Consider the following 57,671-nt stretch of genomic DNA (forward strand, 5'->3'; position numbering starts at 1 on the left):
TAGCTCGATGGGTTCGCAATTGGGGTAGCAGCTCCCGGCTCATAGTAGTTTACCGTATAGCCCAGTCCTACGCCAAAAGGACCTAATATTGTGTTGTCCATTACCGTAAGGTCAAACTCGGCCTGTCCGTCATTCGGTAGGGCCTCGTTACAGATCGTTAGCACCGGTGGTGTAGTAAGCGCCAGTGGCGTGTTTACATGCAGGGTGAAGGTCGCAATGCTGTAGCAGCCTGTAGCGATATCCTCTACCCTTACCCAAATCACCTGACCGTCTGCTCCGTTATAGGCTGTGGCGTTAGTGATTCTCGGTGCTCCTGCCTCAGCCGCAGCCTCGGTAGTAAAGTAATGGATCGTATAATCGGCATCCGTGCCATCCAGGGCATCAAGGATGATAGCATCATGAATGGTAAGATCGATAGCCGTTACTCCGTCCTGGTCGTTGTTGTCCTCATCACACAGGGTGATGTCTTCAAGATCCGGTAGTTGTGGGGCATCCACTACTACAAGGTCTAAGGCATAAGCCGTAGACGTATAACAGCCTGTTACCGTATTTTCAACCCTTACATAAATGGTTTGGGCATAGGCTACGTTGTTGGTATAGTTATCAGGGTTAGGGATTGGGTTTAGTCCGTTCTCTGCATCAAGAGCAGTTTCATGGAAGGTAACTGAAAGGTCTTCGCCGTTGTCTACCATATCTTCCACTAAAGCTTCAAGGTCAAACTGGGCAAAGCCGTCACCGTCAGGGTCACATACCAACAGGTCTTCTGCCGATGGGGGTACCAGTACCGGCAGCGGAGCTACCCTGATATCAAGCAGTACGATTCTGTAGCAGTCCGTGGCTTCAAAGGTTACCCTTACATAGATGGCCTCAACCGTACTCTGGTTGGTGTAAGCCTCAGGGGTAGCAATGGCATTGGTACCTGCCTCAGCATCAGCTAAAGTATGGTGGAAGGTAAGGTTAATACCGTCCTGAGTGCCGATGATCTCTTCTGTTCTGCTCGTTAGGTCAAACACTTCTGTTTCATCAGGCTGACCGTTTACTGTATTCTCATCACATAGCGTGTAGGGTGTAGGCTGGTTGGCCTGCGGTAGCGGGTGAACGATAAGTTCAAGCTCCACTACATCATAACAGCCTGTGGCGTTATTGGTGACTCTGATATACACCATACCCCCTGTGCTGGTGTAGTTACCAGGGGTGGCGATTGGAGCTGCATTGTTAGCAGCGTCATCTGCGCTCTCATGGTAGCTTACACTGTATTGGGCCGGGTCTAATAGTCCCAGTACTTCCGACTCTACCGTGGTTAGGTCAAAGATGCCTTCGCCGTCGGCATCGTCAAGACCGTTATCACACAGTCCGTAGGACTGTGGTGTGGTAGCCTCAGGGACAGGATGAACGATTAACTGTAGCTCTTCTACATCATAACATACTGTAAAGGCTGACTCTACCCTTACATATAGGGTTTGTACTCCGTTTGAGGTGAAAGCCTCAACGTTACTGTAAGCTGTTGTATTGGTGATAGCGTTACTGCCAAAGTCAGCATCATCCTGTGTTTCGTGGATTGTTACCACAACATCTCCGCCTAACTGGGCGGTGATATCGTCAATTACAGCCTGTATGTTGAATATCGCTACATCATCAAGGTTAAAGTCACATTCTTCCAATGCGTCAAGGGCCGGGGAAATCGGTGCCGGTTCCACAACAAGTGGTACCGCAACTACTCTCCAACAGCCTGTAGCCGTTACTGCTACTCTTGCGTAAATTGTAGAGTCAGGTGCTACATAAACCTGTGGCAGCTCATCTGCTGGGTCGCCTATCTCGGCTGCGCCCTGGGTAGCAAAATAGCGTACCGTCATGCCGCCCTGGAAGTTGGTTACAGCCTGGTCATGATCATGCAGTACAAAGTCGGCCTGACCCGGTACTTCCTCACAGGCATGGAATTCAGCGGCCGGGTTGGAAATTGTTGGTAGCGCATTGATGATTAAATCAAAATCATAAACGCTGTAACAACCCGTTACCGTGTTCTCTAATCGTACATAGATCGTCTCGGTAAACGGAGTGGTGTTCTGATAGGTTGCCGGATTGGCAATAACGTTGGTCGCGCTATCGGCATCGGCAAAACTCATATAGTAACTCACCGCGTAATCTACGTTACCGCCGGTGATCTCCGTGTCTTTTGTGGTTAAATCAAACTCCTCGATACCATCATTGGCATCAGGGTCGGTCTGGTCACACTGAACGTAGTTCGTGATTGGGGCTAAGATGGTGGGAAGGGGATTGATAATTACATCAAAACTATCCTCGTTATCACATGTATATGGCGCAGTACCCGAAACAGCATACACATATACTGTTTGAGAGACAGTAACAGCTTCTCCAGCATTAAGCTGTGTTCCTGTTCCGGAAGGACCGGTAAAATATGAACCGGTAGTTAAAGCCGGTAAAATATACCCGTCATTAACACATGCCTCGTATGGACCTGTAGGAAGAACTACTTCCGGTTGAGGATTAACAATAAGTTCTAAAGGAGCTACATTATAAGCCTCTGGAATTACTGTATTCTGCACTCTTATATATACAATCTCATTTGTACCTGAATAGTTTACAGTATCTGCAATTTCAGTTCCGGCTACAGCAGCCTCAGCATCGGCCTCACTATTATAATACGTTATTACATAGTTTTCAGGAGACGAAAGGTTTGCTGTAATCTGGTCTTCATATTCAGTAAGATCAAATATTTCAACATTGTCATAAGGTTGTGGCTCACAAACCGCAATAGGGTCAAGAGGATCAATTGGCACCTCACAGTCAATAACCTCTAACTGGAATTCTCTTAAAGTATAACAGTTATTAGCCGGCGACTGTACCGTTACATAAATAGTCTGACCATTAGTACCCTCATAAGTTGAAGGATTAAATATAGAGTTATTGTTATCTATATCTTCAAGTGATTCAAAATAATAGATATAATAGAATTGTAATAATGGATAACCATCACCCATTACATCATTATTTTGAGTAAGATCAAATGTTTGTGTAGGAGCATTAATATCTCCACATTGTACTAAATCAATAGGGTCGTTCATCTCAACCTCCGGTTGGAATTCAATTCTTACTGAATCTTCAAGCTGACAGTCAGGACTTGATACAAATGAAGCCAATACGGTATAAACACCCGGTTCTGTAACAAGATAAGTATCTGTATCTATAGGATCACCATCTTCATCAAGAATCAGTTCACCATCTTTTTGCCACTGATAAAGGAAGTCAGCATCTGAAGCAACAGAAAGTTCAACAGTTTCTGTTGGACATAAAGCGCCACCGTTTGCAATAGTTAAATCATCCGGAAGTACAGGTTGACCAATATTAAAACTCCCCGCCTCAAGGAATACTGCCGAATCCAGAGCGTGGTCATTTCTATCGGCAATAACTAACTTAATATGGTAAACGTTACCCGGTACCACATCTGATTCTGCTGTTAATACTACTGTCTGACCATTAAAGTCAATCGCAGCACTAGCGTTACCCGGAGCATTACCGTTATATTGCCCAAAAGAATCTACATTTTCTGAACTACATCCTGTGTTATACTGACTATCCCTAATAGATACTACAGATACAGGAGTTGTTGTACCCGGTATAAGCGCAAGGTTTGTTACAGGCCCGCTTGTAGTAACATCATTTAAGAAGAAAGCAAAAGCATCTGAGAAACTACACTGATAAGTACCATACTCTTCTGAAGCGAAAAGGAAGTTAAAACTCATATGGTCTGATATCGGTGTAAAATCAAATTCTATAATAGTAGCATCATTATAACTATTCACATTAAATCCAAGCCCCTGCATATAGGTTAAAAGCTGACCGTCACCAGTCCAACTTCCTCCGGAAAGTGTACCATCACCAGGAGGGGTATTAGTATTAGGCCCTCCAGCCTGCATTGCATTACCTGACTGAAGAATAAGACCTGACTGAATAGGGAAACTCGAGTTATTGGCTTCAAAATAGCCTATACCATTATCTGTTTGTCCAAAGTTTGGTCCAGAACTCCATGTGATATTTTCAATACCTACACAATCCACACCAATTAATATGTCTTTTACCAGCTCTGGTACCGTATATTTGCTTTGTGACACCGTAAGGAAGTTTGAAGAAGGCTGATCTATATCTATACATGTTGGACAAGCAGGAACAGGATCTGGAGTATCACTGGTTACAGAAACCTCATTTTCAAGTGGTCCTACCGTTAAGTGATAATTTTCTGGTATATCGACAATAACTTCATAGACAACAGACTCACCTGCTGCAAGAACAGGGATAGTATTATTAAGGTTACCTGTACCACTCGTACCATTCCCCGTCCAGGACATAATAGAAACCTGATATGGTTTTTGGTCATATACTACGACATTAATCGCATCACTAGGACCAGGATTGGTTACCGTTATGGTATAAATAGTTTGTGTTTCTGAAACATAAGTTGTCTGTCCGTTTGTTTTAACAGCCATAATGTTTGCTAATGGATTTGGCATAGCTGTATGGATACAGTCAGGACATGCAGGATTCGGATCCGGAGTGTCGCTGGTTACCACCACTTCATTAACAATATCTGCCGTTTGATCGAAATTGCTAGGAACAGGCATTATCAACTGATAAGTAACAACATCACCAACAGCTAATGTTGCTATAACATCCGAAAGGTCTCCTGTACCATTAGTACCGTTGTTACCTGTCCAAGTAACCGTAGTAGGATCTATACCTGCCGGAATAACATCAGAAACGTTTATATTTTGGGCTTCTGTAGGCCCCATATTTTCTACTGTAATAGTATAAACAGCATCTAAACCTGCAGTATAAGAGGTTCCTGAAGCAAGTGTTTTAGTAACTACTAAATCTGCTAAAGGAGCATCGCTATCTGTATCAACACACGCATCACATGACGGATCCGGATCAGGAGTATCGCTAGTCACAGTTGTTTCACTGGTAAGCAAACCTGTATAACCCGCAGGAACATCAAGCGTTATTGTATAAGTTACTGTTTCTCCTGCTGCAAGAGAAGCAATAGTATCGGCTAAATCAGTATTAGTACCTGATGTACCGTTATCTCCCGTCCATGAGAAGTTTGTTATTCCTGCCGGAATAGCATTATTAACCTGAACGTTTGCAGCAGCCGTAGGACCATTATTGGCTACAGTTACTGTATAAACAGAAGAAGAGCCCGGAGTATACATCTCCTGCCCGTTTGTATTTACTACTACTATATCGGCTGAAGCCGTTTCATAATCTGTATCCGAACATAACGGACAAGTACCATCTGTATCAGGACTAGTTGTTGTTGCAATTGTATTAACAGTGAATTCACCTGTAAACGCCGCCGGAACATCTACCGTTACCGTATAAGTAACTGTATCACCAGCCGCAAGCGTTCCAATAGCATCAGTCAAATCAGCTATAGTACCCGATGAACCGTTATCTCCAACCCAAGCCACAGTAGTTACCGTAGTAGGTACAACAAAAGCCACCTCTACGTTATCTGCATCTACAGTACCGTTATTAGAAACTGTAATTGTATAAACTGAAGGTGTACCAGCAGTATACACATCCTGTCCGTCGGTATTAACTACTACGATATCAGCACCTGTGTCAGGATAATCTATATCTGTACACTGCTCACATGTAGGCGTAGGATCGTCTACACCACTGTAAGTAAATGTACTTGCAATAGGATCAGTAAAACCTGCAGGAACATCAAGCGTTATTGTATATGTCACTGTTGAACCTACCGGAAGTGAAGCTATAGTATCATTCAGGTTAACGTTTGTACCTGAAGAACCGTTGTCTCCAACCCATGAAAAACCGGTAATACCGGCAGGGATAAGGTTTTCAACTTCCACATTAGCAGCGTCTTCAGGACCGTTGTTAGTAACTGTTACCGTATACACCGACTGTGCACCAGCAGTATAATTAGTTTGCCCGTCGGTATTTACAATCTCGATATCCGAATGGGAATCATAAGTAACCTGAATATCTTCAAGCTCATCTGTAAATTCACTTGGGAACTTAATATTAATAGTGTAACTAACAGTTTGGTTAACCCCTAATGTAAGGATTGTACTGTCCAGATCAACATTTGTACCCGATGTACCGTTGCTTCCTGTCCACCAGAATCTGATATACCCGTTAGGTATAGGCATAAGCCCGGGAGGAATAGCATAGTACACATGTACATTTGAAGCCGGATCAGGCCCATTATTGGTTATCGTTACCGTAAACGTAAGCGTTTCACCCTCTGTATATTCATTAGTAGGGTTCGTACTGTAAACGACTATATCCGACTGTGCATAGGTCGTTAGTGTTGCTAAGAACAAAAACGCGGTTAGTAGTAGTCTAATCATATAGCAAATTTTATGAATGATTCAAATAGTATTAATACAAATAAAACACTTTAAAAAAGTGTTATGAAAACAAAAAATCAAATATACTTATTCAATAAAAACTTAACGGTTAAATTTTGAAAAATCACAAAATTCATCAAAATTTCAACAAATATTAACTTAAAACTTCTACAAAACAAGTATAACGTTGCTTTTAATGTAACAAGCTTACTACTATTTACCCTACCCTCTTCATTTTCTTTTTTGTAATTGTTTGTACCTTTGCATTCTAAACTTCTGATAAACATGGAAAAAATAACTATAAAACCCACTCAAAACGCTGCAATTCTAAAATTTGAGTTCAGTGATTTTATCGCAAAAAGCGGCAACTTTGAATACAAGAATATCGACGAGACGGCATCGTCTCCACTGGCAAAGCAATTATTTTTCCTTCCGTTTGTAAAAACAATTTACATATCGGGAAATTTTATTGCTATCGAAAAATATTCAATAGTTGAATGGGAAGATGTACAGGACGATGTAGCATCACAAATTGAAGAATTTGTAAACAATGGCGGGGAAATCGTTAAAGAGAGTAGCGAAACACAAAAGAAAGTGCCTTCTACAGTATATGTAGAGAGTACACCAAATCCTGCAGTTTTAAAATTTGTATCTAACAAAAGACTTACCAAAACTCCGGCAGAATTCAAAAACATAGACGAAACACTTGCATCACCATTAGCAAAAGAATTATTTAAGTTTCCTTTTGTTAAGGAGGTGTTTATTGACGAGAACTATATATCTGTCACTAAGTATGCTGTTACCGAATGGGATGAAATTACAGCAGAGATCCGTTCTTTCATAAAGGTATTTATTGAAGAAGGCAAAACGGTTATCGATGAGTCATTAATTCAAAAAACTCCGCAAAGCGAAAAACAGCAGGAAGCTTATTTTGATTCGCTGGATGTAACTTCGCAACAAATCATTAACATACTGGAAGAATATGTAAAACCGGCTGTAGCAGGAGACGGTGGTAATATTGCTTTTGATTCTTATGATGAAAAAGAAAAACGTGTTAAAGTAATATTACAGGGTGCCTGTAGCGGATGCCCTTCATCAACCTTTACCCTTAAAAGCGGAATTGAGAATATGCTGAAAGATATGCTTAACGACCATGATATTAAAGTTGAAGCACTAAACGCTTAATAAAAAAATCCCGGAGTGTCCGGGATTTTTTATTTATACTCCTTATTATATTAATCTCATCATTAAACAGAAGCCTTTTTAAATTGATTTAAAAAAAACTTAATGAGTTTATAAAAGTGTATCATCTTTATAAAGGAGTCGAATCTTTTAGTATAAAATTATACAGTGATACCGTTAAAGCTGGAAAATGGATAAAAAATTAACTTGTCATTAATAATTGTTGTTTGGTAAGCCAAATTAAAATAACTTTACTTTCTGTCTAGAAAAGCATTCATTCATGAATAGGAAATCACTTTTATTTTTAAGCATAACCACCAGTATACTTATGTCATGCCAAAGAGAGAACAAAGCGGAAACCATTGGAGAGAATAATCCGCTTCTTGCCGTATATGAGACACCTTATGAAGTTCCACCGTTTGACCTTATAGAAAACAGACATTTTAAGCCTGCCGTTATGGAGGCCATTGCATTACAGCAAAACGAAATTGAGGCCATTGCAAATAACAGTTCAAAAGCCAATTTCAGTAATACAATTGAGGCACTTGAAAACTCAGGAAACCTTTTAAGAAGGGTTACCACTGTTTTTTACAACCTAAGTTCGGCAAACACTAACGATACTATACAGGCACTGGCTCAGGAAATTGCTCCCGAACTAGCTAAAAACAATGATAACGTTTACCTTAACGAAAAGCTGTTTCAAAGGATACAAACTCTATGGGACACTCAGTTAGAACTAAAACTTAACGGGGAACAAACCAAACTGCTTGAAACCAAGTACAAGGCATTTTTAAGGAATGGTGCAGCCTTAAATAAAAGCGATAAAGAAAGGCTTAGAAAAATAAATGAAGAACTATCAATACTATCACTAAAATTTGGTGATAATGTACTGGCAGAAAACAACTCATACGAACTGGTTGTTGAACATAAAAAAGACCTTGCCGGATTACCGGAAGAGCTAATTATTGCTGCAGCCGAAGAAGCCGAAGCAAAAGATAAAAAAGGAAAATGGGTATTTACACTACACAACTCAAGTGTAATGCCGTTCCTTCAGTATGCGGAAAACAGGGAAATGAGAAAAAAAATATGGAATGCCTACCAGCGTCGCGGTGATAATGGTGACAAATATGACAACAGGAGTAATGTGGTACAACTGGTAAACCTGAGAATGGAAAAAGCTAAACTGTTAGGCTACAAAAGCCATGCAGATTACATTCTTGAGGAAAGGATGGCCAAAACACCTGAAAACGTATACAAACTACTGGACCAGATATGGGAACCTGCTCTTAAAAAAGCAAAAGAAGAGGAAGCTGACATTAAAAAAATGATGGTTTCCGACGGCATTAATGACAATGTGCAGCCTTATGACTGGAGATACTATACTGAGAAGATAAGAAAACAACGCTACGACCTTGACGAGCAGGAACTGAAACCTTACTTCAGTCTTAATAACGTTAGGGAAGGCATCTTTATGGTAGCCAAAAATTTATACGGACTCGAGTTTGAGCAACTTACAGACATACCTGTATACCACAAAGATGTTACTGCATGGAAAGTAAGCGACAACATGGGCAATCATGTTGGGGTACTCTACATGGATTTCTTCCCAAGGAGTTCTAAAAGAGGTGGTGCATGGATGACATCATACAGAAAGGAAAAAATGGAGGGCGGCAACCGTGTTACCCCAATAATCTCAATAGTTTGTAACTTCTCTAAGCCGGTGGGTAATAACCCTGCCCTGCTTACTTTTGACGAGACTACTACGTTTTTCCATGAGTTTGGACATGCATTACACGGATTACTTTCTAACGTAACTTATGAAAGCCTTTCGGGAACCAGTGTATATACTGATTTTGTAGAACTGCCTTCACAGATTATGGAAAACTGGGCTGCCGAACCGGAAGTATTAAAAATGTATGCTAAGCATTACAAAACCGGCGAAGTGATTCCTGATGAGCTTATAGAAAAACTACAGCAGGCAGCAGCATTTGACCAGGGGTTTGCTACAGTAGAATATCTGGCAGCCTCTTACCTTGATATGGACTACCACTCTTTAACCGAACCATTAAACCAAAATGTGGTACCGTTTGAAGAGGAATCAATGAAAAAGATAGGATTACCTAATGCTATAATACCACGCTACAGAAGTACCTACTTCAATCATATTTTTAGTGGTGGATATTCTGCAGGGTATTACAGCTATATATGGTCGGGTGTATTAGATACCGATGCATTTGAAGCCTTTAAGAGCACTTCTCTTTTTGATGAGAAAACTGCAAGGTCATTCAAAATGAACATACTTGAAAGAGGTGGTACTGCCGACCCGATGATACTATACAAACAGTTTAGGGGTGCAGAACCTTCTATAGAACCGCTACTTAGAAAACGCGGACTGGAGGGTAACAAACAACCTGCTGAAAAAGTAGAATTTAATGTAAAGCCGGACAACGAAAATTTAGATGAGTTTTAACCATAAAAAAAGCCCTGCAAATACAGGGCTTTTTTTTATTTTATATTCTTAAGGTTTATAATTTCCTGTTCTGTAAGGAATCTCCAAATACCTCTTGGTAAATTCTTTTTAGTTAACCCGGCATAAGAAACACGGTCTACTTTAAGCACATCATAATTAAAGCTCTCAAAAATAGCTCTAACTACCTTCACATTTTGTGTTCTTAGTTTTATACCTATTTCTGTTTTTGGCTGATTCTCGATATAGCTTATTTCATCTATCATAAGCCTGTGGTTATCTAAAGTAACACCGCCTGCTATCTTTTCAAAGTCTTCAAACTTAAGGTTACGGTCTAACGACACCTGATAGATTTTAAATGACTTTTGGTTAGGCAGGCTAAACTTACGGATCATATCGGTATCATTCGTAAATATAAGCAGTCCTGTAGTGTTTTTATCCATTCTGCCCACTGGTTGTATATTGGCCTTTGTAGCCATACGAACCAACTCCATAACATTACGCATATCTTTACCCTCATCACCTGTTGTGGCAAAGTTTTTAGGCTTATTAAGCAGTAAGTATTCTTTTTTCTCCGGTGTAATGGTCGTACCGTCAAACTCTACTTTATCGTTAAGTTTTACTTTGTAACCCATTTCGGTAACTACCTGACCGTTTACTTTTACATTACCCGAGCTGATGTATAAATCGGCATCCCTGCGCGAGCACATCCCTGAGTTTGCAATATATTTATTTAAACGAAGCTCATCTGAAGGCTTAGCAGCCTTAGGTGTAGCCGGTGTTTTTTTCTCAAATTTATCGTAAGGCTTACTACCGTATGGCTTTTTATTACCAAAACCCGGCTTATCAAATGATGGTTTTCCGCTATTGCTTCCCGGACGCGAATTATTACCGCCCGTTTTCTTCCTGTCATTGCCCCCCTTACCGGATGCATTGCCTCTCCTGTTATTGTTATTCATCTGATTATTTTTTGCAAAGATAGAATTAAATCACTGATAAAAGCTTCCTACCGTGAACTAAAACAGAAGGATCTATAAGTACGATACAGAAAACCCCCGAAACAATTAGGAATTTAAGTACATTGTGCAGCAGCAGATAGTCTTTATGCGTTTGGGATTTCCATAGTTTTAAAAGGAAATAAACAATAAAAATCATCCCTCCGTAAAAGTAAAGATCCATATACCCTACATCATACACTTCTATTAAAAGAAACACAGGTATAACGGTTAAAAGCGTAAGTCCCATTATAAGATACTTAGCCGCTTTCTCACCATACAAAACAGGGATTGTTTTATAGTCGGCAACTAAGTCGCCTTTTATATTCTCCAGATCTTTAATTATTTCACGAATAAGTATAAGCAGGTATAAAAAGGAAGCATGGGCAAAAATTACCTGATAAAAATTTTTGAAGTACATTAGTATACCAAAAAAGGGAAGTACAGCTAACAAAGCAGCTGTTAGGTTACCTATCACAGCATATTTTTTAAGCTTGTGCGAATAAAACCATATCAGGAAAATATAACCCGAGAAAAAGAAAGCCGCACGCCATGATACCACAAATGCAATAAGGGTTGCCAATATGTTAAGGGTAAAGTAAACCTTTAGTTTGGTTTGTTGGCTCACCAGCCTGTCCAGCATTGACTTTTTAGGACGGTTAATAAGGTCCTTTTGAGCATCATAAAAGTTATTGATAATATAGCCCGATGCTATAGTTAGCGTGGAAGCCAATACTATTAGGAAAAGGTTTAAATCCAGAATAACATCAAGTGCACGCTCATTGGGTGCTAATATAAATATAGCCGAAAGGTATTGAGCTAAAGCAATAACAGGAATGTTATAGCCACGCACCACAGAAAACAAGCTGAGAACTTTCATCAGAGTTAATCTTGCTTTCCTTGACGCCATAGTTATTATTGGTTTTTATATTAAACTTACTTAAAGATGCAAATATCGCTTCGATATGTAAATATAAAAACGTAAAGATTTACTTATAAAGATTTTAGCATTTTTTTGGTTTAAAACTGATAAACCACTTCCAACTTGTGTCCTTTTAAGGATTCTTTAGCCTTATCTATGTTTTCGGTAAAACCAAGTATGTAGCCTCCGCCACCTGATCCGCAAAGTTTCAGGTAGTAGTCGTTTGATTCAATACCTTTTTGCCATAACTCATGGAATCCTTCCGGAATCATAGGCTTAAAGTTATTGAACACCACTTTGGAAAGTTCTTTAGTATTATTGATAAGCGATTTTACATCGCCGTGTAAGAAGTTTTCAATACAGGCATCAGTATATTTAAGGAACTGTGTTTTGATCATATTACGGAAACCTTTATCCTTTAGGCTCTCCATAAAAATCTGCACCATTGGTGCGGTTTCCTTAACTATACCCGAATCCAGTAAAAATACCGCTCCCTTACCTTCAAGGTTTTGCATTGGGATACCGGTAGCCTCAACGTTATCATGAGAATTGATAAGTATAGGCAGGCTCAGGTAACTGTTTAAAGGATCTAACCCTGAACTTGTACCATGGAAATACGATTCCATTTTACTAAATATCTTTTTAAGCTGCATTAGCTTTTCACGGGTTAGGTTTTCCAGTACCGTGATTTTATCGTTGGCATACTGGTCGTAAATCGCTGCTACTAATGCACCGCTACTCCCTATACCATATCCCTGCGGGATGCTTGAGTCAAAATACAGTCCGGCCTCTACGTTACGGTTTAGGCTTTCAATATCAAAAGTAACCAGCCCCGGCTCTTCCTGCTGCATCTCTTCAAGATACGCAACAAAGCCCTTAAGCTTCTCATTCGATTTTTTCGCAAGTTCAGTATTGGTATCAGTCAGCCTTAACCCTCCGTTATAAAAGTTATAAGGAATAGCAAGCCCCTTAGAGCCCTTGTTGATACCATGTTCTCCAAAAAGAAGTATTTTCGAATAAAATAAAGGTCCTTTCATAAGGATGTATTTTTATTAAAGATAATTAAAAAACCTCAGATTTCCTAAAATATTGTCTTAAGCTATCTGTTGCGCTCCATTACCAATTTCGTCGCAAATGTACTGACTGTTTTGACAATAGACAACTAATTCATTCTTAATAAATTCCAAAACTTTAACTTTATCGTTTTCAGGATACAGCACATGCACATTAGCACCTGCATCGAGCGTAAAGCATACAGGAATGTTTGTTTTATTTCTAAACTTCCATATCCTGTTTATTATCTCCAGCGTGTTAGGCTTCATCAGTATAAAATATGGCATAGATGTCATCATCATACTGTGTAGCGTTAACGCCTCACTTTCGGTTATTTTTATAAAAGTATCAAGATCTCCCCCTACTAAAGCATCTTTAAGGTTTGAAAGGTTTTCATGCGCCTGGGCAAAACGCTGCTGTGCAAACGGATGACCGTGCATAAGCTCATGCCCTACGGTGCTCGACACCTGTTTTTCTCCTTTATCTACCAGCAGGATAGTATCCTGATAGTTTTTAAAGTTGTCATGTAATACATACGGAAATTCAACCCCATACAGATTTGTACTTTCGGCAAAATCACGATGCTCGCCCCACTCTACTACATTACCTTTTACACTCCTACAAGCACTCCCCGACCCTAAACGGGCAAGAAAAGAAGCCTTAGCATAAAAATAGGCATCGTCCATTTGAGGATTTAACTGTTTTTCCAAACTCATAAAGTTCATGGCAAGAGCTGCCATACCTGAAGCAGACGAAGCGATACCCGAACTGTGCGGAAAGGTGTTTTGGGTATCGATTACAAAATGATACTCTTTTAAAAACGGAAGATACTGCTCTGTTCTTTGAAGGAACTTTTCAATTTTAGGTCGGAAATCGGGCTTTGACTGACCTTCAAAAAGTAAATCGAAAGAAAAAGCACCGTTGTTTTCCTTTTTATCAAATTTCAGCTTAGTAATTGTTTTGCAGTTATTAAGCGTAAAACTTACCGACGGGTTAGCCGGTATTTGGTTCTCCTTTTTGCCCCAGTACTTAACAAGAGCTATGTTACTGGGAGCACTCCACTCAAAATTGCCGTTTTGTACAAAAGAAGTATAGTTTGCAGGAATAAAATCCTTTTCCGATAGCATATCATAAAATTTATGCAAAGATAGCTTTTTATGGAAATATATTTTTTCTGTTTTATTAACTTTGGGTGCGAACCAACCAAAAATACGATGAATCGAATCGGAAAAATTATTCTGCTGGTCTTTCTATGCCTCGCTGTAGGTTATCTGGCATCTATTGTAACCCGCGAAAGTGTTGACACCTGGTACCCTACACTGGAGAAACCTTCGTTTAATCCGCCCAACTGGCTTTTTATGCCGGTATGGACATTTTTATATGTTATAATGGGTGTGGCAGGAGCCTTAGTTTGGGATAAACTGGACGAAAAAGAAGAAACCGTTAAAAAAGGACTTACCTACTTTTTTATCCAGCTGGCACTTAACATGCTGTGGTCCTATTTGTTTTTCGGACTTAAAAATCCGTTACTGGCACTTATAGAGATTATACTGCTGTGGCTATTTATATATGAGACCGTAGCTCAGTTTAACAAAGTAAGCAAAGTAGCAACTTACCTGTTTATACCTTACATGCTTTGGGTAAGCTTTGCAGCTATACTTAATGCCTCTATTTGGTGGCTTAATAAATAAAATAAAGGCTGTATTAAAATCATTATTTTGACGACAGGAAAAACCTCAGGCTTATTGACCTGAGATTCTTCATTTCACTGCTTTACATTCAGAATGACATTTTAATACAGCCTTTTTTATTATATGGTATCAACAGCAGTTTTTGCTTTTACGCGTTCCCTTAGCTCTGCCAGTGTTGTTTCTTTTAGCAATTTCCCATCTCTGAAAACTTCCTTAAGCTCTCCGTTTTTTTCTTCTTCTCTACTCACCTGGTCTTTTAAACTATATTTCCCATCTGCAAGTTCTATTTTCATAAGGCCTTTAGCCGATTTTTTGGTTCCGTCATCGGTCACAGGATCTTTAAATATCTCCCTGCCTTCTCCGTTTACTTCACCATAAGTTGCTTTCATAGCAAAACCAAAGGTATCCCTTGTATTGTACTGATAAGTAAATGACCCTATACCCAACACCACATTGGTAGAGGCAAATCCTTTTTGCTTAAGCCTTTCACAAATTTCGGCAGCCCTTTCCAGCGTAATACTATCGCCATAAATAGCACCTATTTGCGGTATAAGTTCTTTATAACCTTTACTATTTACAGTACCTCCAAAAATATCCCAAAGCAGCTCAACCACTCCTTTTCTTTCAGCTTCGGTTGTACCGTTAGGGTTACCACATAAAATGTCGGCAGGATCACCACTATCAGGTCTTACAACCACTTTACCTTCCCTATTATCTATTTCATTTTTAAGTCTTGGCAGGTAGTCCTGAAGCACTTTCCATAAATCCCAGGTATCAGACACTATAGACACTATCCCTTTAGGATACACATCACATATCAGCCTTTTAAAGGTTTCATATTCTCCTTCATTTGTACCCATACACATTACAGAATGTTCGGTAGCAGCAACAGACCCACCAATAAGTTCTTTATCTGAATCGGCATTATAGTATTCCTCAAGGAAATCAATTGCCGGAATGGTATCGGTACCCGTAAAGCTAAGCAGGTGCCCTGCAGCCGAAGTTACCGCAGCTTCCACTCCGCCCATACCTCTCATAGAGAAGTCGTGTGCCTGCCAGTTTACCAGCTCTTCAAGAGTTGATGTTTCGGCAGCATACCTGTCCAGTATCTTCCTGTATTCCCTTGCTATTGTAGCCGAATTACATGGCAACCATACCACGGCAGAAAGCAGTGTTTCAAAATAATTGGTTAACCAGAAAAACTCGGGCATGGTATTGTACATGGTAAACATAGGTACACGAAGTGGAACAGAAGCCCCTTCGGGTAATGCCTTAAACACCATAGGGATATAACCCAAATCATGTAATGCTTCTATATGGGCAGTACCTACCTGGTTTTCCCCAAGATAATTATTTATTCTCCTTGCATATTTTTTTACCACCTCTTCTTTTGGTTTTCCAAAAAAGTACTGGTTAAAATCTTCTATAACATATTTTTTTATGAAATACTGCAACCCGAAAAACACTACCTCATCTACTGCCTGTATCCTTGATTTTCTTGGTGTCCAGTTAGAGTATACCATTGTTGTTCCCTGTGGGTACTGTCTTCTGTGGTCTACTTTATAGCCGTCTGTTAATAATAATGGGTTCATAGCGCTAGTTTTATTTGTTCAACATTAGGGTTATCAATATCGGTGAAAGAATCAGTAGTAAATATTTTGGCAAAGGCATCGCCAAACACCTCAAATCCTTTACTGAAAATACCATGGCTCACTGCCAGATACAGCCTTCCGCCATTTTTCTCTTTTAATGCCTGTGCCAGCCCTGTAAAAGTACCTCCGCCGTCACAAATATCATCTACAATAAGGCAATCGGCTCCGGCAAGATCATCTTCATACACTTTGAATCCTGACAATTTACCGGTTTTTACATCCCTGCTCTTACTGCACTCCACTACCTCAACACCGCCAAGGTATTCCGACAGTTTATACACTTTTTTAAGTGCACCACCATCGGGAGAAATCAGTTTTACATCATTACCTATCCTGTTTATTACCTCTTTTATATAAGCATGGTTTGATATTACCTCACAGTTATTCAAAAGTGACGGAGTAACATCAGAATGCGGATCGAATACCATTACTTTATCAAACTGCATGTTATTAATAATATCGGCATATACTTTTACCGTTAGTGGCTCTCCTGCTACCATTAACCTGTCCTGGCGTGCTGCCGGAAAATAAGGTACAAAGAGATTAAGCTTATCTACTCCCATTCTTTTAAGGGCATCTGTAGCAACGGCAAGCAGGCCTAAGTCGTTAAACGATTTTATGCGTTGCGTGATAGTCACGGTTTCATTAACGTCAAAATCGGGCTCAATTTTAATGTGTGGTTCTCCGCCATAAAAGGTAAAAGCCTTAAAGCTTATTTCCTTCCCTGTAAGCGGACTAAAGGTATTGTCTAAATTAAGTATCATGTTTGCGTTATTTTTACACAAAGTTATAAAAGTAAAGTTTTCCAGCAAAATATTTTGTGTAATTTTTACGCAAATTTTATTTCAAACAGGAAACCTTCTTTTTCAAGAGCTTTGTACTTATGGCTGTTAAAACGGAAAAGACGTGCCGGACGGCCTGTTTTCTTTTCGGCAAACCTATCAGTCTCTTCAACAATATCAAAGCTTAATATTTTTTTCCTGAAGTTGCGCCTGTCTATCTCTTTTTCTAAAATAGTACAGTACAGGTTCTCTAGGTCTGAGAAAAGAAACTCTTTAGGCAATAAATCAAAACCAACCGGTTGATAGGTAAGTTTGGATTTAAGCCTTTCAATAGCAGTTTGCAGAATAAGATTATGGTCAAAGACTAATTGTGGCACTTCCTTAATAGGGAACCACTGCACCTTATCGGCATCAGTATCGGCTTTTATATTGGTTTTAGAAGAATCTATCAAAGCAAAATAAGCAACAGATATTACCCGGTTCCTGGAATCCCTATGCAAATCATCGCCAAAGGTATACAGCTGCTCCATGTAGTTTACCTCAACGTTGGTTTCCTCCTTCAATTCACGAGTTACCGCGTCCATAAGCGATTCCTTGTCTTTAACGAGCCCTCCAGGCAAGGCCCAATAGGATTTTTGTCCGGCAAATTTTTGCTGTATTAGTAATACATACAATGTATTTTGCCGGTACCCGAAAACTACTGCATCTACTGCTACCTTTATATCCTGCATATGTTTATTGTATTATTTACACAAAACTACAAAATATACTACTATATTAAAATCATGTTAAAACAGACATCTTTAACACCTATTAAACGCAACCTTAGTACAGTGCAAGCGTCTAATTAATAAACTAAAACCCTACAAACCATAAACTTATCCTGAAAAAATTATATTAGGTTAAATAAATTGTGTGATTATGAAAGCGAAATTTTTAAAATCCTTACTGCTACTTCTTCCGGTTTTAGCTTTTATAGGCTGTAATACGGATGACGACTATTATTACTATTACCCCGACCCAAATGTGTCGCTGGGTATGATTGCCAATGCCAGCCCCGACTCCGGTGATTTGTTTTTTTATGCCGATGCCAACAGTATAAACAGTACTGCCTTAAACTATCCAAATGCTGCCGGCTACTATAACTTTTATTTAGGCGACCGTACCTTCAGTATACAGGATGCCGCTGGTAACGAACTTGCCACTGCAGACAAAACTCTTGAGGCAGGTACTTTTTTTAGTGTATTTGCCGTAAATACTTTTGCCAATATAGAACTGGTGGTGTATGATGATGTATTAGAGTATCCTTCTACCGCCGATAAATCGATGGTACGTTTTATTAATCTCTCACCCGATGCTCCTGCTATAGGCGTTAACCTACAGGATAATGAACTGGCAAGTGGTATTGAGTTTAAACAGACAACTGATTTTATTGAGATTGACAGCGGTACCCATACCCTTACTTTTACCAACCCAAACGGAGAAGTACTGTACACTTATGCCGATGTTAACTTTACACCTAAAAGTATTTATACTATTTACACCAAAGGTTACGTTACCCCACCAGATGGTAGTAATGACAGTTTTAGTACCCGAAGAATAAAAAACTGGAACTAACTTAAACATTAATCATTTATACAAAAAGCCCCTTCCAAAAAGAAGGGGCTTTTTCACATAATATAATATACCTAAGCAGTTAATTTTTCAGGATAACAAACCAGTCCCAATCGGCAGGGTCTCCCACACCTACACTAGGTGTGTATAAAAACAGGCTAACTTTTGATTCAGGGTTACTGTGTCTGTATTCCTTTACCACAGCCAGATTATTTACCGATGTCCATATAGCATCATAATCAATCTCTGATAAAAATGGTGAAGTTGCAGGTTCATCAACAGATACTAAAACAAAATCTGATTCATCCGGTTGGGAAACAGGATTATTTATAGTAGAAAATGTTTCCGCTGCATCAATACTTTCAGGATATGTCATCTCACCCATACCGGCCCAAACTATGCCTCCTGCAAAAACGGGTTGAGATACTTCCTCATATATAAGTGTAATATCACCAAAATCACCCGGCGGATTATAATCATAAACCAAAGTAAAGGCATCATCCTCAGGAAAAGTAAGTTCCTTGCCTCCTTCAAAAGTATTAGTAAGTAGGTCAACTTTTAGCAATACAACTTTGTTCCCTACAGGTAATTGATTATCATCCCCGACAGCCTGATTCTCAGAATCATCAGAACAAGCCGTAAAAAAGGCTAAAAAACATAAAAGTAAAAGTGATTTTTCCATAACATACAATTGATTGGTTTTCAATAAGATGCCATAAAATTAAAAAAGTTGCGTGAAAAAACTAAATTTCTTCCAAAACCGATTGTGCAGCTATGTATCCCCCAGTCCAGGCATTCTGGAAATTAAAGCCTCCGGTAATGGCATCTATGTTAAGTATCTCCCCTGCAAAATAAAGATCCTTTTGCGTTTTGCTTTCCATTGTTTTGAAGTTTACCTCCTTTAATTCAATACCTCCCGCAGTAACAAATTCCTCCTTAAAAGTACTTTTACCGTTTACTTTAAACTCTCCGTTTACCAACTGCACTACCAGAGCCAGTAACTGCACCTTAGAAACATCTGCCCAACGTGCTTCTGCCGAAATCCCTGCTGCGTTAACAAGGCTATGCCATAAACGGTTAGGAAAATCAAACGGACAGTATTTTACGACGGTTTTTTTAGGCTGATTTTGTTTTAAGTCCCACAGGGTTTCTTCACATTCCTCAAAACCTGTTTCATTAAGCCAGTTTACCTGTAGAGTAAACTGGTAATTTTTATCAAAAAGCTCTCGGGCACCCCAGGCCGAAACCCTTAATATACCGGGACCACTCATGCCCCAGTGGGTTATAAGCAACGGACCGGATGCATTTAGTTTAGTGCCTTTTACCTTAACGGAAGCTACCGCCGAAATTCCCATCAAATCTTTAATTCGCGGGTCTTTTATATTGAAAGTAAACAATGATGGTACAGGAGGTACTATAGTATGCCCCAGTTCGTGCATCATATCCCACATTTTAGGATTGCTCCCTGTAGTCATTACCAGTTTTGCAGAAAGGTAAATTTCCTTTTGGGTCTCTATTTTCCAGTAATCTTCTGCCCTGTAGATGTTTTGAATGCTTTCTCCGGTTAGCACCTGTATTCCCAAATTTGCGGATGCATTTAAAAAACAGTCTATAATGGTTTGAGAACTGTCGGTTACGGGAAATATCCTTCCGTCTTCCTCAATTTTAAGTTCCACACCATGTCTTTCAAACCACTCAATGGTATCACCCGAACAAAAACGGTTAAAAGGCCCCTTTAGCTCCCTTTCCCCACGCGGGTAGAACTTTGCCAAATCATTAGGAATAAAACAGGCATGGGTTACATTACACCTGCCCCCACCCGAAATACGGACTTTAGATAGTACTTCTTTACCCCTTTCCAGTATGGCTATTTTAAGTTTAGGGTTACCCTCGGCTATATTAATTGCCGTAAAAAATCCGGCAGCACCCCCGCCGGCAATCACTACATCAAAACTTTTACTCATAAACGTTCGGGATAGTCAGACATAATTCCGTCAACCTCATATAATTTCATTCGTTCTATATCTTCAGGCTCATTTACAGTCCAGGTATATACCTTATAGCCTGCCTGCTGTGCTTTTTTCACATTGCTTTCGGTAAGCAGTGAAAAGTGCGGATGAATGGCTTTTGCCGAAAACTCCTGCGCCCATCTCCATGCCTGGGTAACACTGGCCTGTGTTAGTATACCCAAATGGATATTAGGGTTTATATCGTGCATTACCATTAATTCTTCCCTTTGAAAACTGGACACTATAAAGTCGTTATACGTAAAGCCTTTTTCGGCTATATACTTTTCCATAAGCTCTGAAACCGGAACCGCCGTATGGCGCCCCTTTAGTTCAATATTCAGGAAACATTTTTTACCTACCAAGTCCAAAACTTCCTCCATTGTAGGGATTTTATACTCCCCTTCCACTGTTAGTGCCTTTAGCTCGGCAAGTGTCATTTTATGTACTTCTCCAGAGCCGTTTGTTGTCCTGTCTACCGTGAAATCGTGTATTACTACCAGTTCTCCCGTACTGCAAACATGAACATCAAGCTCCAAACCGTTTACCCCCATATCAAGCGCATACTGAAATGAAGCCAGCGTATTTTCTGGCAAGAGAGCTTTTGCACCCCTGTGCCCAATTTTAAGGATTTGTGACATACCTGAATATTTTTGTAAAGATACTCCTAAATATACAAAAAAGCACAGGCAGAAAACTACCTGTGCTACTCTAACAACTATTTATGAGAAAAAATTACTTTGTGAGTACCCAATATTGCCAAGGGTCAAACTGTTGCTCCTGGCCGGGAGCAAGCTGTACCTTTTCGCCAGTAATGTAGTTGGTATAAGTACCTTCTACAGGTAGGGTAAAGGTTTGAGCATCCTTAGTAAGGTTAGCTACAAAAATTATTTTTTCACCATCTTTTTCTCTTGCAAAAGCAAGAATATTTTTATCTGCAGAAGTCGCTATCCTGTTATAATCAGCAGGGTGCTTTCCTCCGTTTAGTGCTTCATTAGTATTTTTAAGTACGCCCAGTTTTTCATAAATACTAAACATCTTTCCTTTTTCGTGAGAAATCTCATCTTTCTCAAAGAACTTTAAACGGCGGTCAAAATCATACTCCTGACCCGTATAGATAAGCGGCATACCCGGCATTACATAAGTTAATACTGCAAAAGCTTCGGCTGCGTCCCCCATTCTTTCATATTCGCTACCATTCCATGCATTCTCATCATGATTAGAAGTGAAGTTCATCCAAATATCCTCTTTCTTATAATCGCTTTCCTGTTTTACCATAAGGGCATCCCAGTCGGCAACTGTTTTTTCACCTTTGGCAATATCATTCATAAGGTGGTGGGCATTCCAGCCATACCCCATGTCAAATATTCCGTTAAACAGATAAGACTTATTAGACTCCATAAGCATAAACACAGGCTTTACTTCCTTAAGTTTAGGAACAGCAAACTGCCAGAACTCTGTAGGAACGTTATCGGCAACATCACAACGGAAACCGTCAATATTATGTTCCTTAACCCAGTATAGCATTTCGTTTTTCATAGGCTCATACAGCACTTTACTTGTATAGTCCAAATGTGCCACATCGGTCCAGCCCCAGCTTTCACCTGTTTCAGGGTTAAGCGGATCGGTCACTTCTCCTTTTGCATTTTTATGGTAATATTCAGGATGCTCTGTAATCCATTTATGATCCCAACCTGTATGGTTAGCCACCCAGTCCAGTATTACGTACATACCGTTTTCGTGAGCTGTATTTACCAGATTTTGGAAATCTTCCATTGTACCCAAATCAGGATTTATAGCAGTATAATCAGAAATGGCATAATAACTCCCTAAGTATTTTTTACGCTCTTCCGGATCCTGTATATCCTCTACCGAAAAGTCTCCGGTAGCTTTCCTGTTTTTCATGGAAATAGGATAAACCGGCATAAGCCATACTATTTTAACTCCCAGTTTTTTAAGTTCAGGAATATCTTTAGTAAAAGCATTAAAGGTTCCTTCCGGCGAATAGTTACGGATGTTAGCCTCATAGATAACGCTGTTCTCCATCATGGCATCACTAACCGGAGCAAGCTCTGCTTGTGCGATATCCTTAACCTCTTCCTGTTTCTTTTCGTTTTTACAGCTAACAAAGGCCGCAAGAAAAATTCCTAAAAGAATCGTTTTCCTCATATCTCTTATTTTAGTTCCAGTACCATAGCCGATTTTGGTTCCATGCTAATTTCGTTAGCAAGGTTCACTTTCTTTCCGGTAATTACATCGGTACCTGTTGTGTAGTTTTTAATGTTTTCGGTAAAACGTGCAGTACTAAATGTTCTTGTTTCGTTACTGTTGTTCATCACTACCATTACACTCTCTTTTGTGTTATGCCTAAAGTACACATACACGTTATTGTCCGGCAGGTAATGGGTGGTTTTACCGTTATGGATAACCTCCTTATTTTTTCTCCAGTTCAGCATTTTTGAAGTGAACTCAAAAAACTGTTGCTGCTGTGCTGTACGTCCTGATTTTGTAAAGGCATTATTGCTGTCGCCGTTCCATCCACCCGGGAAATCCCTGCGGATATCGGCATCACCCATACCTTTATCTCCCGCCATACCTATTTCACTACCGTAATATATTTGCGGAATACCACGAACAGTAGCAATAAGGGTTAAGGCCATTTTGTATTTGTTTAGATCGCCTTTGTATATCTCGTTAAAACGGCCTGTATCGTGGTTTTCCATAAATACAAGTATGCTGTTTACATTTGGATACAAAAAGTCGTTAGTGAAGTTATCATATACTCTTTGCATACCCGCATCCCAACCTGAATGGTCTTCGTTAAACACTCCGCCAATAGCATCGTGCAGGGTAAAGTCCATCACACTTGGCAGGTAAGAATTATAGCTTTGTATAGCTGCTATCTTACTGTCTTTTTGCCAGTAGGCCATTTGCGCCTGATCGTGCATCCAAACCTCACCTACAATATTAAAGTCAGGATATTCATCTGTTATAGCTTTTGTCCATTTAGCAATACCTTCCTTATCGTTGTACGAATACGTATCTACACGGAAACCGTCAAGATCGGCATACTCTATCCACCAAATGGCGTTTTGTGTAAGATAGTTTAACACCAATGGATTAGACTGATCTAAATCGGGCATTGAAGGCACAAACCAACCTTCCATACACTGCCTGGCATCAGTTTGTGATGCATTTGGGTCGAACTGAGTGGTCATCCTGTAATTGGATTGCGAATACCCCGGAAACTGGTGAATCCAGTTGTATGAAGGCAAGTCCTTATACATCCAGTGTTCTGCACCCCAGTGATTGGTTACATAGTCCATAACCAGTTTCATATCGCGCTTTTTAAGCTCTGCCGAAAGACGTACATAATCTTCATTAGTGCCATACCTTGGGTCTATTCTGTACACATCACTTTGTGCATAACCGTGGTATGAGTAACCCTTATCATTATCCTCACAAAGTGGCGTACTCCATATAGCTGTTACTCCAAGTTCTTCCAGATAATCCAGGTTTTTGATAATCCCTTCAATATCCCCACCATGCCTTCCGTTTGGCTGACTCCTGTCGGCTTTTTCGTTTAGCTCTTTACTGGTGTCGTTATCCGGGTTACCGTTTGCAAAACGATCGGGCATTAAAAGGTAAATCACGTCCGACGCATCAAAACTATTTTTCTGCGAAGCCTCTTCCTTCCTCTCCTTAAGCATGTATTTCTCACTGAAAGCCGTTTTGTTTTTACTGTTCTTAAAGTCAAAAACAAGCTCTCCGGCAGGAAGCCCTTTAGTATCTATGGTCACAAAAACATAGTTTGGATTTTCGGTTTTGATTACGTTGTTAATAACCACTCCGTCGCATACCGGCTGATACTGCGCTATGTTTTTTCCGTAAAACATAATTTGCAGTTCGGGGTTATGCATGCCGCTCCACCAAAAAGGTGGTTCTACCCTGTTTGCCTGTGCAAAAGTGAAAGCACAGCTAAAAAGTAATAGATAAAATATTTTTTTCATGTGTAGTAATTTGATGCAGTATTGTAAAAAGCCTGTAGCCCTTTAAAGGTACTACAGGCTGTATGATCATTATATTGTTACTGCCCTGTTTGGCTCTACTTTAACTTCTTTACTATGTACAAATACGGTAAGCTCCTTATCGCCTTCAAGGTCAAAACGTGTTTCTCCCGAATGTACCGATATCTTCACGATTTGGTTCCTGAAATTGATTTTGAACGAATATCCTTCCCACTGTTCAGGGATTCTAGGTTCAAAATGAAGATTCCCGTTTTTAACACGCATCCCTCCAAAACCTTCTACAATACTCATCCAGGTACCTGCCATACTGGTAATATGAAGCCCTTCCTTCACCTCTTTGTTATAATCGTCAAGATCAAGACGGGATGTTCTGAGATAGAATGTATAGGCCTGCTCCATCCTGTCCAGTCCGGCTGCCTGTATAGAGTGTACACATGGCGAAAGCGACGACTCATGTACCGTAAACGGCTCATAGAAATCGAAATGCTTCTCGAGGTCTTCTCTCGTAAAATGATCTTCAAAGAAATAAAAGCCCTGTAGTACATCGGCCTGTTTGATGTATGGCGAACGAAGAATCCTGTCCCACGACCATTTTTGGTTGATAGGCCTTTGCGAACGGTCAAGATCGCTTACCCTTACCATTTCCTTATCAAGAAAACCATCCTGCTGCAGAAATACGCCATACTCTTCAGAATACGGGAAGTACATATTATCGGCTACTTTCTGCCATTGCTGAATCTCTTCGGCAGTAAGGTTAGTCAACCCCATTATACGGCTATGATCGGCAGTAAACTCATCTTTTACCTTAGTGATATTCTCTATAGCATAGTTAATACACCATTGTGCGATATAGTTAGTATACCAGTTATTGTTTACGTTATTCTCATACTCATTAGGCCCTGTTACACCAAGTATCACATACTTGTTTTTATCTGTAGAGAACGTTGCCCTTTGATGCCAGAAACGTGCAATACCAATTAATACCTCAAGTCCTTTTTCAGGAATGTAGCTGTAATCTCCGGTAAAACGGTAGTAGTTGTATATGGCAAAAGCAATAGCCCCGTTACGGTGAATTTCCTCAAAGGTAATTTCCCACTCATTATGGCATTCCTCCCCGTTCATGGTAACCATAGGGTATAGTGCCGCACCGTTAGTAAAGCCAAGCTTTTGTGCATTCTCTATAGCTTTCCCTAACTGGTTATGACGATAGGTTAAAAGGTTACGTGCCACCTGTTGGTCTTTAGTTGCCATATAAAACGGAATACAGTAAGCCTCGGTATCCCAATAGGTACTACCTCCGTATTTCTCTCCTGTAAATCCTTTAGGACCTATATTAAGCCTTGGATCTTTACCTAAATAGGTTTGGTTTAACTGGAAAATATTAAAGCGGATACCCTGCTGTGCTTTTACATCGCCATCAATGGTAATATCGGCCATTTCCCAAATACCTGCCCAAGCCTGTTTCTGTTCTTCAAGTAAGGCATCATACCCTTTGCTAACGGCATTAGCAATTACATTTTTGGCAGCATCAATTAATGCTCCTTCTTCATGGTTAAGGGATACGGTATACCCACCAAATTTCACAATAGCAGCCGTTTCACCCTGCTTGGCATCTACACGATAACTAAACTGAACCTTATCGTTAGTAGCTACAGTATCCTCTGCCACGGCAACCACTTCGGCACCATTAAGTAACAGACTGTTATGCATGTAAGTAGCAGCCGTAAAATGGGTTTTGAAAGTACGTGCCGTTACAAAGGCATCGTTACCGGAATGTTGTACATCCAATGGTTCCCAAAACTTCTCTTCCCAGTTGGCATCCTCATTTTTTACCCCTGCATCCACATAAGGCTTGTATACGATTTGTGCCGACTGGTTAACCGGAGTCACCTCATATTTTATAACACCCAGCTCATCTGAAACAAGAGATAAAAACCTCCTTACATTTACTGCCACTTCTGTACCGTTTTGCAGTACTGCTGTAAACGAACGGTTGTACCACCCTTCTTTCATGTTAAGCTCGCGCTTGTAATTTTTTATTTGCTTACAGATATTAAGGTCTAATGCTTCACCGTTTACCTGTACCTCTATACCAATCCAGTTTGGTGCGTTTAAAACTTTTGCAAAGTATTCAGGGTAGCCGTTTTTCCACCATCCCACTTTAGTTTTATCCGGATAGTAAACACCTGCTATGTAGCTCCCCTGAAAGGTTGGGCCCGAATAGTGCTCCTCAAAATTGGCACGCTGACCCATAGCCCCGTTACCGATACTGAACAGACTCTCGGATGATTTTACCCTGTCTGCCTCAAACCCTTCTTCTATTATCGACCAATTATCCGGTACTATATAATCCTGATTCATTTTATTCGTTTACTAAGGTTTTTAAAAAGTTGTTGTCGATTTCAGTAAAATCGTTGAAGTTAAATCGGGCTTCGTTCAGGATATCTTTATGTCCTATGCCCACACTTACCATATTGGCAATATTTGCTGCCTGTACACCCGCCACCGAATCTTCAAAAACGATGGAATCCTGTGCTGTTTTGCCCAGCAGTTGTGCTGCCCTTACAAAAACCTCAGGATCGGGCTTTGCATTGGTAACATCGTTACCATCTACAATAGCGTCAAAATAATGCAGTATGTTTACCTTTTCCAGTATTGGCCTTGCATTTTTACTTGCAGAACCCAATGCTATAAGCTGACCGTTTTCCTTTAAAAAATCAATTACAGGTACTACCCCTTCCAAAATTTCATCTTCTTTCATATTGGTAATGTACCCCAGGTAGTCCTCGTTTTTTTCTACAAGCCACTTATCCTTATCTTCCTGTGAGGCCTCTATGTTCCCTAAACCTAAAATGATTTCAAGGGAGCGCACGCGGCTCACACCCTTTAATAATTCGTTATGTTCGTGCGTAAAGTCAATACCCAGCTGTGCAGCTATTTTTTGCCAGGCTAAATAGTGGTATTTTGCAGTATCTACAATAACCCCGTCAAGGTCGAATATAAATGCTTTCTGCTTCATTTAGTCTTTTCTGTTATAATATTTCTGAATTCGATTTTAGGTCGTCTACGTCTTTTACCCTAAACACAAGCATTGCCGCTATAATAAGGCTCACACCGCTTGTTACAATGGCAAAAATGGCATCGTTGTTATAAAGGTATTTAACCATAGGGCCGCCTATAAGGGCATTTATGATTTGAGGAATCACGATAAAGAAGTTGAATATCCCCATATAAACTCCCATTTTTAAAGGAGGTATGGATCCTGCCAGTATTGCATAAGGCATAGCCAGTATACTGGCCCATGCAATACCTACACCTATCATTGGGAGTATAGCCCAATACTCATCTGAAACAAAGTAGATGGAGATAAGGGAAATCCCTCCTATAATTAGAGAAATGGTATGGGTTAGTTTTCTTCCTATATTTTTGGCTATTACAGGTAGTGCAAAAGCAAAAATACCTGCCACTAAATTGTATACTCCAAAAAGGACCCCTACCCAGTCTCCGGCATCATTGTATGCCTGGCTTGAGGTATCTTCAATTGCCAGTCCGTAAATATGATGGGCAATTGCAGGAGTGGTAAACACCCACATACCAAAAAGCCCGAACCATGAGAAAAACTGTACCCAGCTTAACTGTCGCATGGTAACCGGCATATGCTTAAAATCTGTAAAGATATCTGTAAGCTTTGGTTTGTTAACCGGTGCAGGAATTTCATCTGCTGGATCCTCAAAGGCTTTCAGTTCTTGGGGAGTATATTCTTTGGTTGTAGCAACAGTTATAATTATAGTTAATACAAGTATAGCTGCCCCTATAATAAAAGAAAGGGTAAGATTTAATGGCACTCCATTATTAACTGACTCATTTGAAACTCCAAGCCAGTTTGTTAATACATAAGGTAGCCACGAACCTATAACCGCACCAAAACCTATAAGTACTGTTTGCATACTGAAACCTAATGTTCTTTGATCTGTATGCAGGTTATCAGCAATAAGAGCCCTAAAAGGTTCCATAGCAATATTAAAGGAGGCATCCATAATCATTAGCATACCTGCCCCAACCCATAATGTGGGGAAAACTGCTGTAAAAATATCTGCCTGTGGCATTAATATTAAACCTACCGAAGCAAGTACTGCCCCTACAAGGAAGAATGGTCTTCTCCTGCCCAGCTTAGTCCATGTATTATCACTGTAGTGGCCTACTATAGGCTGAACGATTAACCCCATAAGCGGAGCGACAATCCAAAACCAGGAAAGCTCGTGCACCTCGGCACCAAATGTTTGGAGAATACGGCTGGCAAAGCCATTTTGCAGGGCAAAACCCATTTGTATTCCCAGGAAACCGAAACTCATGTTCCATATTTCCCAGAAACCTAATTTACGCTTTTCCATTATCGTAATTTAAAATTCATAATACGATAAGCGCGTAGCTTATCAAAACTTACTTTTTGTTGCGAAGTGAAGTATAAGCTTTGATAATCAGTGACAAATATATAGCATTTTTAATGTACAAATGCTGTTTTAAATATTAAATTTTTTATTGAATAGTGTAAAATTAAAAAAATAAACAACTGAAATACAAACAGATAAACAAAACTACAACGTTGGCGTAGATTCTCTTTCCACCAAGTGTGTCTCTATAACTTCAGTACGGTAATGCTCGTCTTCCTCCTCCATTTCAAGGCGGTCAATAAGCATTTTAGCAGCGCTTCTTCCCATCTTTATACCATTTTGGCTAACGGTTGTAATGGCAGGACTGGAGAACTGCGAAATAATACCATCGGTAAACCCTATTACCGAAAGATCATCAGGCACATTAACCCCCATTTTAGCCGCCAGTTTTATACAGGTAACGGCAAACAGCTCGTTAACCGCAAATATGGCATCGGGCTTTTGTTCTTCCAGAAGTCGTTCTATTTTAACCGAGCAGTTATCAATATCCTCTATCTTAACAATCATGTCCTCTTCGGCCATCATATTATTATCCCTAAGGGCTTTAAGGTAACCTTCGGTTCTTAGCTTACCCACACTCACATAGTCTACCGTGGTAACAAGAGCTACTTTTTTAAATCTTTTATTAATAAGGTAATCTACCGCTTCATAAGCTGCCATTTGGTCGTCTATAATTACCTTATCGCAAAAAACATCGTTAGTAATCCTGTCAAACATCACAACAGGCATCCCTTGGTTAATAACCTCTACAATATGGTGAAAATCCTTTTTAAGTTGGGTTTCCTTTGATAGCGACATAATAAAACCGTCTATACTCCCCGTAGCAAGCATTTCCATGTTGATTACCTCCTTATCAAATGACTCATCCGACAGGCACACAATTACATTATATCCGTTTTCGTTTGCCACCTGCTCTATACCGCTAATAACAGTAGCGAAAAAGTGATGTACAATTTCCGGTATTATAATACCAATAGTTTTGGTTTTCTTGTTTTTAAGACTTAATGCAATATTATTAGGCTTGTAATTATATAGTTTCGCAAATGCCTGAACCTTTTGCTTTGTATCTTCACTAATTTCAGGACTGTTTCTCAGCGATTTAGACACTGTAGAGATAGATACATCCAGTTCCCTTGCAATTTGCTTTAGAGTGACTTTTCTTTTCATTTCGTCGATAAAAAATAACTTTTCGTAACTAAAGGTAGTTTTAATTTTTATTAGTCGCAATATTCCCACCTAAATATTGTAAATTAAAGAAAGTTTTCAACACGCAAACGTTTTCGGTGGGGTGTAATTACGAAAACGTTTTTTTATGCGGAGATTTTACATAATTTTAACATACGAAGTGAATTATAAGCAAAAACAAAACACAAAATTAACCCAAACAAATTGTATGAGAACAACGTATAAAAAGTTATTGCTTTTATTACTACTGTTACCATTTAGCGTGCTGGCTCAGAGCACCTTATCGGGAACCGTAAGTGATAGCGCAACCGGGGAACCTCTCCCTGGAGTTAATGTAATTGTTGAGGGTACAACTAACGGTGTCGCAACAAACATAGACGGTAAATATTCGCTGTCTGATGTTAAGAGCGGAGACATTATTGTATTCAGCTTTATCGGTTATGCCGATCAGGTTTTACAATACAACGGAGAAGCGACCTTAAATGTTGTATTACAGGAAGATTCCACTCAACTTGAAGAGGTAGTAGTTATAGGTTATGGTACTACTACTAAAAAAGATGCTACAGGTGCTCTAACCACCGTAACTTCTAAAGACTTTACTAAAGGAGCCGTTATGAGTTCTGACCAGCTTATTGTTGGTAAAGCTCCGGGGGTAAGGATTACAAATGCAGGTGGTGCGCCGGATTCGGCACCAAACATCAGGATTAGGGGCGGAAGTTCGCTTTCGGCAAACAACAACCCTCTTATCATTATAGATGGTATACCTATTGATAATGTTAACCCTGCAGGTGTAAACAACCCTTTATCACTGGTTAACCCTAACGATGTAGAATCGTTTACCATACTTAAAGATGCTTCGGCAACTGCTATTTATGGTTCAAGAGCTTCTAACGGTGTAATTATCATTACTACTAAAAAAGGTACTTCGGGAGCACCTAAATTCAATTATTCATCGTATGTAGCTATAGGTAAAGCTAATGACCTAGTTAATATGATGGACAGTTCTTCTTTCGTTAGATTTATTCAGGAATACCATCCTGATTATACTAACTACCTTGGTGTGGACGACCCAACTACCGATATAGAAGACGACCCAACTACAGCAGCTATTGAAGGACGCAGAATATATGACACTAACTGGCAAAAAGAGATTTTAAGAACTTCTATTTCTACAGACCATAACTTTAGCGCCAGCGCAAATCTTTTCGGGAAAGTTCCGTTTAGAGGATCTGTTGGTTATACCAAAAATGAAGGGGTAGTTAAAACAAATGATTACGAGCGTTATACTACATCTTTAAAATTCAGCCCTACTTTCTTTGACAATCACTTAAAGGTAGATGTTAATGCTAAAGGTTTCTGGATTGACAAAAACACTGTAGATGAAGGCGGTGCTATAGGTGGTGCCCTTAACATGGATCCTACAAAACCAATTTATGCTGATAGTGACGTAAACAACTTTGGCGGATACTACCAAAACACTACTGATCGTGAAGATTCTAACCCTTATGATTTTGACGGACAATACAATCCCGTAAATCTTTTACAGGAAAGAAGAAGACCGGAGGTGGTTAACAAGTTTATTGGTAACGCACAGTTTGATTACAAAATGCACTTTTTACCTGAGTTAAGAGCAATTGTGAACTTAGGCGCAGAGGCTTCAAGAGCAAAAATACTGGAACAGTACAGCGACTATGCTTTTGCTACCTACCAGTATGATAACATAAATGATAACTTTATTTTTAATCCTGGTGCCAACTACAGAGAGACACAACATATTACAAACAAAACTTTAGACTCTTATCTTGCCTATACTAAAAACTTTTCTGGTTTCTTAACCCGAGTTGATGCTCAGGCCGGTTACTCTTACCAAAGCTTTGTAAACGATGGTTATAAAACCATTTACCAGTACAATACTCAAACAGGTGTAAGAGAAGTAAGAGAAAACGAATCTAACCCTCAAAACAGGTATTACAATAAAATGGTTTTACAATCATTCTTTGGTCGTGCTAATGTTGATTTATTAGACAAATACCTGTTCACTTTCACATTAAGAGCAGACGGATCGTCACTTTTCCGTGAAGACAAGCGCTGGGGCTACTTCCCTGCTGTAGGTGCTGCATGGAGAATAACCGATGAGTCTTTTCTTAAAAATAACAAAACCATTAAAAACCTTAAACTTCGTTTAGGATATGGTATTACAGGTCAGCAGGATATTACAGGCATTGGAGGTTTTTACCCTAGCTCAGCTATTTTTAGCCCTGGTGATCCAAACAGCCAGTACCTTCCGGGTACAAGCACTTACAGTGCAAACCCTTTTAATGACCAGTTAACATGGGAAAAAACCACAACTTATAACATTGGTTTAGATTTTGACCTGTTTAACAACAGTCTTCTTTCGGGTAGTTTAGAATTATATCAAAGAAATACCGACGATCTTCTTGTACAATCTTCTGTACCTCCGGGACAGTATCTTACTAATGAGATTACACAAAATGTAGGCTCTATGGAGAACAAAGGTGTGGAATTTGCTTTAACGGTAAGACCAATTGTAACTCAGGATTTCACATGGGAAGTATCGGGTAACTTTGCCTACAATATTGGTAAGGTAACAGACCTTAAGGATTTAGAAAGAATTGATGCTACAGAGTCTGGTTTACCGGTACAAACAGGTGCAAGAATGGCACGTCACGCAGTAGGTGAACAACCATACTCTGCATGGGTATTCGAGCAGCTTTATGATTCATCAGGAAACCCTATTGTTGGTGCCTTTAAAGATCGTAACGGTGACGGTGTAATCACTAATGATGACAGATATTATAAAGCATTAAGACCTAACTGGACTTATGGTTTCAGCACTAACTTTACTTACAAAAACCTAGACTTTTCAGCTAGTTTCCATGGACAGGCAGACGGACAGGTTTATAACTCTGCTAAACTTGTAGGGGGATGGGTAGACAGAGCGCTGCCTAACAACACTAACAGTCTTAACAATGTAATTAATTTTTATGAAGGTGCCGCAGATCCAAGCTTTAGAACCATTAGAGGTAATATTCCGTTATCTGATTACTACCTTGAAAATGCAAGTTTCCTGAGATGTGACAACATCACAGTAGGCTACCGTATTAACAACCTAATAAAAGACGGACAGGGATCGCTAAGGCTTTATGCAGCTGTTAACAACGCATTCCTTATCACTAACTACTCAGGCCAGGATCCGGAGAACTTTAATGCAATTGATAACAATTTCTACCCGAGACCAAGAATTTACAGCGTAGGCTTAAATTTTGACTTCTAATAAAAAAATTATTATGAACATGAGAAAACTAAATAAAAAGATAATTCTTGGAATGAGTGCCATGGTACTGCTATTCTCTTCATGTACTGATGATTTGAATACAGAGCCTAAGGTAGAATTATCTATAGAAAACCTGCTGGCAAAAGACCCTGACGCTATAGAAGGGCTACTATCTAAAATGTATGGCACCTTTGCTCTTTCGGGACCTAACGGACCGGGAAGTTCTGATATTTTAGGGCCAGACCCGGGTGAGACGGCTTTCCTTAGGGGTATTATTAACCTTCAGGACTTTACTGCTGACGATATGAAAAACCGTTGGGGTGATGATGGTCTTGATCAGTTAACCACTACTTCTAATTGGGATCCTAACAACAAATTCTTTAAATACCTTTATGACAGGGTATATTACATAGTACCACAAACTACAAATATCATCAAAATACTTGATGGTGTGGATGTAGAAAACGAAGCACAAATTGTAGGCGAGCTACGTTTTATAAGATCGTTAGCTTATTACTATATGATAGACTGTTTTGGTAAAGGTGTTATTGTAAATGAAACCAACTATGGTGAAACCACTCCGCTAAACGAATCTACAAGAACAGAATTATTTGAATTTGTAGAACAGGAATTATTATCTATTGAGGATATAATCCCCGAAACTAATAGCTATGGTAGAGCAAACAAAGCTACTGTACAAATGCTTTTAGCTAAGCTTTACCTTAATGCCGAAGTTTATACCGGTACACAACGTTATGACGATGCACTTACTTATACTGTAAAAGTTATTGATGCAGGTTATAGTCTTGCTCCTAACTTTGTAAGTCTGTTCTCTGCTGATAACGATAACAATACAGAGATAATTTTCCCTTTAATTGCAGATGCTGTATCTAGCCAAAGTTATGGCAACACCACTTATATAGTAAACGGTTCTCTTAGTACAGAGACAATGAACATACTTGATTTTGGAGCTACCGATGCCTGGACAGGACACAGGGCTACAAAAGCTTGGTATGGTCTTTACGGAGACCTTGAAACATCGCCAGACGACAGAGCAGAACTGTTTTGGACAGAAGGACATAATTATGAAATGGAAGATTATAAAACTTGGGCAGATGGTTATCCGTCAATTAAGTTCAGGAATACAAACTTTAACGGTTCATCAACAGCTACCAGTTTCTCAAGCACTGATTTTCCTTTGTTTAGACTTGCCGATGCTTACCTGATGTATGCCGAATGTACATTAAGAGGTGCTGCAGGAGGTTCTGACAGCCAGGCCTTAACTTACGTTAACCAGGTAAGAGAACGTTCGCACGCTACTGCAATATCTGCAGGAGAACTAGACCTTGATTTCATTCTTGACGAAAGAGCAAGAGAGCTTAACCTTGAAGGACACAGAAGAACAGACCTTATTCGTTTTGGCAAATTTACAGGTGGTACTTACCTATGGCCATGGAAAGGAAATACACTAAACGGTACATCAATACCGTCTACATACAAACTGTTCCCTATCCCTCAAAGTGCCCTACAGGCAAACGTTAACCTAACACAAAACCCAGGCTACTAATTTAAAAATGACCACGATGAAAAAAATATTTAACTTTTCTGTCCTTGCTTTATTATTCATGTCGGTACTGTCATGTTCAAGCGATGATGATATTACGATTGTTGAATCAGACTCTGCTCCGGTACTTATCTCTCCGGAAGATGGCAGCAGCATTGTTTTAACAGAAGACCTTGCAGACAACCCTGCACTTACACTGGTATGGGATCATAGTGTTTACACTGTAGATACTGAAATTGACTATACTATTGAAATGGCTGTTTCGGGTACTGACTTTGCTGCTCCTGCAGTTGCCGGTACTACTAACACAAAAGTGTACTCATTAAACGTAGCAGAACTTAACACTATTGCCATTGGTCTAGGTTTAGAACCTTTTGTACAAGGCAGTGTAGATGTAAGAGTTACTTCATCACTTGGTGATAATGCAGACCTTCCTATGGTTTCTAATGTTATTTCTTTAAACATTACTCCTTATGTTACTATAGAGCCGGTAGACCCACAATTATTCTTTGTAGGTGCTCCTCAGGCATACTATGGTCTTAACGCATGGGACAACACTACAGCTATCCCAATGAGATATATTGGTGACGGTACTACTATGGTATTTGAAGCTTATGTAAAAGTTGGTGCTGCAGATGGATTTAAATTCATTGGCGTTCAGGGAAGCTGGGACGATGGTAACTATGGTACTGTAGGTGGTGCTCAGGATGGTAACCTTGAAAACTCAGGAGGAAGCAGCGACATTAAAGTTGCCGAAACTGATGGTGATGGTTTGTATTACGTATGGGTAGACATTGACAATCTTGAATATAAAGCCATTAAAATGGACTGGGGTATTATAGGTAGTGCTACAGCAAACGGATGGGATGGCGAAACGGCTATGACTTACGACTTTGAGAACAACAAATACACTATTGCTGCTACACTTGCAGAAGGTGAAATGAAATTCAGATCTTCTAACACAGGTGATTTTATAGCGGGTGATGCCTGGAAGTTTAACGTTGGTAACAGTGACCCAATGGTTACTTACGATCCGGGTGCTCCAAACTTCTCTGTTAGTGCAGGAAGTTACAACATAGAATTCTCTCTAGACTTTGTTGGTACAGCAACTGTATCAGGACTATAATAATTACTTAAAAAAAGGGCTGTTTTCACAGCCCTTTTTATCTTTTTATAATATGAAAAAAATTACTCAGCTATTATTTTTATTAACCGCTTCAATAGGCTTTGCACAACAGCAAAATGTTACCTATTCGGTTTCGCCTTCAGAGTTCAATGAAGATGATTCTATAACCATCACCATTGAAGGTTCAAGTGTAAATGAGGCCACATGGAACATTACTGATAACGCATTGTACCTATGGGCATGGTCGTACGACCTGAACGACGAAAACTCTATGGACTGCCCTACAAATGGTTCATGGGATAACTCGGGTGAAGCAAATAAATTCACTTACAACTCGGGCGATGATACTTATACTATAAGCTTTGTACCTACTACTTTTTATAACAGAACAGGTATAGGCTCTATAGGGTTTCTTATAAAAGCTAAAGACGGTAACGGAGATAAAAAATCTCAGGACATTACTGTACAGGTAGGTACTTTTCAGGTAAACCTTACCTCCCCTGCCAATAACAGTAGTACTATACTAACATCGGGCAGTGATTTTGATATTGCCGCTACTAACACAGGTGGTGAAGCAGACTATGAACTGTTTGCTAACGGCGTTAGCATCAACTCGGCTACAGGAGTAAGCACTTATGCTTACACCGATGCTAATATTACCGAGATTAAAAACTACGAACTGGTAGTAACACATAATGCTAATAGTATTAGCAAAACATTTACGGTTATTGTTAACCCGGGCACTGTTGAAGAGGCAATGCCTCAAGATTATGAAGACGGAATTACCTACAACACTGCCGATGCTACAAAAGCAGTACTTGTTTTAGATGCACCACTTAAAGACTTTGTATATGTAGCAGGTAGCTTTAACAACTGGCAGCCTACATCGGCTTATGCCATGAAAAAAGATACCGAGTCGGGTAAATTTTGGTTAGAACTTAACGGTCTTACCGAAGGCGAAGTATATACTTACCAATACTGGGTAGTAGCCGAAGATCCAGTTGCAGGCTCTCCTGAACTGGTTAAAACTGCCGACCCATATTCTACACTGGTACTTTCACCATATGATGATCCTTACATTCCGGCAGCCTCTTACCCTAACCTTCCTGCTTACCCTGCAGGACAGGAAAGAGAAGTAACCGTACTGCAAACAGGTCAGGAAGAATACAACTGGCAGGTTACCGATTTTGTGAAACCTAAAAAAGAAGACCTTATTATATATGAGGTACTTGTTAGGGATTTTGATTCAGACAGAAACTATCAGGACCTGATAGACAAAATAGATTATTTTAAAAACCTGCATATTAATGCCATTGAGCTAATGCCGGTTATGGAGTTTGAAGGCAACGAAAGCTGGGGGTATAACACCTCTTTCCATATGGCTACCGATAAGTTTTACGGTCCTGCCAGTAAGCTTAAGGAGTTTATAGACCTTTGTCATCAAAATGGTATCGCCGTTATATTAGACGTTGCTCTAAACCATGCTTTTGGTCGCAACCCTATGGTTAGAATGTGGATGGATGACCCTGACGGTGACGGCTGGGGCGGACCAAGTACCGAAAATCCATACTTTAACATGGAAGCTAAACACTCTTATAACGTAGGTAACGATTTTAACCACCAGCAATCAAGAACTCAAAACTATGTTAGAAGAGTTGTAAAACACTGGATTGAAGAATTCCATATAGACGGTTTCCGTTGGGATCTTACAAAAGGATTTACACAAAACTGTAGTGCTAACGATGAAGCCTGCACTAACGCTTACCAGCAGGACAGAGTGGATATTCTTAAAGAATATGCTGATTATTCATGGAGCCTTGACCCTACACACTATACTATTTTTGAGCACTTAGGTACTGATGCCGAAGAGCAGCAATGGGCCAACTACAAAGTTGACGAAGGCAAGGGTATTATGATGTGGGGTATAATGAATTCTACATACAACCAACTTACCATGGGCTATGCAGATAATTCTAACATCAACCGCGTGGGTAGTAACAGTCGTGGCTTTACAGGTAAAAGACTTGTAGGTTATGCCGAAAGCCATGATGAAGAAAGAATAATGTTTAAGAATCTGGAATACGGTAACAGCAACAACCCGGCTCATAATGTGAAAGACCTCAATATAGCCCTTAAACGTATGAGAACTATGGGTGCTGTACTTATTCCGGTACCGGGACCTAAAATGCTATGGCATTTTGGAGACCTGGGTTGGGAATACTCTATATTTACGTGTAACGACGGCAGCGTAAACATGCCTGGCGGAGATGACGGCGACTGTAAGCTAGACACCAAACCACAACCGCAATGGAATGAAGACTGGTTAAACGATGTAGAACGCCAAAAGGTATACTACACCTGGGGCAAACTTAATTACCTAAAAACACAGGAAGACGTGTTTGAAGGCGATTACACTATTACTCCGTCATCAGGAACATCACTTACTCCTAAAATACATATATGGAATGATGCGCTTGCCGATACCGATCTTAAAGATGTGGTTATCGTATCTAACTTTAACGTAACCGATCAGTCAATAGACCCTGCATTCCCTTATACAGGCACATGGTACAACCTACTGGACAATTCTGAAATAGAAGTTACCAATGTTAATGCTACCATAAACATACCTGCAGGCGATTTCAGGATATACGGTAACAAACAGGTAGAACTGGGCACAGAGGATTTCACTACTCAAAAAGTAGTATTATACCCTAACCCTGCTACTACACAATTTACTATTAATACAGATGTAAGCCGTGTAGAAATATACAGCATGACAGGGCAACTTGTAAAAACATTTGCCGCCACTCAGGCATTTAACCTATATGATATAAGTATGCTGTCTAAAGGACTGTACATTGTTAATGTAACAGATATAAACAACAATCATAAAACATTAAAATTGGTTAAAAATTAATTTGAGTGAGTTTTAGTTAAGTTTCTCAAAGCCTCCTGCTCTCACAGGAGGCTTTTTGTTATAGTAATCATAAAGAAATGTGAAAAACAAAATGTGTGCGGTAATTTTGCGTTCCTATTTGAAATGAAAATGACAATGAGAATTAACAAAATCGTTCTTTTACTGCTAACAGCAGTATTATTTATTCAGTGTGATACCGTAAACAGTGTATTTGGAGGCAGCTCCAAATCATCATCAAGGTCAAAAACTTCCACATCAAGGACTAAAACAAGTACATCAGGCTCCCGCGCCCATTATAACATACAGCACAGGGACGACTTCCTTTCGGTATCCGACAGGGAGAAGGAAAGCATCCTTAAAGAATCTAAAGCTACCGAAGACCAGTACTCACTATTAGTATTCACCAAAAACTTTAAAGGTGAAAAAATCGTGGTTACCTCTCAGGAAAAAAGACTTTTTAGCGGTTATCTTATCTCAAACATAAAAACAGGCTATGCCGATAAGCTAACGATAGATAATACTAAAGATGTAAGGGTGTATGACAACCTTACCAAAAAAGAGATTGTGATAGACAGCAAAGAAGCTAAAAAGCACAAGTTCATCTACCTTCAAAAAGACAACTCGAATAAGGAAAGTCCGTTTATTCTGATTTACAGTAATACCCTAAGACCGCTGGATTAGTTATTTTTCTATTTTTACAGAAATTTAAAACCATGCCGCTTTCAGACTCGAACCTAAACGCATTAATGCTTCAAATACACGATAATATTGACAGCTATAGTAATACATTAAACGAAGAACTGTCTTACCCTCCCGGAAGTGAACTTACAGAGGAAGAAAAAGAAGAGCTGAAAAAACTAACCCAAAATGCGATTGCAAAAAGTGCATTGCAAAAAATAACTGCTAACAATGCAGCAGAAGTCGTATTCAGTATATTTAGCCTTCTGGACGGCGTAAGCGACCCCGAAGGAGAATGGACAGGGCTTAAACTGCAAGACATAAATGAAAACGAGGAAGAAGATGCTGGTAAAATGCTTCATGATACGTTTTATAATACATATTGGGACTGGAAAGAAAACAACAAATAAAACAGGGTGTAAAATACAATTTGACTAAAAACATTATATCCAGTTTTATTTGTTCATTATTTAAATAATTGGTTTACTTTTACTCCTCTCATCTTCAAAAAATTATTCCAAAAAGAATAATTTTTACATCTATTTGAATTTCTCATAAATAGTTGTACTTTTGCATCCCCTTTATTGGGGATGGAATGTTTAATTAAAATAATTTATTGTGAACACATTAAGCTACAAAACAGTTTCAGCTAACAAGGCTACTGCTCAGAAAGAGTGGATCATAGTTGATGCTGAAGGTCATAATTTGGGCCGTTTTGCTTCAAAAGTTGCAATGCTTTTAAGAGGTAAATACAAAACAAATTATACACCGCACGTGGACTGTGGAGATAACGTAATTGTTATCAACGCAGAGAAAATCAATCTAACAGGTAACAAACTGGAGGACAAAACTTACATCCGCCACACTGGTTACCCTGGAGGTCAAAGAAGTTTGACTGCTAAAAATCTACAGGCTAAAAATCCTGCCATTTTAGTAGAAAAAGCTGTAAAAGGAATGCTACCTAAAAACAAATTAGGTGCTGAGCTATTCCGTAATTTAAATGTATATGTAGGTTCAGAGCACAAGCATGATGCTCAACAACCTAAAACCGTTAACTTAAACGATCTAAAGTAAATGGCTACTATTCACAAAATCGGTAGAAGAAAAACCGCTGTTGCGCGTGTATACGTTACCGAAGGTACAGGTAAAATTACCGTTAACAAAAAAGAATTCGAAACTTACTTCCCTACTGCAACTTTACAGTACAAAGTAATGCAACCTCTTGCAATGACAGAGAACGCTGCTAACTTTGACGTAAAAGTAAACGTATACGGAGGTGGTATAACAGGACAGGCAGAAGCTGTAAGAATGGCTATCGCAAGAGCAATGTGCGAAGTTGACGCTGAAAACAGAACGATCCTTAAACCGGAAGGTTTACTAACAAGGGATCCAAGAATGGTTGAGCGTAAGAAATTCGGTCAGAAGAAAGCACGTAAGAGATTCCAGTTCTCTAAACGTTAATCTGCTGTTATTACAACAATCAGTTTATTCTTTTTTAAAAAAATTAAAACAAGTTGCTGTTGTCTCTTCTAACAGAGAGTTAGTTTAGCATCTAAATGGATAAGGCCGGAAACGCCACTTAACCATTGCTACTCAACAGAACGTAAACTATTACAAAAATGGCAAATAAAGTAGAAGTTAAAGACTTACTAGAGGCAGGTGTTCACTTTGGACACATGACCAGAAAGTGGAATCCAAACATGGCTCCTTACATCTACATGGAGCGTAACGGTATCCACATTATAAACTTATATAAAACTGCTGCTAAGATTGAAGAAGCTAATGAGGCTCTTAAAAAAATCGCGGCATCAGGAAGAAAAGTATTATTTGTTGCTACTAAAAAGCAAGCAAAAGACATCGTTGCTGAAAAAGCAGCTGCAGCAAACATGCCTTACATCACAGAAAGATGGCCAGGTGGTATGCTAACTAACTTCGTTACTATCAGAAAAGCTGTTAAAAAAATGGCTGCTATTGATAAAATGAAGAAAGATGGTACATTTAATACGCTATCTAAAAAAGAGCGTTTACAGGTAGATCGTCTTCGTGCAAAACTTGAGAAAAACTTAGGTTCAATTGCCGACATGACCAGATTACCAGCTGCACTGTTTGTAGTTGATATTAAAGCTGAACACATCGCAGTAAAAGAAGCACACAAATTAAACATTCCGGTTTTTGCAATGGTAGATACTAACTCTGACCCAAGAGAGGTAGATTACGTAATACCAGCTAATGATGATGCTTCAAAATCAATTGACAAAATTTTATCTTTAGTTTCAGGCGCTATCGTTGAAGGACTTTCTGACAGAAAATCTGAAAAAGAAGAGCAGGATGCTGCTGCTAAAGCAGAAGCTCCACAAGCTGCTACTGAAGAATAAATAATAACATTACAATAAAGTCGTTGTGCTGGTAGATGTTTACTTTTGTAGTCATTATATCAACATAACGACTTTAATTTTAACCTATTAAAATAATTTCAAAATGGCAAATATTACTGCTGCTGACGTAAATAAATTAAGGCAAACTACAGGTGCCGGTATGATGGACTGTAAAAAAGCCCTTGTTGAGGCTGAAGGAGATTTTGACAAAGCGATCGAAATTCTTCGTAAAAAAGGCCAAAAAGTTGCTGCTAACAGAGCTGACAGAGAATCTACTGAAGGTGCTGTTATCGCAGTTGTTAATGCTGATAAAACTGCTGGTGTAGTTATCTCTCTTAACTGTGAGACTGACTTCGTTGCTAAAAACGAATCTTTCGTGAAATTAGCTACAGATCTTGCTGAGCTTGCATTAAACTTCAATACTAAAGAAGAATTCCTTGCTGCTGCTTTCGGAAACATCACTGTTGAAGAAAAACTTACTGAGCAAACAGGTGTTATCGGTGAAAAAATCGAGATCGGTTCTTTCGAAAGACTTGAAGGTGCGTTTGTAGGTTCTTACATCCACGCTGGTAACAGAATCGCTACTCTTGTAAGCCTTTCTGCTAACGTAGAAGGTGCTGAAGAAGCTGCAAGAAACGTTGCTATGCAGGCTGCTGCTATGGCTCCACTTGCTCTTAACGAAGATGGTATCGATGCTGCAGTAGTTGAGAAAGAAATCGAGATCGCTAAAGATCAGTTACGTCAGGAAGGTAAGCCGGAAGCTATGTTAGATAACATCGCTAAAGGTAAACTTGGCCGTTTCTTTAAAGACAACACTCTTGTTAACCAAGATTACATTAAAGACAGCAAACTAAGCGTAAGCGGTTATGTTAAGTCTGTTGATGCTTCTCTAGTTGTTACAGGTTTCAAAAGAGTTGCTCTTGCTTAATTAAAAACAAGCTAACACATACATATAAAAAAATCCCGATGGCAACATCGGGATTTTTTTATATAATAATACCTCTCTAACCTTTATCACTGTTTCGTAACACGAAAAAAGTACGTTGCATATATGCCAATTCACCCAATTTATCTTTTTTCTCCTCGTCAGTTTTCCACAAAATACCATTAATTGCTTTCCGGTTTCTGTCAAAAAAATCTAAGGCAAACGTCTCAACCTCATCATCAGTTAACGAACAGGCATCAAGCAATCTAAAAAATCAGTCATAATTAAGAAAGTTTTGCTTTAGCCCCATTTGTTCATCAAGAAAATAGAGCTTCATTGCATCACTACCTTCATTAATCACCCTATCTCCTATTATGCTAAACCAAAAATTTTTGAGGTTATCATGATAATCAGGCGCAGTAACTTCTACATCCTTTTTATAGCGATCCCACAATTCCTCTACTGTAAAACTATTTTGAGCATATGTTTTATAAACTAGTTTATTTCTTGGTATATCACCCTGTCCTGCCGGCGGATCATCATCATGAATAACATATGCATTTTTAGGATTTGCAGCCTGTACAGGCTCTTGCTCTTTATCTTCACTACAGGAGATAAAAACAAGACATACAACCGAGAACAGTAAGGATATTTTTTTCATAAGGCAGGTGGCTTTTTAGTTAAGTTAAAATATAAAACATTAAATATAAACAACTTACACCTTAAAGCCAAATTACACTAAAGGTAAGTCAAACACCTCAAGTAGTTCCTTAGCCATAACCTCACCTTTCACAATACTTAATCCAGAACGTAAGTCGGCATTCTGTTCACAAGCCTTCTCCCAGCCCATATTAGCCAGTTTAAGTACATAAGGCAACGTCACATTAGTAAGCGCTAATGTAGAAGTATAAGGCACAGCACCGGGCATATTAGCAACACAGTAATGCACTATATCATTAATTATAAAAGTAGGGTCATCATGTGTAGTAGGCCTTGTAGTTTCAAAACACCCTCCCTGATCTACAGCTACATCAACCAGCACTGTACCCGGACGCATTTCTTTAAGCATATCTCTTGTAATCAGGTTAGGCGCTTTAGCCCCCGGTATCAATACCGCCCCAATAATAAGGTCGTGATTTTTAATATGCTTCTTTATATTGTACACACTCGAAAATTCTGTTACCACATGACTAGGCATTACATCATTCACGTAACGCAGGCGCTTCATGTTAATATCAAGTATGGTAACATGAGCCCCAAGTCCGGCTGCCATTTTAGCCGCCTGCACCCCTACTACACCCGCACCAAGAACAAGCACTTTACCAGGAGGTACACCCGGCACTCCGCCTAAAAGCACACCTCGACCTTTAATAGGTTTTTCAAGATATTTTGCCCCTTGCTGTATTGCCATGCGCCCAGCCACTTCACTCATAGGTGTTAGTAAGGGTAAAGTTCCTTCACTATCGGTTACGGTTTCATAAGCAATACACACAGCCTTACTGTTAATCATAGCTTCAGTAAGCTCCCTGCTGGATGCAAAATGAAAATAGGTAAATACGATTTGGTTTTTCTTTACCAGGTTATATTCACACGATATAGGCTCCTTTACTTTCACAATCATATCGGTCATAGCATATACCGCTTCGATGGTAGGCAACATATAAGCTCCTGTCTCCTTATAGTCATTATCAGAGAAGCCACTACCCTCTCCCGCACCTTCCTGCACAAACACCTGATGTCCGCAGTTTACCAATTCAAAAACACCCGCCGGAGTAACAGCTACCCGACTCTCATAATTTTTAATTTCTTTAGGAACCCCTATTTTCATATGGATAAAATTTAAATTTTATCAAATATAATAAATACACCCCCTAAATATTACATTAAAAATCACAAAATAATATAGATTTAAAACACAAACCCCTAAAAACCAAAACATCAACAACCAAAAAACACTAAAACCTCCAGATTAACCATAAAAGAAGTATTTTTGAAAATCCCCTTACAAACATAAACTATGTTACAAACCCGAAAAGACACTATTTTTATAATCCTTGCCGGAATTTTTATTACTAATGCCGTAGTTGCCGAGCTTATTGGCGGAAAATTAATCAATATAGGCCACTATGTAATGAGTATCGGTATTTTGCCATGGCCAGTGGTATTTTTAACTACAGATCTTATTAACGAATACTTCGGTCGTCAGGGTGTTAGGCGATTATCTTTCATTACCGCTGGCCTTATCGCCTATTGTTTTATTGTTCTATACCTGGCTTTACAAATACCTGCTGCAAAAGGCTTCAATACTGTTAGCGATAAGCAGTTTACCGCTGTTTTTGGGCAAAGTATGTGGATTATAGTAGGTAGTATCACAGCATTTTTAGTATCTCAGCTTATTGATATTGCCATCTTCCATTTCTTTAAAAAGAAAACAGGCAACAAAATGATTTGGCTTCGTACCACAGGATCTACAGTAATATCACAACTTTTTGATAGCTTTATCGTACTGGGAATTGCCTTTTGGCTTACCGGAAAAATTGATACCGCTACTTACATTACTTCGGCCTTTACAGGATATTTCGTAAAACTGATAATAGCGATAGTACTTACACCGTTAATATATTTGGGTCACGCCTGGATTAGAAAATACATCGAGCCCGAAAAAGAGTAGCACTCAGGCTCTAAGAAAACAGGTGGTTGGACGCAGTATTTTAAAAACTATGCCCTATATTTGATATAGTACTACTTACACCTTAATTTTTTTACAGCCTTGAGAAAACTTGCTTTACTATTACTACTTGCATTTTCCTGCACTCTTTTTGCACAGGAAAAAAAATACCAGAGCCTTTTATGGGAGGTATCGGGTAATGGTCTTACCAAAAAATCATACCTGTATGGCTCCATGCATGTAAGCGATAAGGTATCTTATCATCTTTCTGATGCTTTTTTCAAACATCTGCTCGATGCCGACATGGTTGCAAACGAAAGCGAACCCTCTACATGGATAGACCTGTATGGTGTTTTATCAAGGGATGGCTACGACTATTACGGACAAGGCAAGTTTTACGCAGAATTTTATCTTTCTCCCCTAGAAAAAGATAAAATGTATCCGTTATTCTACATGAATAACTTTACCATGAACAACCTTTTGTTCAGGACAAACGAACACCAAAAGGAATACCAGGAAGAAACTTACCTGGATATGTTTATATATCGTACAGGCAGGAAATACAACAAAAAAACTGTAGGACTGGAAGACACTAAAACTTCCATTATCAATATTATGAATGCCGACATGACTAACACCAAGCCAAAGGAGGAAAACATAATAGCCCTGCAAAAAATACTGAAGAATAACGGCTACGATGAAGCCATGATTAATTTTTACAGAGACAAGGATCTTGACATGATTGATTCATTAACTGTATTATCGGCTCCCGAAGGTTACCTAAAAGCCCTTTTGTACGACCGTAATGTGGTTATGGTAAAATCAATAGACAGTCTTGCTCAAAAAGGAAGCCTGTTTGCCGCCGTGGGTGCCGCCCACCTACCGGGTAAAAAAGGTATTATCGAAATGCTTCGTAAAAAAGGCTACACTGTTAACCCTGTTTTTGATAATTATACCGAAGAAGGTAAAGCAAAAAAACAGGAAATAGAAGCCTACTTTGTACAGCCAACATACAAACAATATACATCGCCGGACGGCACCATTAGCCTGCCACTGTACAAAGCTGTTATAGAAAACGAAGACAATATCGAATCGCCCGATCTGGCCAATGGCGGATATATTAACGTAAAGAGACTCCCTTTACTCGATTTCCTTAAAAAGGACAACAAACCGTTTAACCATAAGTCACTGGATAGCCTTTTCTATGAAAACATTCCGGGTAAAATTGTAGACAAAAAATTCTACACTCAGGACGGTTATGATGTTTACGATATAAAGAATATCACTAAAACAGGAAACACACAACGATACAGGTACTACATAACACCACTTGAAATTATAGTGGTTAGTATGGCTGGCGAGGAAAATTACACCCGTAAGTTTGAAAACGATGTTTTTAGCAAAATAACGCTAAAACCTATCACATCACAATGGAAAGACATCACTCCTAATCGTGGCAGTTTTAGCCTTAAAGCACCGTCATATACTATTGTGTATGGCGACAGGGTAAATTCCAAAACCGTTTCAAACATTGAAATGTACTCTTATAACCCCCAGGACAAATCGAATTACTTCCTGTTGGAAAGAGCTCTTTCAGACAATAACAATCTGGAAAACTCAACTTTCGAACTGAAACGTATTCAATACGAGTTTTATAACCAGCTGGATATTGACTCCACTCAAACAAAAATAACAGAAACCCCGTTAAGCTTTACATCTGTTTCTGCTATAGGTAATAAAACCATAAGGCTAAAATCTTTCCTTAAAGGAAGTAAGTACTACCTAATGGGAGCTGTAGGCGCTAATGAAGCCGACAGTGATATGTTTTTTGATTCCTTTGAATACAAGCCGGAAGTATCAGAAACTGAATACAGAGTATTTAAGGACACAACTGCAGGATTTGAGGTTAACGTACCTAAGCTACAAAATGAGTATTTAGATTTCGTTTCAAAACAGGATTACAGATACGGCAACGAAAAGAAAAATTACTTTACAACAAAAGACGATCATTACAGCTTTAAACTACCATCAGGGCAGGCTGTAAACGTATGGTACCACAAGGATCATAAGTACAAAAAACCACAAAGCATAGACTCGTTAACGGTTAAAATCAGGAAAATGATTACCGGAAGTGATGATGATGAAGATGAGTATGATTCTGAAATCTCATCAATATCAGAACTATATGTAATTGGAGAAAACCCGTCCTATTCAAGAAACAGGAACTTTAAAAGCGTATGGAACAGCATTATTACCAAAGATCCATTAGTAAAGCATAAAACAGAGATAAAAAACGAAAAAACATCGTTTGACAAAAATACAGGTATCTATAAAATGGAAGCCCTTGTTGTAGACAACAAATCTGAACAAGCTATAAAATACACCCTGATTTACCGTAACGGAAAAGGCTACCTTATAAGAACATTGGTAGACAAAGATTACAACAACAACGACCAGCAGGTAGAAAAAATATTCAATTCATTCAGGTTACTACCGGATAACAATGAAGATATAAGCAGCAAAAACAGGCTTACCCTGTTTATAGAGGATGCTAAAAGCGAGCACGATAGTATTCGTTATTCTGCATTGAATTCGGTTTACAATCTTACAATCGAAAAAGAAGACCTACCTACTCTGGAAAACTTTATAGATACTTTTGAATTTAAAAAAGATGAAACAGAGGCATTAACCGGTTTATACGAAAAAATAGGAGAACTGAAAGATAAAAGGGCAATTGCATTCCTGGAAAAACAATACAAAAAAGAAAATGCCAATACCATAACCCAGTTTGCCGTTCTAAAAGCTCTTAACCATCAAAAAACAGAGGAAGCTTATAGAAAGATACTGGAACTTATGGAATACGACCTCCCTATTTCAGACAACAATTATGAACTAAGAAGACTTTTCTCCGGATTTAGCAGTAATACAGAAAAAAGCAAAGTACTCTTCCCTGATATATTTCAGTTTTACAGCATAACCGAATATCACGAACCTATACTAGGCTTCACTTCAAAGCTTTTACAAAGCGATGCCGTTAAGGCAAAAAAACTGAAAAGCTTTAAAAAAATGATACTTACCAATGCTAAACTGGAACTGAAAAGGGTAAAAAGCAGGAAAGACAAACACGAAATAAATGAGCTATACCAAGGAGTTCCTGAAACCACAGAACTAATAGACTATATAACATTACTATATCCGTTTAGAAATGACAGCGACGTAAAAAGCTTTTTTGACAATGTAAAGAAAACAGATGTTAAACAAGCTAACCTTGCTATTTCCAAGCTTAATATCGATAATGACATTATTGACAGAAACGAAATTACCCCTCTGCTAAAAGATCAGGAAACGCTTTTTATTACCTACAACAGGCTTCATAAAAAAGCCCCTGAACTAACAGAAGGTGTATCTCATGCTGATGTAGCAGCTTCAGCTATATTTACCATTAGAGGACTGGACACTAAAGAAGACTCGCTGTCCTTTATCGAAAAGAGAATATTACCCGTATATAGCCACAAGGCTGAGTTTTACTTTTTTAAACTTAAAAACATAAGCGAAGACAAAGATCCTTATGACTATGACCCTGATAAGCTGATAGGAATTGCTTTTTTACAGGATGAGAAAGGTATTAACCCTACCGCGTTTAAAATAATTAACCCTAAAACAATTATCGATGAGGATGAAATGGAAAACTATTACAAAGAAATGATAGATTCTATACTTAACGGAGATAAGATAAGGGCAAGTTTCACTAAAGCATCAGATTACAACAGTATGTATGGAGAATACGGCTTCGGGTACTAACATCAATCAATAATCAACCACAATAATGACAGAAAAGAACAGGTGTGCCTGGTGTAAGGGCGACGAACTATATGAGAGGTATCACGACGAAGAGTGGGGACAACCCGTTTATGACGACCACAAACTGTTTGAATTCCTGCTACTGGAAACGTTCCAGGCAGGACTTAGCTGGATTACCATTTTAAGGAAAAGGGAAAACTTCAGGAAAGCCTTTGATGATTTCGACTATAAGAAAATAGCTTCTTACAGTGATAAAAAAGTAGAAGAACTGCTACAGGATGCCGGGATTATAAGAAACAGACTTAAAGTACTTGCCGCAGTTTCAAACGCGCAGGCATTTATGAAAATACAGGATGAGTTTGGCAGTTTTTCCAAATACTACTGGGACTTTACTGACGGAAAAATTATAGATAACAAATTCACAACGCTTTCACAGGTTCCTGCTACCACTCCATTATCGGATAAAATTAGTAAGGACATGAAAAAACGCGGATTCAAATTTGTGGGATCTACCGTTATTTATGCCAATATGCAGGCCACCGGTATGGTTAACGACCATATAGCCGAGTGCTGGACTAAAAAGAATTAAGACAATAGATATTAGAAGCTAGAAAGACCTCTCATATTAAAATAAAAAGACCCGCTATAGCGGGTCTTTTTATTTTATGTCATCGTAAGCAACTCAATACTCACTTCTAATATCTCAATACTAAAATTAGTATCTGTAGTACTCTGGCTTAAACGGACCTTCAACCTCAACACCAATATATTGTGCCTGGTCTTGTGAAAGTGTTTCAAGCTCAACACCAAGTTTAGCAAGGTGAAGCGATGCTACTTTCTCATCAAGGTGTTTAGGCAGCATGTATACTTTGTTCTCGTAGTTATCACTGTTTTTCCAAAGCTCAATTTGAGCAAGCGTTTGGTTAGTGAATGAATTACTCATTACAAAACTTGGGTGACCTGTAGCACAACCAAGGTTTACTAAACGTCCTTCTGCAAGGATAATAATATCTTTACCATTAATAGTATATTTATCTACCTGAGGTTTAATCTCAACTTTGCTAGCTCCGTGGTTTTTGTTTAACCATGCCATATCAATCTCATTATCAAAGTGACCGATATTACAAACAATAGCCTTATCTTTTAACCCCTCAAAGTGACGACCTACAACAATATCTTTATTACCGGTAGTAGTGATAACGATATCAGCATTACCAATAACAGTATCAAGTTTTTTCACTTCATAACCGTCCATTGCAGCCTGTAGTGCACAAATTGGGTCGATTTCAGTAACCGTAACAATTGATCCGGCACCTCTAAATGAAGCAGCAGTACCTTTACCTACGTCACCATAACCACAAACAACTACTCTTTTACCTGCAAGCATAATATCTGTTGCACGGCGCACTGCATCTACAGCACTTTCCTTACAACCATATTTGTTATCAAATTTAGATTTGGTAACAGAATCGTTTACGTTAATAGCCGGCATTACAAGCGTACCGTTTTTCATTCTTTCATATAAACGGTGTACACCTGTAGTAGTCTCTTCAGAAAGACCTTTGATATCTTTAGTTAGTTCAGGGTAACGGTCAAACACCATATTGGTAAGGTCTCCACCATCATCAAGAATCATGTTAAGCGGTTTGCGGTCTTCACCAAAAAACAACGTTTGCTCAATACACCAGTCAAACTCCTCTTCATTTAAACCTTTCCAAGCATACACAGGAATACCGGCAGCAGCGATAGCAGCAGCAGCGTGATCCTGAGTAGAGAAAATGTTACATGAACTCCAGGTAACCTCTGCACCAAGGGCAACAAGAGTTTCAATTAAAACCGCTGTTTGGATTGTCATATGAAGACACCCTGCAATACGAGCTCCTTTTAATGGCTGTTCATTTTTATACTCCTCGCGTAACGCCATTAAACCCGGCATTTCAGCCTCTGCAAGTTCAATCTCTTTCCTACCCCATTCTGCAAGGGAAATATCTTTTACTTTGTAAGCCACATATGGCACAGTGTTCGTACTCATGAATATTGTATATTTGTATTTAGCTAAAATTTTTTGCAAATTTAGTGAATTCCTTTGTAAACAAACAGTTTTAGGACTATTTTAAAATTTGTTGAACTTTTTTAATTGTTTGATTTGCAACAAAATGAACGTATAATTTTTTAAAACCTTACATGCCTCTACACAAATCGTATACAATAGCGCCAAACACTAAGCTGCTGGTATGGAAAATAACCGAAAGCCTGGAAGAACTATCTAACGGCACAGAGCTTAAGGATGTTTGTCAAAGCAGGATTGACTCCATGAAGTCAGAACAGCACCGCAAAGGCTTCCTTAGTGTACGCAAGCTTTTAAATGAGGCCGGTTATACTGATTTTGACCTGTTTTATACCGAAGACGGTAAACCCCACCTTAAAGACGGCAAGAATATTTCCATTACCCATTCCTTTAGTTTTTCAGCTATTATAATAAGCGATAAAAGTATAGGTATCGATATGGAAATACGTAGGGAAAAAGCCATAAAAATTGCCGATAAGTTTTTAGACAAAGAATTTAACTTCCTGAATACCGCTGATGTAACTGATTATGTAAGGAGACTTATTGTTATTTGGGGTGTTAAGGAAGCCCTTTATAAAATGTTTTCCCGCAAGGGGCTTAGCTTTAAGCAAAATATTGATGTAGCTCCGTTTGAGATGGACGACACTAAAGGCACAGCCACCGTTAGCTACATGGAAATAGAAGGAAACTATCCTTTTTATTTTGAGGAAATAGAAGATTTCACCTTAGTTTACAGCATTGATAACAATTAACCATGAATGAGGTTTTTGATTTTTTATTTGCTTCCTATAAAGAGTACAGCACATTCCAGATAGGCCTTGAAGTAGTAGGATTAATCTTTGGAACCCTCAGCGTTATCTTTTCAGCAAGAAACAGTATTTGGGTTTATCCCACCGGTATTATAAGTACCATAGCCTATGTTTACCTGTTATATCAATGGGAACTTTTTGGGGATCTTATTATCAATGCCTACTATTTTATAATGAGTATTTATGGCTGGATATTATGGAGCAAAAAAGATAAAGAGCACCATAACCTGCTTAAAATATCCTCAATGAATGCTAAAGATAACTTAATATGCTTAGGCATTTTCACAATTTCGGCTATATTTGTGGCATCTGTGTACATTTATTTTGATAAATTTACAGCATGGTGGTCTTACATAGACAACCTCACTACCGCCCTTTGTTTTATCGGTATGTGGCTATTAGCCAAAAGAAAAATAGAGAACTGGATTTTCCTCATTATTGCTGATATTATTTCTATTCCGCTTTATTTCATAAAAGGATATACACTATCCAGTATTCTCTACCTAATTTTAACCATAATTGCTATTTTCGGTTATTTATCATGGAAGAAAACATTACAAAACAACATAAAACCAGTATAACTATTGCTATATACAGCAATAGTACAGTAAAGCATGAATGGAAAAACAGGCTTAACGAAGCATTTGAGAACAGCACTATAGCTTTCACTTTTCATATTTCCGACTTTTCAAACCAAACTGACGGAGATATTGCTGTAATTGTAAACAACAAGCCAAATAAAGAAGTAAGCCATTTTACAAACAACCTTGAAAAGCACAATAAAGCCTTTGTAATTGTTGATAGTTTTGAAGAAATTGAAAACCTGTTAACCGAACTGCAAAACACACTTGAATTAGGCTTTACCTACAACGACTTTAGTCAGATATATAGCTTGGGCATTACCACAGCTAAAATAAAATCACAACTAAACACCTTTAAAAAAGGAATAAGTAAAGTTGTTTTAGACAGGCCTGCTACCGTTAAAGACGGTATTAAACCCCTAGATAAAAAAAAGGCACAGGAATATGCTTCTCTTTTTGATGAAAAACGTAACGACCTTACTCTTAAAAAATTCATTCCGGCATCGGGGGCAGCAACCAGGATGTTTAAATTCCTTAATGAGTTCCTGCTTAATTTTGACCCTTTAAACGATACTGTTAATGCATACATCAATAAAAGAAGAGATGAGGCATTAAAGGTTTTCCTTATTGGTGCCGATAAGTTTCCTTTTTTCAAAGAAGTACTGGAAGAATCAAAAAAACACCCTGAATATAGCGAATGGACTAAAGATGAGCGTTATTACAACTTTATAAAAACGCTTCTTACCAACGAAAAGTTTGACTTTGCCAATAAACCGAAAGGCATACTTCCTTTTCATCAATATGACGGATTTACCGCTACACCTGTATTCGAGCATTTAAAGGAAAGTGTTTCTTACGCATACTCAAACGGTAAAGCACATGTACATTTCACCATATCACAGGAACACCTTGACGGTTTTATAGACTGCATTAAAGAGGTTAAGGATGATATTGAAAAAGAATCAGGTATTGATATCGATATAGACTTTTCCTATCAGCACAAACAAACCGACACTCTGGCGGTAGATATGAGCAACAAACCGTTTAGAGATAGTGATGGTAAACTGTTTTTCAGGCCCGGTGGTCATGGTGCACTTATAGAAAACCTAAACCAGCTGCAAAGCGATGTGGTTTTCATCAAAAACATTGATAATGTAAGTCATAATAATATAAAAACTATTTCACTATATAAAAAAGCACTGGCCGGCATACTGCTAGAGCTACAGGAAAAAGTATTTGGTTACCTTGAAAAAATTGAAAAAGGAAACATTCCTGCCAATGAAATTGACGAAATATTCGATTTTGCTAAAAACAGACTTTTCCTTAACATCCCGCCCGATGTAAACAAGTACACCTGTGAGCATAAAATAGAGTTCCTAACCGAATTATTAAACAGACCGATAAGAATATGCGGTATGGTTAAAAACGAAGGTGAACCGGGTGGTGGTCCGTTTTGGGTTAAATCTAAAGACGGAAAACTGTCATTACAAATTGTAGAAAGCTCACAAATAGACTTAGAAAACAAAAGCCAGAACGAGATTTTCTCACACTCTACCCATTTTAATCCGGTAGATTTGGTTTGCGGACTTAAAAACTACAAAGGGGAATACTTTGACCTGAGAGAATATACTGATCCCGACACCGGATTTATAGTAACCAAAAACAGGATGGGACACGATGTAAAATCGTACGAACTACCGGGATTATGGAATGGTGCTATGGCAGGCTGGATAACTGTGTTTACCGAAGTACCTCTGGACACTTTTAATCCTGTAAAAAACGTAAACGATTTACTTAAGACTTCCCATCAGCCTAATCATTAATAAGCTTATTCCGATTTTTTTTTCGGAAACACGAATATGAATAAACAACAATTACTAAACGAAACCGAATATAAAGCTGTAAGAAGCAGTGGAGCCGGAGGGCAAAATGTAAACAAGGTGTCCTCTAAGGTAATTCTTAATTTTGATCTTAATAATTCGCAGGCTTTTACCGAGGAAGAAAAAGAACTGCTTAACGAAAAACTAAGCTCAAGGCTCAACACTAAAGGCACGCTTATATTACAGTGCGATGAAGACCGTAGCCAGATACGCAACAAGCAACTGGTAACAAAACGTTTTATTGAGCTTATTGAAACAGCACTACAACAGGACAAACCCCGTATTGCTACTAAAATACCTAAGGCCGTGATTAAAAAACGACTGGAAAACAAACGCCGACAGGCAGAAAAAAAGCAGTCGCGCAGAAAGTTTGATTATTAAACAGCAAACATCACCTTCTTAATCTACTAAATTTCAAAACATTACACCCTATTTTAATATTTTAAGATTGTAATGAGGCTAACCGTATTTTTTTACTACTTTTGCGCCGTCTCAAAGGGGTGCTCTACAAGGGCTGAGATTATACCCAAAGAACCTGGGCAGGTAATGCTGCCAAGGGAAAGGCAAAAAGCACTATAACTGCAATTTGCCACCATAAAATCAATTTAACACTAACAGAATAATTACCCCTTTTATTCGTAAACCTTTTTTACGAATGAAAACTTTATTCATTACAAATCAATTCAAATCGGTCAGGAAACCGTTGGTACTGGCATTGGGGCTTTTTGCCTTTACTGCAAATGCACAGGACAATAACACTGTTCAGGATACTACCAAAACAGATGCCGACAAATACAAACTGGAAGAAGTACTGGTGTCGGCAGTAAGGGTAGACAAAAAAACTCCTGTAACTTTTACCAATGTTAGTAAAGAAGAACTTGCTCCCCGCAACCTGGGTCAGGACATACCTGTACTTTTAAACTTTCTTCCTTCGGTAGTTACCACTACCGATGCCGGAGCCGGTATAGGTTATACCTCTATGCGCGTAAGAGGATCAGACGCTACACGTATTAATGTAACCGTAAACGGGATACCTTACAATGATGCCGAATCTCAGGGATCATTTTGGGTAAACATGGGCGACTTCGCTTCTTCTACCGAGAACATTCAGCTACAGCGTGGTGTAGGTACTTCTACAAATGGTGCAGGTGCTTTTGGTGCCAGCCTTAACCTGCTTACCGATGCTTTCTCTAAAAAATCAAGCGGAGAAATATCAAACTCATTCGGTAGTTTCAATTCAAGGAAACACACCGTTAAATTCAGTACCGGACTGATGAACGATCATTTTGAAATTGCAGGACGTTTATCAAACATCAAATCTGACGGTTATATAGACCGCGCCTCTTCCGATTTAAAATCGTATTTCCTACAGGGTACTTATGTAGGCAAAACAACCCTAATTAAAGCCCTTGTTTTTGGAGGAAAAGAAAAAACATATCAGGCATGGAACGGCATAGATTTGCAAACCCTGGAAGAGAACAGAAGATACAACACATCAGGCTACCATTTAGACGAAAATGGTAATGTTCGTTTTTACGATAATGAGACCGACAACTATCAACAGGATCATTATCAATTTCACTGGAATGAAAAGCTTTCTGACAACTGGAGTACAAATGCCGCATTACACTATACAAAAGGGAAAGGCTATTATGAAAATTTCCTTTTCCAGACATCTCCAGACGGTTTTGGAGGAATTTTACCTACCGATTTTGCTGAAGATGAAAACGGAAACCTTACTATACCTGTTACCGACCTAGTAAAACAGGAATGGCTTGATAACGATTTTTACGGAACTACTTTTTCTGCAAATTATAAAAAAGATCAATGGAATATAATTGCAGGAGGAGCATGGAACAAATATGAAGGAGACCATTACGGAAATGTAATTTGGGCAAGAAACATGGGGCCTGTAGAGCCGGAAGACAAGTATTATGATTTATATGCTAAGAAAACCGACTTTAATTTATTTGCAAAAGCAAACTGGGATATTACACAAAAAGTAAGCCTTTTTGGCGATATACAATACAGGAGGGTAAATTATCAGGCAGACGGAATACAACCTCAATTGGTAGACGATACCTTTAATTTCTTTAATCCAAAAGCAGGAATAACTTACACTTTAAATAATTCAAACAACATATACCTTTCGTACGCCAGAGCAAACAGGGAACCCAGAAGATCAGACTACGTCGCAAGCAGTGTTAACCCTGAAACACTAAATGATTTTGAATTAGGCTGGAGACATGCTTCTAATAAAGTAAAATTAAACTTTAATATTTACTACATGCGTTACAAAGACCAGTTAGTATTAACCGGCGCATTAAACGATGTAGGCTCACCTATTTATGCTAATAGCGTTGATAGCTATAGATTAGGCCTTGAGGCAGATGCTACAGTTTTTATAACTAAAAATATAATTGTAAGGCCTAATATTACATTAAGCGACAATAAAAATGTTGATTTTTACACTGAAACAGAGAGCGGATCTCAAAGTTTAGGTGACACCAAAATTGCTTACTCTCCGGATATTATTGCAGGAAATCAGTTAACAGTTATTCCTG

42 protein-coding genes (1 of these 42 running past the window's edge) are annotated in these 57,671 nt (G+C 38.8%); 22 read left to right on the forward strand and 20 right to left on the reverse strand.

Going from position 1 to position 57,671, the window contains the following annotated elements:
- A partial coding sequence (locus tag V3Z67_RS04400; RefSeq protein WP_330442163.1) for a choice-of-anchor L domain-containing protein occupies positions 1-6,389 on the reverse strand: 6,389 nt, incomplete at its 3' end.
- 285 nt (positions 6,390-6,674) lie between these two features.
- Here V3Z67_RS04400 and V3Z67_RS04405 point away from each other — a divergent pair.
- Together V3Z67_RS04405 and V3Z67_RS04410 are read left to right on the forward strand one after the other, a co-directional pair.
- Positions 6,675-7,574, forward strand: coding sequence for a NifU family protein (locus tag V3Z67_RS04405; RefSeq protein ID WP_330442164.1), 900 nt, complete (start codon positions 6,675-6,677; stop codon positions 7,572-7,574).
- A 277-nt stretch (positions 7,575-7,851) separates the two neighbouring features.
- Positions 7,852-10,041, forward strand: coding sequence for a M3 family metallopeptidase (locus V3Z67_RS04410; protein WP_330442165.1), 2,190 nt, complete (start codon positions 7,852-7,854; stop codon positions 10,039-10,041).
- Positions 10,042-10,076: 35 nt separating this feature from the next.
- Here the strand turns inward: V3Z67_RS04410 and V3Z67_RS04415 are convergent, their stop codons facing one another.
- From V3Z67_RS04415 to V3Z67_RS04430, 4 genes are all read right to left on the reverse strand, one after another.
- Positions 10,077-10,997, reverse strand: coding sequence for a pseudouridine synthase (locus V3Z67_RS04415; RefSeq protein WP_330442166.1), 921 nt, complete (start codon positions 10,995-10,997; stop codon positions 10,077-10,079).
- A gap of 25 nt (positions 10,998-11,022) precedes the next feature.
- Positions 11,023-11,943: a geranylgeranylglycerol-phosphate geranylgeranyltransferase gene (locus V3Z67_RS04420; protein WP_330442167.1), complete on the reverse strand. Its 921-nt coding sequence runs from the start codon at positions 11,941-11,943 to the stop codon at positions 11,023-11,025.
- A gap of 110 nt (positions 11,944-12,053) precedes the next feature.
- The gene (locus V3Z67_RS04425) at positions 12,054-12,992 is read right to left on the reverse strand and encodes a mevalonate kinase family protein (protein ID WP_330442168.1); all 939 of its coding nucleotides are present in this window, start codon (positions 12,990-12,992) and stop codon (positions 12,054-12,056) included.
- 57 nt (positions 12,993-13,049) lie between these two features.
- Positions 13,050-14,135, reverse strand: coding sequence for a diphosphomevalonate/mevalonate 3,5-bisphosphate decarboxylase family protein (locus V3Z67_RS04430; protein ID WP_330442169.1), 1,086 nt, complete (start codon positions 14,133-14,135; stop codon positions 13,050-13,052).
- Between the two features lie 87 nt (positions 14,136-14,222).
- On the opposite strand from V3Z67_RS04430, the gene V3Z67_RS04435 reads away from it, so the two are divergent.
- A complete protein-coding gene (locus V3Z67_RS04435; RefSeq protein WP_330442170.1) occupies positions 14,223-14,699 on the forward strand; it encodes a TspO/MBR family protein in 477 nt (158 codons plus the stop codon).
- Positions 14,700-14,818: 119 nt separating this feature from the next.
- Here V3Z67_RS04435 and V3Z67_RS04440 read toward each other — a convergent pair whose 3' ends face one another.
- From V3Z67_RS04440 to V3Z67_RS04450, 3 genes are all read right to left on the reverse strand, one after another.
- Complete coding sequence (locus V3Z67_RS04440) at positions 14,819-16,291, reverse strand: nicotinate phosphoribosyltransferase (RefSeq protein WP_330442171.1); 1,473 nt, start codon at positions 16,289-16,291, stop codon at positions 14,819-14,821.
- Positions 16,288-17,115: a ribose-phosphate diphosphokinase gene (gene prs, locus V3Z67_RS04445; RefSeq protein WP_330442172.1), complete on the reverse strand. Its 828-nt coding sequence runs from the start codon at positions 17,113-17,115 to the stop codon at positions 16,288-16,290. Before prs ends, V3Z67_RS04440 begins: the two co-directional genes overlap by 4 nt.
- Positions 17,116-17,180: 65 nt before the next feature.
- Positions 17,181-17,864, reverse strand: coding sequence for an NUDIX hydrolase (locus tag V3Z67_RS04450; protein ID WP_330442173.1), 684 nt, complete (start codon positions 17,862-17,864; stop codon positions 17,181-17,183).
- Positions 17,865-18,054: 190 nt separating this feature from the next.
- On the opposite strand from V3Z67_RS04450, the gene V3Z67_RS04455 reads away from it, so the two are divergent.
- A complete protein-coding gene (locus V3Z67_RS04455; protein WP_330442174.1) occupies positions 18,055-18,750 on the forward strand; it encodes a DUF4397 domain-containing protein in 696 nt (231 codons plus the stop codon).
- Between the two features lie 79 nt (positions 18,751-18,829).
- On the opposite strand, the gene V3Z67_RS04460 is transcribed toward V3Z67_RS04455, so the two are convergent.
- The 9 genes from V3Z67_RS04460 to V3Z67_RS04500 all read right to left on the reverse strand — a co-directional run bounded on the left by V3Z67_RS04460 (position 18,830) and on the right by V3Z67_RS04500 (position 30,399).
- A complete protein-coding gene (locus V3Z67_RS04460) occupies positions 18,830-19,429 on the reverse strand; it encodes a hypothetical protein (RefSeq protein WP_330442175.1) in 600 nt (199 codons plus the stop codon).
- Positions 19,430-19,490: 61 nt separating this feature from the next.
- Positions 19,491-20,711, reverse strand: a complete 1,221-nt coding sequence (locus tag V3Z67_RS04465; protein WP_330442176.1) for an NAD(P)/FAD-dependent oxidoreductase — start codon at positions 20,709-20,711, stop codon at positions 19,491-19,493.
- Entirely contained in the window at positions 20,708-21,394 is a 687-nt protein-coding gene (locus V3Z67_RS04470) for a glycerophosphodiester phosphodiesterase (protein WP_330442177.1), read from the reverse strand. The genes V3Z67_RS04465 and V3Z67_RS04470 overlap by 4 nt, the downstream gene beginning before the upstream one ends.
- Positions 21,395-21,488: 94 nt before the next feature.
- Complete coding sequence (locus tag V3Z67_RS04475) at positions 21,489-22,922, reverse strand: alpha-amylase family glycosyl hydrolase (protein ID WP_330442178.1); 1,434 nt, start codon at positions 22,920-22,922, stop codon at positions 21,489-21,491.
- Between the two features lie 5 nt (positions 22,923-22,927).
- Positions 22,928-24,763, reverse strand: coding sequence for a glycoside hydrolase family 13 protein (locus V3Z67_RS04480; RefSeq protein ID WP_330442179.1), 1,836 nt, complete (start codon positions 24,761-24,763; stop codon positions 22,928-22,930).
- 69 nt (positions 24,764-24,832) lie between these two features.
- Complete coding sequence (locus tag V3Z67_RS04485; protein WP_330442180.1) at positions 24,833-27,142, reverse strand: glycoside hydrolase family 65 protein; 2,310 nt, start codon at positions 27,140-27,142, stop codon at positions 24,833-24,835.
- Position 27,143: 1 nt separating this feature from the next.
- Positions 27,144-27,800: a beta-phosphoglucomutase gene (gene pgmB, locus V3Z67_RS04490; RefSeq protein ID WP_330442181.1), complete on the reverse strand. Its 657-nt coding sequence runs from the start codon at positions 27,798-27,800 to the stop codon at positions 27,144-27,146.
- Positions 27,801-27,813: 13 nt separating this feature from the next.
- Entirely contained in the window at positions 27,814-29,172 is a 1,359-nt protein-coding gene (locus tag V3Z67_RS04495; RefSeq protein WP_330442182.1) for an MFS transporter, read from the reverse strand.
- Between the two features lie 204 nt (positions 29,173-29,376).
- Positions 29,377-30,399 carry a LacI family DNA-binding transcriptional regulator gene (locus tag V3Z67_RS04500; protein WP_330442183.1) on the reverse strand — a complete coding sequence of 341 codons (1,023 nt, stop codon included), beginning with the start codon at positions 30,397-30,399 and terminating at the stop codon, positions 29,377-29,379.
- A gap of 226 nt (positions 30,400-30,625) precedes the next feature.
- Here V3Z67_RS04500 and V3Z67_RS04505 point away from each other — a divergent pair, with 226 nt between their 5' ends.
- The 10 genes from V3Z67_RS04505 (at position 30,626) to tsf (ending at position 43,303) form a co-directional block, all read left to right on the forward strand.
- Complete coding sequence (locus V3Z67_RS04505) at positions 30,626-33,712, forward strand: SusC/RagA family TonB-linked outer membrane protein (protein WP_330442184.1); 3,087 nt, start codon at positions 30,626-30,628, stop codon at positions 33,710-33,712.
- Between the two features lie 19 nt (positions 33,713-33,731).
- Positions 33,732-35,279 carry a RagB/SusD family nutrient uptake outer membrane protein gene (locus V3Z67_RS04510; RefSeq protein WP_330442185.1) on the forward strand — a complete coding sequence of 516 codons (1,548 nt, stop codon included), beginning with the start codon at positions 33,732-33,734 and terminating at the stop codon, positions 35,277-35,279.
- Between the two features lie 16 nt (positions 35,280-35,295).
- Positions 35,296-36,402, forward strand: a complete 1,107-nt coding sequence (locus V3Z67_RS04515; protein WP_330442186.1) for a SusE domain-containing protein — start codon at positions 35,296-35,298, stop codon at positions 36,400-36,402.
- Between the two features lie 52 nt (positions 36,403-36,454).
- The gene (locus V3Z67_RS04520) at positions 36,455-39,322 is read left to right on the forward strand and encodes an alpha-amylase family glycosyl hydrolase (protein WP_330442187.1); all 2,868 of its coding nucleotides are present in this window, start codon (positions 36,455-36,457) and stop codon (positions 39,320-39,322) included.
- Positions 39,323-39,457: 135 nt separating this feature from the next.
- Entirely contained in the window at positions 39,458-40,003 is a 546-nt protein-coding gene (locus tag V3Z67_RS04525) for a hypothetical protein (protein ID WP_330442188.1), read from the forward strand.
- 32 nt (positions 40,004-40,035) lie between these two features.
- Complete coding sequence (locus V3Z67_RS04530) at positions 40,036-40,410, forward strand: hypothetical protein (protein ID WP_330442189.1); 375 nt, start codon at positions 40,036-40,038, stop codon at positions 40,408-40,410.
- A gap of 208 nt (positions 40,411-40,618) precedes the next feature.
- The gene (gene rplM / locus V3Z67_RS04535; protein WP_035135989.1) at positions 40,619-41,074 is read left to right on the forward strand and encodes a 50S ribosomal protein L13; all 456 of its coding nucleotides are present in this window, start codon (positions 40,619-40,621) and stop codon (positions 41,072-41,074) included.
- A complete protein-coding gene (gene rpsI, locus V3Z67_RS04540) occupies positions 41,075-41,461 on the forward strand; it encodes a 30S ribosomal protein S9 (RefSeq protein WP_035135990.1) in 387 nt (128 codons plus the stop codon). It abuts the gene before it with no gap.
- 158 nt (positions 41,462-41,619) lie between these two features.
- Positions 41,620-42,375, forward strand: coding sequence for a 30S ribosomal protein S2 (gene rpsB, locus V3Z67_RS04545; protein ID WP_330442190.1), 756 nt, complete (start codon positions 41,620-41,622; stop codon positions 42,373-42,375).
- Between the two features lie 103 nt (positions 42,376-42,478).
- Positions 42,479-43,303 (forward strand): translation elongation factor Ts, encoded by an 825-nt coding sequence (gene tsf / locus V3Z67_RS04550; protein ID WP_330442191.1) that lies wholly within the window; start codon positions 42,479-42,481, stop codon positions 43,301-43,303.
- Between the two features lie 271 nt (positions 43,304-43,574).
- Here the strand turns inward: tsf and V3Z67_RS04555 are convergent, their stop codons facing one another.
- Both V3Z67_RS04555 and ald read right to left on the reverse strand, forming a co-directional pair.
- Positions 43,575-43,961 carry a hypothetical protein gene (locus V3Z67_RS04555; RefSeq protein WP_330442192.1) on the reverse strand — a complete coding sequence of 129 codons (387 nt, stop codon included), beginning with the start codon at positions 43,959-43,961 and terminating at the stop codon, positions 43,575-43,577.
- Positions 43,962-44,033: 72 nt separating this feature from the next.
- Positions 44,034-45,128 carry an alanine dehydrogenase gene (gene ald, locus V3Z67_RS04560; RefSeq protein WP_330442193.1) on the reverse strand — a complete coding sequence of 365 codons (1,095 nt, stop codon included), beginning with the start codon at positions 45,126-45,128 and terminating at the stop codon, positions 44,034-44,036.
- Between the two features lie 189 nt (positions 45,129-45,317).
- Here ald and V3Z67_RS04565 point away from each other — a divergent pair, with 189 nt between their 5' ends.
- The 3 genes from V3Z67_RS04565 to V3Z67_RS04575 all read left to right on the forward strand — a co-directional run bounded on the left by V3Z67_RS04565 (position 45,318) and on the right by V3Z67_RS04575 (position 50,358).
- Complete coding sequence (locus V3Z67_RS04565) at positions 45,318-45,971, forward strand: queuosine precursor transporter (protein WP_330442194.1); 654 nt, start codon at positions 45,318-45,320, stop codon at positions 45,969-45,971.
- A 99-nt stretch (positions 45,972-46,070) separates the two neighbouring features.
- Positions 46,071-49,769, forward strand: coding sequence for a TraB/GumN family protein (locus V3Z67_RS04570; protein WP_330442195.1), 3,699 nt, complete (start codon positions 46,071-46,073; stop codon positions 49,767-49,769).
- Between the two features lie 25 nt (positions 49,770-49,794).
- On the forward strand, positions 49,795-50,358 hold the full coding sequence (locus V3Z67_RS04575; protein WP_330442196.1) for a DNA-3-methyladenine glycosylase I: 564 nt from the start codon (positions 49,795-49,797) through the stop codon (positions 50,356-50,358).
- 126 nt (positions 50,359-50,484) lie between these two features.
- Here the strand turns inward: V3Z67_RS04575 and ahcY are convergent, their stop codons facing one another.
- Entirely contained in the window at positions 50,485-51,801 is a 1,317-nt protein-coding gene (ahcY, locus tag V3Z67_RS04580) for an adenosylhomocysteinase (protein ID WP_330442197.1), read from the reverse strand.
- Positions 51,802-51,953: 152 nt separating this feature from the next.
- Between ahcY and V3Z67_RS04585 the strand changes: the two genes are divergently transcribed.
- The 5 genes from V3Z67_RS04585 to V3Z67_RS04605 all read left to right on the forward strand — a co-directional run.
- On the forward strand, positions 51,954-52,589 hold the full coding sequence (locus tag V3Z67_RS04585) for a 4'-phosphopantetheinyl transferase family protein (RefSeq protein WP_330442198.1): 636 nt from the start codon (positions 51,954-51,956) through the stop codon (positions 52,587-52,589).
- A gap of 2 nt (positions 52,590-52,591) precedes the next feature.
- The gene (gene pnuC, locus V3Z67_RS04590; RefSeq protein ID WP_330442199.1) at positions 52,592-53,227 is read left to right on the forward strand and encodes a nicotinamide riboside transporter PnuC; all 636 of its coding nucleotides are present in this window, start codon (positions 52,592-52,594) and stop codon (positions 53,225-53,227) included.
- Positions 53,188-55,050 (forward strand): DUF4301 family protein, encoded by a 1,863-nt coding sequence (locus V3Z67_RS04595; protein WP_330442200.1) that lies wholly within the window; start codon positions 53,188-53,190, stop codon positions 55,048-55,050. The genes pnuC and V3Z67_RS04595 overlap by 40 nt, the downstream gene beginning before the upstream one ends.
- A 36-nt stretch (positions 55,051-55,086) precedes the next feature.
- On the forward strand, positions 55,087-55,488 hold the full coding sequence (arfB, locus tag V3Z67_RS04600; RefSeq protein ID WP_330442201.1) for an alternative ribosome rescue aminoacyl-tRNA hydrolase ArfB: 402 nt from the start codon (positions 55,087-55,089) through the stop codon (positions 55,486-55,488).
- A 274-nt stretch (positions 55,489-55,762) separates the two neighbouring features.
- Positions 55,763-57,671: the 5' portion of a TonB-dependent receptor gene (locus tag V3Z67_RS04605; protein ID WP_330442202.1), read on the forward strand. The gene runs 284 nt beyond the window's last position; 1,909 of the gene's 2,193 nt are visible here — the first part of the coding sequence; the start codon lies at positions 55,763-55,765; the stop codon falls past the right edge of the window.

Source organism: Flavobacterium sp. C4GT6, assembly GCF_036347315.1.
Classification (GTDB): Bacteria; Bacteroidota; Bacteroidia; order Flavobacteriales; family Flavobacteriaceae; genus Flavobacterium.

Coding starts and splice junctions, on each gene's coding strand:
- V3Z67_RS04450 (WP_330442173.1), bottom strand. CDS start 17,864: ATGCAGGATATAAAGGTAGCAGTAGATGCAGTAGTTTTCGGGTACCGG.
- V3Z67_RS04515 (WP_330442186.1), top strand. CDS start 35,296: ATGAAAAAAATATTTAACTTTTCTGTCCTTGCTTTATTATTCATGTCG.
- V3Z67_RS04530 (WP_330442189.1), top strand. CDS start 40,036: ATGCCGCTTTCAGACTCGAACCTAAACGCATTAATGCTTCAAATACAC.
- V3Z67_RS04575 (WP_330442196.1), top strand. CDS start 49,795: ATGACAGAAAAGAACAGGTGTGCCTGGTGTAAGGGCGACGAACTATAT.
- V3Z67_RS04585 (WP_330442198.1), top strand. CDS start 51,954: ATGCCTCTACACAAATCGTATACAATAGCGCCAAACACTAAGCTGCTG.
- V3Z67_RS04410 (WP_330442165.1), top strand. CDS start 7,852: ATGAATAGGAAATCACTTTTATTTTTAAGCATAACCACCAGTATACTT.
- V3Z67_RS04405 (WP_330442164.1), top strand. CDS start 6,675: ATGGAAAAAATAACTATAAAACCCACTCAAAACGCTGCAATTCTAAAA.
- ald (WP_330442193.1), bottom strand. CDS start 45,128: ATGAAAATAGGGGTTCCTAAAGAAATTAAAAATTATGAGAGTCGGGTA.
- V3Z67_RS04500 (WP_330442183.1), bottom strand. CDS start 30,399: ATGAAAAGAAAAGTCACTCTAAAGCAAATTGCAAGGGAACTGGATGTA.
- V3Z67_RS04440 (WP_330442171.1), bottom strand. CDS start 16,291: ATGAACCCATTATTATTAACAGACGGCTATAAAGTAGACCACAGAAGA.
- V3Z67_RS04470 (WP_330442177.1), bottom strand. CDS start 21,394: ATGTCACAAATCCTTAAAATTGGGCACAGGGGTGCAAAAGCTCTCTTG.
- V3Z67_RS04510 (WP_330442185.1), top strand. CDS start 33,732: ATGAGAAAACTAAATAAAAAGATAATTCTTGGAATGAGTGCCATGGTA.
- V3Z67_RS04420 (WP_330442167.1), bottom strand. CDS start 11,943: ATGGCGTCAAGGAAAGCAAGATTAACTCTGATGAAAGTTCTCAGCTTG.
- V3Z67_RS04480 (WP_330442179.1), bottom strand. CDS start 24,763: ATGAAAAAAATATTTTATCTATTACTTTTTAGCTGTGCTTTCACTTTT.
- V3Z67_RS04565 (WP_330442194.1), top strand. CDS start 45,318: ATGTTACAAACCCGAAAAGACACTATTTTTATAATCCTTGCCGGAATT.
- V3Z67_RS04525 (WP_330442188.1), top strand. CDS start 39,458: ATGAGAATTAACAAAATCGTTCTTTTACTGCTAACAGCAGTATTATTT.
- V3Z67_RS04415 (WP_330442166.1), bottom strand. CDS start 10,997: ATGAATAACAATAACAGGAGAGGCAATGCATCCGGTAAGGGGGGCAAT.
- V3Z67_RS04465 (WP_330442176.1), bottom strand. CDS start 20,711: ATGAGTAAAAGTTTTGATGTAGTGATTGCCGGCGGGGGTGCTGCCGGA.
- V3Z67_RS04505 (WP_330442184.1), top strand. CDS start 30,626: ATGAGAACAACGTATAAAAAGTTATTGCTTTTATTACTACTGTTACCA.
- pnuC (WP_330442199.1), top strand. CDS start 52,592: ATGAATGAGGTTTTTGATTTTTTATTTGCTTCCTATAAAGAGTACAGC.
- V3Z67_RS04485 (WP_330442180.1), bottom strand. CDS start 27,142: ATGAATCAGGATTATATAGTACCGGATAATTGGTCGATAATAGAAGAA.
- V3Z67_RS04520 (WP_330442187.1), top strand. CDS start 36,455: ATGAAAAAAATTACTCAGCTATTATTTTTATTAACCGCTTCAATAGGC.
- V3Z67_RS04595 (WP_330442200.1), top strand. CDS start 53,188: ATGGAAGAAAACATTACAAAACAACATAAAACCAGTATAACTATTGCT.
- prs (WP_330442172.1), bottom strand. CDS start 17,115: ATGATACTTAATTTAGACAATACCTTTAGTCCGCTTACAGGGAAGGAA.
- V3Z67_RS04460 (WP_330442175.1), bottom strand. CDS start 19,429: ATGGAAAAATCACTTTTACTTTTATGTTTTTTAGCCTTTTTTACGGCT.
- tsf (WP_330442191.1), top strand. CDS start 42,479: ATGGCAAATATTACTGCTGCTGACGTAAATAAATTAAGGCAAACTACA.
- ahcY (WP_330442197.1), bottom strand. CDS start 51,801: ATGAGTACGAACACTGTGCCATATGTGGCTTACAAAGTAAAAGATATT.
- V3Z67_RS04435 (WP_330442170.1), top strand. CDS start 14,223: ATGAATCGAATCGGAAAAATTATTCTGCTGGTCTTTCTATGCCTCGCT.
- rpsI (WP_035135990.1), top strand. CDS start 41,075: ATGGCTACTATTCACAAAATCGGTAGAAGAAAAACCGCTGTTGCGCGT.
- V3Z67_RS04475 (WP_330442178.1), bottom strand. CDS start 22,922: ATGAGGAAAACGATTCTTTTAGGAATTTTTCTTGCGGCCTTTGTTAGC.
- V3Z67_RS04555 (WP_330442192.1), bottom strand. CDS start 43,961: ATGAAAAAAATATCCTTACTGTTCTCGGTTGTATGTCTTGTTTTTATC.
- V3Z67_RS04425 (WP_330442168.1), bottom strand. CDS start 12,992: ATGAAAGGACCTTTATTTTATTCGAAAATACTTCTTTTTGGAGAACAT.
- pgmB (WP_330442181.1), bottom strand. CDS start 27,800: ATGAAGCAGAAAGCATTTATATTCGACCTTGACGGGGTTATTGTAGAT.
- V3Z67_RS04495 (WP_330442182.1), bottom strand. CDS start 29,172: ATGGAAAAGCGTAAATTAGGTTTCTGGGAAATATGGAACATGAGTTTC.
- V3Z67_RS04455 (WP_330442174.1), top strand. CDS start 18,055: ATGAAAGCGAAATTTTTAAAATCCTTACTGCTACTTCTTCCGGTTTTA.
- arfB (WP_330442201.1), top strand. CDS start 55,087: ATGAATAAACAACAATTACTAAACGAAACCGAATATAAAGCTGTAAGA.
- rpsB (WP_330442190.1), top strand. CDS start 41,620: ATGGCAAATAAAGTAGAAGTTAAAGACTTACTAGAGGCAGGTGTTCAC.
- V3Z67_RS04430 (WP_330442169.1), bottom strand. CDS start 14,135: ATGCTATCGGAAAAGGATTTTATTCCTGCAAACTATACTTCTTTTGTA.